The sequence below is a fragment of the Nonomuraea sp. NPDC005650 genome, from assembly GCF_040605375.1.
Taxonomy (GTDB): Bacteria; Actinomycetota; Actinomycetes; order Streptosporangiales; family Streptosporangiaceae; genus Nonomuraea.
The window spans coordinates 112722-170392 of the sequence record NZ_JBEXCR010000012.1 but is presented as its reverse complement, the minus strand read 5'-3'; the positions used below and the strand labels follow the sequence as shown (position 1 = coordinate 170392).

Here is a 57671-nt window from a genome sequence, read left to right as displayed (position 1 = left end):
GACGACAGCGCGGCCCGCGACCGGCTGGCCGCCTTCGCGCCGCACGCCAGGCCGGAGTGGCGCTGCCACGTCCTCGATCCCCGACACGAAGAGGTCCGGCGCTTCGTCGTCGACACCTGCGTCCGGCTCGTCGACCGGTACGGCCTGGACGGCCTCAAGATCGACTTCCTGGACGCCGCCATGGTGTACGCCGAAGACGGCCCCCGCCGGGAGGCGGGTATCGGTTCCGGAGAAGTCTCCCGTCCCGATGACGGCGCCGGTCCCGAGGGCGACGCCCGTCTCGATGACGACACCGGTCTCGGAAGCGATGCCCGCCTCGGAGGCCGCGCCCATCCCGAGGAAGGCGCCGGGTCCGAGGACGGTGCCGCTCTCGGAGGCGACACCCGGCCCGAGGGCGGTGCCCGGCCCGAGGGAAGCGACCACCCCGAGAAGCGCGACCGTCCCGACAAGAGTGTTGATGTCGGTGAGGCGATGTGGGCCCTGCTCGCCGAGCTCCGCGACAAGCTGCGGGCCGTCCGCGGGGCGGACCTGATGATCGAGCTGCGCCAGCCGTACGCCGGCCCCGCCATGCTGCAGTTCGGCAACCTGCTGCGCGCGGGCGACTGCCCGGCCGACGCGGTCGGGAACCGTGTCAGGACCCTGGACCTTTCCGCCGTCGGTCGGGAAAGCGCTGTCCACTCCGACATGCTCATGTGGGACCCCCAGGCGTCGCCGCAGGTCGCGGCCCGCCAGCTGCTCTCCGTCCTGCACGCCGTCCCGCAGATCTCCATGCCCCTCGCCCACCTGCCCGCCGCCCACCGCGCGATGGCCGGATTCTGGCTCGCGTTCTGGCGGGAGCACCGCGACGTCCTGACCCGCGGCGCGCTGGACGCGGGGCGACCCGACGAGCTCCACCCGGTGGTCATCGCCCGCGACGCCACGCGCGCCGTGGTCGTCTACCACGCCGGGAACCATGCGGCCACGCTGGACCCCTCCCCGTTCGACGAGATCGCCGTGGTCAACAACACCGGCGCGGAACGCGTCCTCCTCGACCTCACTCACCCCGCCGCGGTCCGTCTCGACGTCCGGGACGCCTGCGGCACCTCGGTCCGCTCCGAGACCGCGCGCCTGGAACCCGGCCCGCGGTGGCTGGCCGTCCCGCCGTCCGGCCTGTGCCTGATCAGGCCGGCCTGACCCCCCGTTATGGAGGCCCCTCCATGTCCGACCCCAAGCAGATCACCCGCCGCCAGGTCATGCGGTACGGCGCCGCCACCGCCGTCGGCCTGGCCTGGCTCGGCCCCGTCACGCGGGCGGCGGCCGACGCCACGACCGCGGCCGCCCCGCCGCTGGTCGAGGTCAACTACGCGGACCCCACCGGCCTGTACGCGATCGACGCCGCGGGCACCGCGTCCCCGGTGCTGACCGTGACGTTCAACAGCCCCGCCGCGCTGAGCGGCACCATCGCCTGGTCGGTGTCCGCCCGCGGCACGCAGGAGGCCGGCCAGGGACGGGCCGACTTCACGGCGCCCGCCGGGCAGGCGAGCACGACGAGCGTCCCGCTGGGCACGCTCGACCCCGACTACTACGCGGTCGCGGTCACCGTCACCGACGCGGCGGGCACGCAGTTACTCAAGGAGACGCACGGTCTCGGCGTCCTGCGCCCGACGATCCAGGGCCGGCGCCCGGGCTCCTGCTTCGGCATGGGGATCCGCGGGGAATCGGCTCCCCTGGTCACCAGGCAGATCGCACAGCGCATCGGCGTGAAGTGGACGCGCGGGGTCTTCTCCGTGCTGCCCGACACCGTAAGCCCGTCCCGCGGCGTGTTCTGGGGCCAGGCGGACATCGACCGGGCCCGCGCCGAGGTCGCGGAGTGGCACGGTTACGGCATCGAGCCCACCGGGTTCATCAACTACAACATGTCGTGGAACGTCCAGCCCGGGGCGGACGGCAAGCCCGTCCGGCCGCACCAGAACCGCCCGAAGGACATGGTGGCGCAGGCCGACATGGTCTACCACGCGATCGCCCCGCTCCAGGACCTCGTCAAGAACTGGGAGGTGTGGAACGAGCCGTGGGTGCACGGCTGGGCCTGGCAGACCGGCGACGCCCAGGACTACCGGGACATGACGAAGCTGATCTGGGACCGCGTGAAGCCGGAGTTCCCCGACGTGAACCTGCTCGGCGGGGGCTCGGTCAGCTACAACCGCGACATCGTGTACGCCAAGGGCTCCAAGGACACCGGCTACATCGACGGCTCGGTGAACCACGCCTACGGCTACCCGGACGCCACGCAGTACGCGATGGCCAAGACCCAGATCAAGATGGACCGGCTCTGGTCCAGGACCGGCGGCCGGGCCGGGCAGTGGCAGACCGAGCTCGGCACCGCGGAGGTGCACTCCTTCCCCGGCCTGCCGCCGAACGAGGCCGGGTACGCCGTGGCCAGGACGCTCGCCCCGACCCATCTGCTGCACCTGCTCGCCGGGGCCGAGGAGGACTCGCCGATCCGGATCTTCTGGTTCTCGCTGTGCTACGACAAGCCGTACTCCGGCCAGGAGTTCAACATCTACGACATCAAGACCAAGAGCCCGCGGCCCGCGGTCGTCGCCTACGCCACGATGACCGGGCTGCTGGAGGACTGCGAGCTGCTCACCGAGCTGTATCCGAAGGCGAGGTCGACCTGGGGCTTCCTCTTCAAGGCCGCCGACGGCCGGGGCCGCGCCGCGGTCTACGCCGACCAGCTCTTCGACGGCACGATGGAGCACCCCGACGCCGGGTACAAGGGCACCCTGACACTGCACCGCGCGCTCGGCGTCCGGGTCTACGACTACCTGGGCCGCCTGCTGTTCGACGGCAAGGCGCCGCGGACCACGCTGAAGCTGTCGCCGTGGGAGGTGCTGTACTTCGACAGTGACCTGAGCCCGGACGAGCTCAAGGTGGCGCTCACCACCGGCGCGGCGTTCGCCTACGACACGCCGATGGCGATCACGCCGCTGCCGTTCACGAAGCCGGTCGGGCCGGACGGCACCCTCGACGTCCGGGTCGAGAACGTCTCCCCGCACACCCTCCACGCCGTGCTCCGCGTCACCGCGCCGGAAGGGTGGACGCTTGCTCGCCGGGACAACGTTGTCCCAAGGCTGAAGCCCGGTGAGACGCGCGTCGTCTCGATCCCGGTCGTCTCCGCGCGGACGGATCCGGCCAACCGCTACTCCGTCGGCTTCGAGGCCACGATCCTGGGCCGGCCCGGTTTCCGCCAGACCGGGTCGCGGACCGTCCAGGTCGCCCACGCCCCGTTCAGGACCATCACGGTCGGGGCCGCCGCGAGCCAGTGGGACGGGGTCGTGCCGGTGACGATGACCGCCGGCGCCAAGGAGTACGCCTTCCAGACCGCCTGGGACGCCGGCTTCCTGCACTTCCGGGCCCAGGTCCAGGACGACCTGCAGCTGTCGAACGACCCGTTCGCGGTCAACGGCTACCTGTTCCCCTTCAAGGCCGACAGCATCCAGCTCGCCTTCGACGCGGTGCGGGACAAGACAGAGGACCTGCTCGCCGGGGACCCGCACTACGACAAGGCGATGCGCTCGATCTCGCACCTGTTCGTGGCGACGCTGGCCAAGGGCGGCCTCCCCGAGCTGCACCGCCAGCTCGCCCCCGGCACCAACTACCAGACCTACTACCCCACCAACGCGCCGCTCCCGACGCCGCTGGGCACGATGGACGCCCACCCGGACTCCGGCTCCGAGGGCCGGATCCAGGTGACGCGGGACGAGGCCGCGAAGGTCACCACGTACGAGGTCGCGCTGGCCTGGGACCAGCTGCCCGAGCTGGCCGCGGCGGTCAGGGCGCTGCCGGAGGGGTCGGTCCACGAGGCGACCATGGGCGTCCAGGTCCAGGACAGCGGGACGGGCGGCCAGGGCACCACGTACTGGACCGCGCAGAACGAGGCCCCCGCGTCGGGCTGCTACAACTTCGCGCCCTTCTGGTCCAGCGGCGCGCAGTTCACCGGCGGGCGCGTCGACACCCGCTGGGGCATCGGCCGCTAGCCCGTCCACCGGGCAAAGCCACCGGGCAAAGGGAGCCCGGCCGCCAGACCGTCCACCCGCAAAGGGAGCAAAGCACATGAACGACATCCCGGACCCGCCGTGGGCGGACGGCTCGGGCCTGCGGATCACCGGGGTCAGGACCGTCCTCACCGCGCCGGCGGGCACGACCCTGGCCGTCGTCCGCGTGGACACCAGCGAACCCGGCCTGTACGGGCTCGGCTGCGCCACGTTCACGCAGCGGGCCAAGGCCGTGCGCACCGCGGTCGACGAGTACCTGGCGCCGCAGCTGATCGGCCGCGACCCGGCCGACATCACCGACATCGCCGCCACGCTCCACCTCAGCGGCTACTGGCGGTCGGGGCCGGTGCTCAACAACGCGCTGTCCGGCGTCGACATGGCGTTGTGGGACATCAAGGGAAAGGCCGCGGGGCTGCCCGTGTGGCAGCTGCTCGGCGGGCGCTGCCGTACGGCGGTGCCGCTCTACACCCACGCGGCCGGGGCCGACGCGAAGGCCGTCGCCGACGAGGTGCGGCAGTGGCTCGACGCGGGCTACCGGTACGTGCGCTGCCAGGTCGCCGTGCCCGGCGGCGGCACGTACGGCGCGCCGAGCGCCGCCGGCCCGGCGAGCGCGCGGCCGCCGCTGACCCCGGGCGCGTGGGACCCCGCCGCGTACCGGCGCACGGTGCGCGGGCTGTTCGACCACCTTCGCGGCGAGGTGGGCGCGGAGGTGGAGCTGATCCACGACGTGCACGAGCGGGTGCACCCGACCGAGGCCGTGCGCCTGGCCAAGGACCTGGAGCCGTACGACCTGTTCTACCTCGAGGACCCCGTGGCGCCCGAGGACCTCGACTGGCTGCGCGCGATCCGCGCCCAGTGCGCCACGCCGATCGCGATCGGCGAGCTGTTCGTCAACCCGGCCGAATACCGGCCGGTGGTCGCCGAGCGGCTGTGCGACTTCATCCGGGTGCACATCTCCGCGATCGGCGGCCTCACCCCGGCCTGGCGGCTGGCGAACCTGGCCGAGGCGTTCGGCGTGCGCACCGCCTGGCACGGCCCCGGCGACGTCTCGCCGGTCGGCCACGCCGCCAACCTCGCCCTGGACCTCGCGAGCCCGAACTTCGGGGTCCAGGAGCAGCACCTGTTCGGCGAGCGGGTACGGGAGGTCTTCCCGGGCTGCCCCGAGATCCGCGACGGCTACCTGTGGCCGAGCGAGCGCCCCGGGCTCGGCGTCGACCTCGACGAACGCCTGGCCGCGAAGTATCCCCCGGCCGCCACCACCGCCTGGCGTCCGCCCCGGAGAGCCGACGGCGCTCTCCAGCGGCCGTGATCCATCCCCCAAGGAGCACTTTCATGAGAACCCGTCTGCCGGTCGCCGTGGCGATCGTCCTCACCCTCGCCGGCTGCACCACCGGCAACTCCTCCTCCGCCCCCACCAACACCACGCTGACCGTCGCCCAGTGGACGAACCCGGGCGCCATCGAGTTCACCAAGCAGCTCAACGCCAAGTTCGAGAAGGCGCACCCGGGCGTCACCGTCAAGCTGCAGAGCACCGCGACCGCCAACGGCGCGTGGGCCCAGCTGTCCAACAGCCTGCTGCAGGCCAAGTCGGTGGACGTGCTGGCCAGGTTCGCCCCGACGCAGGGAGGCTTCCCGCCCGAGTTCACCAAGATCCAGCCCGCCGGGGCCGCCGCGCTCATCACGGCGGGCCAGCTCACCGACCTCAAGGACCAGCCGTTCATGAAGAACTACGACGCGGCCACGCAGGCCGCGGCCGTGGGCCACAAGGGCGGCGTGTACGGAGTCATGGCCGCCAGCTACGCCGCGGCCGGGGCGATCTGGTACAAGAAGGACCTGCTCGCCCAGTACGGCATCGCCGTGCCGACCACGTTCCAGGAGTTCCTGGACGCCTGCGAGAAGCTCAAGCAGGCGGGCAAGACGCCGATCTTCCTGTCGGGCAAGGTCGGCATGCAGGGCGGCATCTGGCAGGGCATCGAGAACCAGCTGCTGATGAAGGGCCGCGCGGCCGGCGAGTCGGTGCAGGTCTCGGCCGACCGTGCGAAGGCGTTCTGGGACGGCACGCAGCAGTGGACCGACCCGATCTACAAGGAGGTCGGCGCCCGCTACGCCAAGGTCATGCAGTACGTCGTGCCTGCCGCCTCGGGCATCGACCAGCAGACCGCGCCCGGCGTGTGGGCGGTCAAGACCGACGACTACCCCTTCCTGGTCGACGGCTCCTGGGACGGCCTGACCATCCAGCAGGCCAACCCGAAGCTGAATCTGGGCTTCTTCACGCTGCCCGGCACCGACGACCCGGCGGCCAACCGGGTGGCGTTCAAGCCCGACCTGACCTGGGTCGTCCCGGCCTCGGCGCCGCACAAGGACCTGGCCATGCAGTGGCTGGCGATGTTCTCCGAGCCGGAGAACTACCAGCAGTGGCTCAAGCTGACCGGCTCGCTCTCGGCGCAGCCCGCGCTGCAGAACACCGGCCTGCCCTGGATGGACTGGTTGAACGCGCACGGCGCCGACTCGTTCACCCAGCTGACGCCGCCGTGGACCCCGGCGGGCGCGCCGCCGGACGCCGCTGGGCCCGACTTCTACAAGCTCGCGCCGATCGGCCCCGACAGCCTGGAGACGATCCTGTCCCGCTCGGCCTCCGCCTACGCCAAGTCGGCAGGCCGGTGACGTGGCGAGCAATCCCTTCGGAACCCGGCGTACCCGGCGGTGGATCCCGTGGGCGAGCATCGCGATCCCCGGGATCGGGTGGCTGCTGTTCGGGCTCTACCCGTCGCTGGCCACCATCGGATACTCCTTCACGCAGTACTCCGGGCTGCCGGGCACGCCGCTCAACTTCTGCGGACTGTGCAACTACACCTCGGCGTTCACCGCGCTGTCGGCGCAGGTGTGGGAGTCGCTGCAGGTCACGCTGATCTACGTGGTCGGCGTGACCGTGCTGCAGAACCTCGTGGGCCTGGGGCTGGCGCTGCTGCTCAACCGCCCGGGGCGCTCGTACACGATCTACCGCGCGCTGATCTTCATGCCGCAGATCTTCTCGGTCGCGGTCGTCGCCACGATGTTCGCGCTGATCCTCGACCCGGTCACCGGCCCGGCCGAGAAGGCGTGGCAGGCGGTCTTCGACAGCGCGACGGCGTTCCTGGGCGACAGCTCACTGGCGCTGCCCTTGGTGATGCTGGTCAACATCTGGATGTTCGCCGGGTACACGATGCTGATCTACATCGCGGGCCTGCGCAACGTCCCCAAGCCGGTCTACGAGGCGGCGGCGCTGGACGGGGCCGGTCGGTGGCGGTCGTTCCTGCACGTGACGTGGCCGCTGCTGGCCCCCGCCACGACCGTCAACATCTTCCTCACCGCGATGGGCGCGCTCGGCGAGTACGCGCTGATCCTCGTCATGACCGGCGGCAACTTCGGCACCAAGACGCTGGGGCTGTACATGTTCGACTCCGCGTTCGGCGGCACCAGCCAGCTCGGCTACGGCTCGATGCTGGCGATGCTGCAGTTCGCCCTCACCGTGGTGATCGGCGGCACGCTGCTGTTCACGCTGCGCAGGCGGGAGATCCAGCTGTGAGGGCGACAGGCCGCAACCTGCTCTGCTTCGCGATCGCGGCGGTGCTGTTCGCGGCGCCGCTGGTCTACATGTTCCTCCAGTCGTTCAAGACGTTCACCGGCTTCCTTCAGGATCCGACGGGCCTGCCGAACCCGTGGACGCTGGAGAACTTCGGCGAGGCCTGGACCCAGGGCGACTTCGGCCGGCAGATGCTCAACAGCCTGGTCTACGCCGTCATCCCGGACACGGTCACGCTGATCCTGGGCGTCTTCCTCGCGTTCCCGGTCTCGCGCGGCTACTTCAAGCGCTCCAACATGGTCTACGCCTTCTTCGTCTTCTCCGGGTTCCTGCCCGGCGGCCTGATCCCGCTGTTCATCGAGGCGCAGGCGCTGGGCCTGTACAACAGCATGCCGGGCTACCTGATCCTGACCAGCCTGTCCGGCGCCGGGTTCTTCTTCTTCGTCGGCTACATCAAGGGCATCCCGAAGGAGATCGACGAGGCGGCGGCGCTGGAGGGCTGCGGCTACGTCCGCTTCATCTTCACGATCATCATCCCGCAGATGAAGCCGGCGCTGGCCACGTTCGCCATCTTCGGGTTCGTGCACGCCTGGAACAACCTGATCCTGCCGCTGGTCATGCTGTCGGACCAGCAGCTGTGGCCGGTGACCCGGGGGCTGTACTCCTTCTTCGGCGAGCACACCCAGAACTGGCCGCTGATCGCGGCGGGCACGTTCATCGTCGCGGCGCCGATCCTGCTGCTGTTCGTGACGCTCCAGCGGTACCTGGTGGAGGGCGTCGCGGGCGGCGCGGCGTTCGGCACGCAGGGCGTCGCGGTGCCGGCCGAGCGGGGTGAGGCGAGGTGACACCGTGGCCGGAAGGCGCTGACCGGGTGGTGTTCCGGCTGACCGAGGCGATCGGGCATCCGGAGTTCGCGTGGCCGCGGACGCTGCTGCGCTACCTCGTGCGCTGGGAGCGGCCGTCGCTGCGGATCGGGGAACTGCGGCTGGTGGACGACGCCGGGGAGGCGGTGCCGTTCCAGGCGGCCGACGTCGTCGAGGCGGACGGCCTCGCGGTCTCCGCCGTCATCTGCTTCTTCGCCGACCTGGCCCCGGAGCAGCGGCGCGCCTTCGTACTCTCCGCCGGGACCCCGGCCCGGCCGGAGCGGCCCGTGCGCGTCGAGGTCCGCGACGATCACACCGTCCTCGACAGCGGAGTGCTGCGGGTACGGCTGCCCGCCTCGCGGGCAGCCGGCGGGGTCGCGCCGGGACCGGTGACCGCGTGGGACCGGGGACGCGGCTGGGTCGGGAGCTCGCAGGTCCGCGGCGGCGTGGACCGAGTGGAGTCGCGCCTGGTGGACGGCGGCCCGCTGTTCGCGGACTACGAGATCGCCTACCACTTCGCGCACGGCGGGCGGTACACCGCGACCGTCCGCTGCCTCCAGGGCTGCGACTTCGTCGAGCTCTCCGAGGAGATGACCGGGCTGGAGGACGCCGGCGCCGCCTGGGAGCTGGCCTGGACCGGCTGCTCCCCCACGCACCGCTTCTCCTCCGCCTGGCCCGGGTCGCAGGACGCCGCCGACCACCTCGATCCGGGAAGCCCGGAGACGTACCGGTGGCCCGGCGTCGACGAGCCGCTGACCCTCGGCGGCAGCGGCGAGGACCCGAACTTCTCCGGCCCCGGCGGCACCGAGCGGCCGCACGAGGACTACCTGTTCACCGTCGGGCCGTACGCGCCGAGCTTCGCGTGGAACGTCCGGCCGCACGCCGCCTTCTGGGACGTCCGCACGGACGACGCCATGGCCCTCTTCATCCGGGACCACGCGCGGTGGGACGACCGGTCCTACGCGTCCTGGGCCTCCTCCGGCCTGCTGCAGATCCGGTTCAGGCACGCCGAGGGGGTCCTGCGCTGGACCTGGCCGCTGCGCACCGGGACCCGCTCGACCGGGATCGCCTTCCACGACCACGAGCGGGACCGCGAGGTGCTGCGGCGGCAGGCGGACGGCGTCGGCGCCGCCTACCAGAGCACCTACGCGCGCGACCTCCACCACTGGCAGGGCACGCTGAGCCTCGACCGGGTCAAGGACTGGCGGCTCGCCTACGACGGCCGGCGTCCCGAGCGGGTCGCCGAAGAGGGCGAGTTCGCGACCGCCGAGGACTTCCTGGCCGCGCTGTTCGCGGGCGGCGAGGGGCCGCGCCTGATCGCCCGCGGCGTCAACGACCTGGCCGGATACCTCAACATCGGGCAGCGCCCGCTCTACGACCGGTTCCTCGACGGCTACGACCGGCTCGCCGACCGGCTGAGCGCGGACCAGCGCCGCCGGGTGGACGCGCTGCTGCTGCTCACCGGCTACGTCTCGGCGAACGAGGAGATGACGCCGATGCTGCGGATGTTCGGCGGGCATCCCAACTTCCTGGCCGACGGCAAGGCGGCACTGGCCTGCCTGGCCTGGCTGTTCCCCGACCACGAGGCCGCCCCCGCCTGGCTCGACCAGTTCGGGAAGGCCGCCGAGCTCGCCGCGCGCTTCCACACCCGGCCCGCGCTCCCCGGCCAGGAGTCGTTCGCCGGGCGCTGGACCGAGAGCCTGGCCACCTACGTCTGGGCCTTCCTGCGGCCGATGACGCTCGGCAACGCCCTGGCCCGCCGTACCGACGGGCGCAACCGCCTGGCGACGCCGGAGTTCGCGGCGATCGGCGACTGGCTCGTCAACGCCCTGACCGCGCCGGTCCTGACCTCCCCGGACGGCACGTCGCGCCTGCACCCCGCGCAGGGCGCGCACGCCTTCTGGCCCCGCCGCCCCTCGATCGAGCTGCGGCTGCTCGGCGAGGCGCTGCGCAATTTCCGGCCGCTGGTCGCCGAGCACCTGCTGTGGGGCGGCGACGCCGCGGCCAGGCACCTGGACAGCCGTCCGGGCGCGCCGGACCCGTGGCGTCCGCTCGTCGAGACCGCGGGGAACACCGGCACGAATCCCCGGCTGCGCAGCTCCAAGTACACCGGTTACGGCATCACGCTGCGCGCCGACGTGGACGAGCCGTCCGAGGTCGCCGTCTTCCTCCAGCAGGTCGATCACGGGCCGAACTACCGCTGGGGCATCGCCGACGACAATGGGTCCGGGCACCTCTACTACTACGCCGCCGGGCGGGCCTACAGCGGCCACGGCCCCGAGGACGCGGGTGACCGGCGCGTTCCCGACGCGACGTTCGCCACGTCGTGCGCCGTGTGGAAGGACGGCGCGTTCCGCGCGATCGGCCAGAACACGCTCGACCGGCCCTTCCACGATCTCGGCTGGGCGCAGTTCGCCGAGATCGTCCCGCATCCGGACGGTCCGGTCGCCCGCGAGTACCGCGGCCGCAGCGTCCTGCTGATGGGGGCCGACTACCTCGCGACCTACGACGCGTTCGCGCCTGACCAGCGCGCCGTCTGGACGTGGTCGACGCTCACGCGGCCCACGGGCCACGACGCCAACAGCTTCGCGTTCCTGCCGGACCGCATGCCGTACGTCCACGTCGTGCGGGGCGCGCGGCGGGACGGCGAGATCGTGACGCCGACGTCGCGGGTCCTCCGCCTGGAGGGCCGCGACGGCGACATCCTGGCGATCGTCAGCCACCGCGCGGACCTGAGCGTGACCGCCACCGCCTGGGGCGCGCGGATCAGCACGCCGAACGCGGTCGACCACGTCTTCCGCAATGAGAGCACCCCGGTCGACGTCACCGGGGACGGCCCGCGCTTCCGCGGGACGGCCGGCGCCGTCCGGCTGTGGCACGACGGCCGGCGGCAGCTCGCCCTGTTCCGCGGCACCCTCATCGGCGCCGGCGACGTCACGCTGACCAGCGGCGATCCGGAGCTCGGCATCAGCCTCGACTACCGGGAACCGCGCGCCATCGAGGGCGTCTACCACACGCGGAAAGCGGCGACGGTGCGGCTGCGCGTCGCGGGCGGCCTGGGTGGTGCGCGGATCTTCGTCGACGGCGTCCCGGCGCGGACCGCCCGGTTCGGCGACGAAGAGCTCTCCGTCGAACTGCCCGAAGGGCGGCATCGCTGGGAGCTCACCGAGGGCATGCCGCGTCCGGTCCCCTCGCGCGTGGTGCGGACCGAGAACGTCAGCGGCGGCGCGGTCGTGCACTTCACCTGCTCCGCCGCTGCGGACTCGTACGACGTCCAGCGCAGCACGGACGGCGGCACGACGTGGGAGAGCGCGGGATCGGCGCGACGAAGCCCCTTCACGCTGTCCGGCCTGGCGAACGGCGCCAAGTACCACGTCCGCGTCGTCGCGGGGAACGGCGAGCCGGGCCCCGACTACCCCGTCTACGCGACCGGCGGGCCTCCCCCGCCTCCCGACGGGCTCAGGCTCCGGCCGGCGGACGGCGGGGTGACCGCGACGTGGGGCGAGGTCCTCGGCGCCGGCCGGTACCGCCTGTATCGGCGGCGCAAGGGCGACGACGGGTACCGCGAGGTCTTCGCGGGCCTGGCGCTCACCCACAGCGAGGACGTGGCGGGAGTGGTGCCGGGGCTGGCCGAGCCGTCGTCCGGCGAGCTGCCCCCGGGCGTCACGGTCTACGAGTACGCCGTCGCCGCCGAGAACGGCAACGGGGTCGGAGCGAAGTCGCCCCCGGTGGACACCGATCCGCGCGGCTGGCGGCACTGGGAGCCGCCGGTCGAGGGGGCGTTCCGGCGCCGGCACACCTACAACCGGCCCCCGTACACGCCCGGCCCGGTGACGCCGGAGCACTACGCGGAGGAGCGCCGATGACGCGCCGGATCCCGCGGGGCGTCTCGGCCGGCACCCGGTGGTCGCTCGGCTGATCCGGCGTGGCGGGCGAGGCCGCCACGCCGGATCACGGGGCTAGTCCACCTCCACGGCGGCCTGGGAGAACTGGGCCGAGTACAGCCGGGCGTAGGCGCCGCCCTCGTCCAGGAGCGACTCGTGCGTACCCTGCTCGACGATCTGCCCGTTCTCCATGACCAGGATCAGGCTGGCGTCGCGGATCGTGGACAGGCGGTGGGCGATCACGAAGCTGGTGCGCCCCTCGCGCAGCGAGCTCATCGCCCGCTGGATGAGCACTTCGGTGCGGGTGTCGACCGAGCTGGTGGCCTCGTCCAGGATCAGGATCGCCGGCTCGGACAGGAACGCCCGCGCGATCGTGATCAGCTGCTTCTCGCCCGCGCTGACCGTCGCGCCCTCCTCGTCGATCACCGTGTCGTAGCCGTCGGGCAGCGTGTGCGCGATGCGGTCCACGTGGGCGGCCTCCGCGGCGGCCTCGATCCGCTCGCGGGTGGCGCCTTCCGCCCCGTAGCCGATGTTCTCCGCGATCGTGCCGCCGAACAGCCAGGTGTCCTGCAGCACCATGCCGATGTTGGCGCGCAGCTCCTCCCTGGACATCTCGGCGACGTCGACGCCGTCGAGCGTGATGCGGCCGCCGGTCACCTCGTAGAAGCGCATGATGAGGTTGACCAGCGTCGTCTTGCCCGCTCCCGTGGGGCCGACGATGGCCACGGTCTGGCCGGGCTCCACGGTCAGTGACAGGTTCTCGATCAGCGGCCGGTCCGGCGCGTACCGGAAGGACACGTCCTCGAACGCCACCCGGCCCCTGAGCTGCGCGGGCCTGGCGGGCTCGGCGGGCTCCGCGGACTGCTCGGGGGCCTCAAGCAGCTCGAAGACCCGCTCGGCCGAGGCGACGCCCGACTGCACCAGGTTCGCCATGCCGGCCACCTGGGTCAGCGGCTGGCTGAACTGGCGCGAGTACTGGATGAACGCCTGCACGTCGCCCAGCGAGATCGAGCCCGAGGCCACCTTGAGCCCGCCCACCACCGCGACCAGCACGTAGTTGAGGTTGCCGATGAACATCATCGCCGGCTGGATGAGCCCGGAGATGAACTGGGCGCGGAAGCTGGAGGTGAACAGGGCGTCGTTGTGCCGGTCGAAGGTCTCGGCGGCCTCCTTCTGCCTGCCGAACACCTTGACCAGCGTGTGCCCGCCGTACATCTCCTCAATGTGGCCGTTGAGCTTGCCCGTCGAGGACCACTGCTTGATGAACTGCGGCTGCGACCGCTTGCCGACGACGGCGGTGACGTAGACCGACACCGGTACGCTGACCAGCGCGATGAGCGCCAGGACCGGCGAGATCCAGAACATCACCACCAGCACCGCCACGACCGTCAGCACCGAGGAGATGAGCTGGCTCATCGTCTGCTGCAGCGACTGGGCGATGTTGTCGGTGTCGTTGGTGGCGCGGCTGAGGATCTCGCCGCGCGGCTGGCCGTCGAAGTAGCTCAGCGGCAGCCGCGTCAGCTTGGCCTCGATCCGCTCGCGCAGCCGGAACGCCGCCCGCTGCACGACGGTCGTGGTCAGCCGGAACTGCACGATCCCGAGCAGCGCCGCCAGCAGGTAGACCGCCAGCGCCCAGGCCAGCACCTGGGCCAGCGCGGTGAAGTCGATGCCGTGGCCGGGCACCACGTTCATCGACGACACCATGTCGGCGAACGTGCCCTGGCCCCTGGCGCGCAGGTCGGCCACGGCCTGCTCCTTGGTGCCGCCGGGGGCCAGCTGGGCCCCGATGATGCCGGCGAAGATCAGGTCCGTGGCGTGGCCGAGGATCTTGGGACCCGTCACGGTCAGCGCGACGCTGGCCGTGCCCAGGGCCAGGACGAGCGCCAGCAGCGGGCGCTCGGGGCGCAGCAGCTGCAGCAGGCTGCGGATCGTGCCGCCGAAGTCGAGGGCCTTCTCGGCGGGGCCGGACATCATCCGGCCCGGGCCGAAAGCGGGCTGGGGCCGGCGCGCGGGCGCTTCTGTCGTCATGCCGCGGCCTCCTGTTCGGTGAGCTGGGACAGCACGATCTCCCGGTAGGTCGGGCAGGTCGTCATGAGCTCGGCGTGGGTGCCGCTGCCGACCACGCGGCCGTCGTCGAGCACGAGGATGAGGTCGGCGTCGCGGATGGTGTTCACCCGCTGGGCCACGATGACCATCGTGGCCTCGGCGATCTCCTCGGCCAGCGCCGCGCGCAGCCGGGCGTCGGTGGCGTAGTCGAGGGCGGAGAAGGAGTCGTCGAACAGGAAGATCTCGGGCCGGTGCACGAGCGTCCTGGCGATGGCCAGGCGCTGGCGCTGGCCGCCGGAGACGTTCGTGCCGCCCTGGGAGATCGGCTCGTCCAGGCCGCCGGGCATCGCCTCGACGAACTCGCGGGCCTGGGCCACCTCCAGGGCCTTCCACAGCTCCTCGTCGGTCGCGTCCGGCTTGCCGTACCTCAGGTTGGAGGCGACGGTGCCGGAGAAGAGGTAGGGCGCCTGCGGGACCAGGCCGACCGCGCGGGCGAGCACGGCCGGGTCGAGGTCACGCACGTTGACGCCGTCGACCAGCACGTCGCCGGCGGTCGCGTCGAACAGGCGCGGGACGAGGTTGAGCATCGTCGTCTTGCCGCTGCCCGTGCTGCCGATGATCGCGGTGGTGCGGCCGGGCCGCGCCGTGAAGCTCACGCCGCACAGCACCGGCTCCTCGGCGCCCGGATACCGGAAGTCCACGGACCGCAGCTCCAGCTCGCCGAGGTGGCGTTCGGGGGCGATCGGCTTCGCCGGCGGGTGGACGGTCGGCTCGGTGCCGAGCACCTCGTCGATGCGCTCGGCGCAGACCTCGGCCCGCGGGATCATCATGAACATGAACATCGCCATCATCACCGACATGAGGATCTGCATCAGGTAGGAGATGACCGCCGTGAGCGCGCCCACCTGCATGGCCCCGTCGGCGATGCGGTGCGCGCCGAACCACACCACGGCGACGCTGGACAGGTTCACCACCAGCATCACCGAGGGGAACATCAGCGCCATCAGCCGCCCGACCCGCAGCGACACGTCGGTCAGCTGGTCGTTGGCCACGCCGAAGCGGTCGCCCTCGTGCTTGTCGCGGACGAAGGCGCGGATGACCCGGATGCCGGTGATCTGCTCGCGCAGCACCTGGTTGATCCGGTCGATGCGCTCCTGCATCGTACGGAAGAGCGGGCGCATGAGCATCACGATCACGCCCACGATGACGATCATCACGGGCAGCACGACGAGCAGCAGCGACGACAGCGCCGTGTCCTGGCGCAGCGCCAGCACGATGCCGCCGACGCACATGATCGGCGCCGCCACCATCATCGTGAACGTCATGAGCACGAGCAGCTGGATCTGCTGCACGTCGTTGGTGGTCCGGGTGATCAGGGACGGCGCGCCGAACCTGTTGACCTCCTGGGCGGAGAAGTCCTGCACCCGGTGGAAGATCGCGGCCCGCAGGTCCCGGCCCAGGGCCATCGAGGTCCGGGCGCCGTAGTAGACGGCCACGATCGAGCAGACGATCTGGATGAGGGTCACACCGAGCATCACGAGCCCGATGCGCATGATGGAGCCGGTGTCGCCCTTGACGACGCCGTCGTCGATGATGTCGGCGTTGAGGGTGGGGAGATAGAGCGTGGCCAGGGTCTGCACGAACTGGAAGAGGACCACGAGTGTGATCTCTTTCCCGTACGGCCTGAGCTGGACCCGCAGGAGACGGAGCAGCATCAAGAGGCGCTTTCTGTCGATGGGGTGGTTGGGGGCCGCACGAGCAGCCCGTCGAGCAGAACGGAGACGATCTCCTCGTCGTCCATGTCGCCGAACTCGCCGATCTGGCCGAAGCCGCGGTGCACCGTCGTCGCGATCAGCACGACCAGCAGCTCCGCCGAGGCCTTGGGCGAGCGGCGCAGCCGGTCGCGGTCGGGCTCGATCAGGGCGGAGAGCCCGTCCACGATCAGGTGCCGGCCCTCCATGATCTGCTTGAAGAACTCGGCGTCGTCCTTCATCAGCTCCCTGGGCACGGCCATGAGGTTGGCGTTGGCCCGCATCCCCGTCCGCAGCAGCGTGACCGCCTCGCGCAGCCGCTCGCGCAGCCCGGCCCGCGTGCCGATGGCCGCCAGCGCGTCCGCCGCGGGCCGCGTGTCGAACGCGGCCATCAGCGTCGCCCGCAGCAGCGAGACCTTGTCGGGGAAGACGCCGAAGATCGTGCCCTCGGCCACGCCCGCCGCCTCGGCGATCTGACGGGTGCTCACCGCGGCACCGTACTCGCGCAGCAGGGGGAGCGTGGCGGCAATGAGCGCGGCACGGCGGTCTTCTGGCGCCATGGCGGGCACCCTTCGCCTCCTGTTCATAGCGGGCCATCCTAATGAGCGAGTACTCACTCGTTCAAATGGTTATATGTCTGGACCGAGCGCTACGCTCCATCCGTGCTCAAACCTTGGTTGCCCGGTTTCCTGCTGCTCGCCGCGATCTGGGGCAACAGCTTCTTCTTCATCAAGGTCGCGGTGGACGTCCTGCACCCGCTCCAGGTCTCCTTCGGCCGGATGGTCGTCGGCGCGCTGGTGCTCCTACTGGCCGTGCTGCTCGGCGGCAGGCGGCTGCCGCGCGACCCGCGCCTGTGGGGCCACTTCCAGATCGCCTCGATCGTGCTCACCACGCTGCCGTTCACCCTGTTCGCGTACGGCGAGCAGTACGTCTCCTCCGTGGTCGCGGCCATCTGGAACGCCACCACCCCGCTCTGCACGCTCGCCTTCACCCTGCTGCTGCGCACCGAGAAGGCGACCACCGGCCGGGTGGCGGGCCTGGGCCTGGGCTTCGCGGGCGTCATGGTGGTGCTCGGGATCTGGCAGCCGATGGCCGGCGGGCAGCTCGGCGGCAGCCTCGCCTGCTTCGCCGCCGCGGCCTGCTACGGGATCGGCGGCGCCTACATGGGCCGCTTCATCACCGGCCGGCGTCCCGAGCCGCCGGTCGTATTGGCCGCCGGGCAGCTGCTCAGCGGCGCGGTCCAGCTGGCCGTGATCACGTTGCTGGCCGGGGTGCCGCTGGTGGACCCGCACGCGCCCGCCGCCGTCTGGTGGAGCCTGGCCGGGCTCGGCGGGCTCGGCACGGGGCTGGCGTACCTGCTGCTCTACTGGGTGCAGGTCCGGGCCGGGGTCACCACGACCTCCACGGTCACCTACCTGCTGCCGGTCTTCGCCGCGATCTCCGGGGTGCTCGTCCTGGGCGAGGGCCTCAGCTGGAACCAGCCGGTCGGCGCCCTCGTCATCCTCGCCGCCATCGCCCTCACCCAGCGCGCCGCCCCTCGCCCCGCCCCCTCCCACCCCGGACAACCCGGGGTCGCCGAGCACGGGACGGAGGCGGCGCCCCGACCGTGAACGGGGGATGAATTCTGCCGTACGGTCGCCTTTCCGCCCGCGCGGGCCCGGCAATCGCCATCCCATAATTCCTGTCATGGGGGTTGTTTCAAGAAACAGGATGCGATGAAGCGCTGGATCGGTGTCATTCTGGCGGTGGTTCTGGCCGGGGTGGCGGTCGCGGCCTTCCTCTTGGGGAACCGGGGCGACCAGGCCCCGGAGGCGCTCGTGGTGCGGGGGGTCATCGGATCGGAGAAGAAGCCGTTCTTCGACGATCCCCGGGTGAAGGCGGCCTTCGCCAAGCACGGGCTGCGGGTCGAGGTGGACACCGCCGGGTCGCGGCAGATCGTCACCGATGTGGACCTCGGCCGCTACGCTTTCGCCTTTCCTTCCAGCGTTCCGGCCGCCGAGCGGATCAAGCGCGACCGCAAGGCGGTCACGACGTACTCGCCGTTCTACTCGCCGATGGCGGTGGCCACGTTCGAGCCGATCGCGAAGCTGCTGGTGAAGGCGGGTGTGGTTCGCGATTCCGGCAAAGGCTACCAACTCCTCTATATCCGGAAATATCTCGATTTAATAGCTAAAGGCACTCGCTGGGATCAGCTTCCCGGTAATACCGATTACCCGGCTCGCAAGCGGATCCTCCTCACCACCACCGACATCCGCACGTCCAACAGCGCCGCCATGTACCTGTCGGCCATCGGCTACGTCGCCAACGGCGAGGACGTGCCCACCTCCGCCGCCCAGATCGCCAAGATCGCCCCGATGGTCGGCCCCGCCGTTCTCGACCAGGGCTTCTCCGAGTCCACCAGCGAGGCGTCGTTCGACGACTACCTGGCGCTGGGCGCGGGCAAGACGCCGATGCTGGTCGTCTACGAGGCGCAGTACCTGTCGCACGTCTTCGCCGGCGACGGCGCGATCAAGCCCGAGATGCGGCTGGTCTACCCGTCGCCGACCGTGCTCAGCAAGCACACGCTGGTCCCGCTGACCGAGCCGGGCGACCGGGTGGGGCAGCTGCTCACGAAGGACGCGGAGCTGCAGTCGCTGGCGGCCGCGTACGGCTTCCGCACCACCGACCCGCAGGCGTTCGCCGGCCTGGTCGCCAAGACCAGGGCGCCGGCCGCGGCCGACCTGGTGGACGTCGTCGAGCCGCCCACGTACGAGCGGCTGGACCAGCTCATCACCACCATCGACTCCGCACGGCCCTAGCAAGGAGATCCCGCACGTGTCCGATCTGGTGCTCACGCCGCCCGAGCCGGTCGCCCCGGTCCCGGCCGAGACGGCGGCCACCATGCTGCCGATTGCCGACGAGCGCGCCGCCGAGCTGGCCGCCAGGGCCCGCGACTTCGCCGGCGAGCTGAGCGGGCTCGACCACCGCTCCCCCGAGTTCTCCCGCAAGGTGCACGACATCGCCTCGATGGGCGGCACCGAGATCAAGTCGGCCTCCCAGGTGGCCAACCGCATGCTCAAGCGGCCGGTCGCCGCCCTTGACGCGGCCAGGGGCGAGGGCGCCGACGCCCAGACCCGGGTGGCCAAGGAGCTGGTGGCGCTGCGCCGTACCGTCGTGGACCTGGACCCGAAGCAGGCGGCGAGCGGCACGCGCAGGCTGCTGGGCCTCATCCCGTTCGGCGACCGGCTGCGCGACTACTTCGCCAAGTACCAGTCCGCGCAGAAGCACATCGACGACATCATCCGGGCGTTGAAGTCCGGCCAGGACGAGCTGCTGCGCGACAACGCCGCGATCGAGGGCGAGAAGGCGAACCTGTGGGAGACGATGACCCGCCTGCAGGAGTACGCGGTCATGGCCCAGGCCATGGACGCCGCCCTTGAGGAGCGCATCACGCTGGCCGACGAGGAGCGGGCCACGGCGCTGCGGTCGGACGCCCTGTTCACGGTGCGCCAGCGCCACCAGGACCTGCTCACCCAGCTCGCCGTGTCGGCCCAGGGCTATCTGGCGCTCGACCTCGTACGCAAGAACAACCTGGAGCTGAGCAAGGGCGTGGACCGCGCCACCACGACCACGGTCGCGGCGCTGCGCACGGCGGTCACGGTCGCGCAGGCGCTGGCGAACCAGAAGCTGGTGCTCGACCAGATCACCGCGCTCAACGCCACGACCGGCGACCTCATCCTGGCCACCAGCGAGATGCTGCGCACCCAGGCGGGCGCGATCCAGAACCAGGCGGCCTCGACGACCGTGGACCTGGACACGCTGCGGCAGGCGTTCGACAACGTCTACGCCACGATGGACACGATCGACGCGTTCCGGGCGAAGGCCGTGGACAACATGGCGGCCACCGTCGACAGCCTGTCCGCCGAGCTGGGGCACGCCAAGGCGTACCTCGAACGCGCCCGGGAGAACGATCGATGAGACGAGCCCTGCCCCTCATCCTGCTCGCCGCCCTGCTGGCGGGCTGCGGCGGGGGCGAGGAGCCCGCCGACGCGCCCGACGTGCTGCGGGTGCTGGCCGGCAGCGAGATCAAGGACCTCGAGCCGCTGCTCCAGCGGGCCGAGAAGGAGGCCGGCGTCAAGGTGCGGCTCACCTACACCGGCACGCTCGACGGCGCCGAGCAGGTCGCGAGCGGCCGCGCCGACGGCCGGCTGGACGCGGTCTGGTTCTCCTCCAACCGCTACCTGTCCCTGATCGACGGCGCCCAGGCCCGGCTGTCCACCCAGACCAAGATCATGGTCTCCCCCGTCGTGCTGGGGCTGAAGCCCGCCAAGGCCCGCGAGCTCGGCTGGGACGCCAAGCAGGTCACCTGGGCCGACATCGCGCGGGCGGCCAAGGAGGGCAGGTTCGGCTTCGCCATGACGAACCCCGCCTCCTCCAACTCCGGCTTCTCCGCCCTGGTCGGGGTGGCCGCGGCGCTGTCGGACGCGGACGGTGCGCTGAGCGCCGAACAGGTCGCGTCGGTGACGCCGCGGCTGAAGGAGTTCTTCTCGGCACAGCGCCTGACGGCGGGCTCGTCGGGGTGGCTGGCCGACGCCTACGCCCGCGACCCGCGCGTGGACGGCATGGTCAACTACGAGTCGGTCCTGCTCGGGATGCGCGACCCGCTCACGCTCGTCTACCCGTCCGACGGCGTGGTCACCGCCGACTACCCGCTCACGCTGCTCGCCTCCGCCCCCGAGCCCAAGAAGGCCCTGTACGGCAAGCTCACCACCTGGTTGCGCAGCCCCGCCGTGCAGAAGGACATCATGACCGGCACCCACCGCCGGCCGATCGTGCCCGGTGTGACCCCCGACCCGCGCTTCGGCGGGAGGCAGCTGATCGAGCTGCCGTTCCCCAACCGGCGCAGCACCGCCGACGAGCTGATCACCACCTACCTCAACCAGGTGCGCGTCCCGGCGGAGGCGCGGTTCGTGCTGGACACCTCCGGCTCGATGGCGGGCGAACGGATCGAGGCGCTGCGGCAGGCGCTGGTCGCCCTGACCGGCGCCGACACCTCGGCCTCAGGCGCGTTCTCGCGCTTCAGCAACCGCGAGGCCGTCACCATGATCCCGTTCAGCAGCACGCCGCTGAAGCCGGTGCCGTTCACCGTGCCGGAACGCGACCCGGGGCCGGTGCTCGCCAAGATCAAGGCGTTCGCGGAAGGGCTCTCCGCAGGCGGCGGCACCGCGATCTACGACAGCCTCACCGCCGCCTACGAGCAGCCGGTGGACCCCGGGCACTACACCTCGATCGTGCTCATGACCGACGGAGACAACACCGACGGCTCCGACTACGCCGCCTTCGAGGCCCGTTACCGGGCGCTGCCGCAGGACCGGCGGGCGCCGGCGTTCGTGGTGCTGTTCGGCGAGAGCGACGTCGACGAGATGCGCAAGGTCGCCGAGCTGACCGGCGGCGCCGTGTTCGACGCCCGCAAGACGTCGTTGAGCAGCGCGTTCAAGGAGATCCGTGGCTATCAGTGAGCGCGTCCTGCGGTACCTGGGCTCGAACAGGAACATCGCCGGCTCCTGCCTGGCGCTGCTCGGCCTGGTGGCCCACTTCCTGGGCCTCGCGGGCGCGTTCTGGCCGGTGATCGTGATCGCGCTGTACGGGGTGGGCGCGCTGCTCGCCCCGCCCGAACGGGTCCGGCTGACCATCTCGCACGCCGAGGTGGAGACGCGGGCGCTGCGGGCCGACCTGGACACGCTGCTGCGGCGCGTCGCCGGGCGCTTCCCCGGCGACGTGCACGCGGCGGTGGACGCGCTGGCCGAGGTACTGAGGGGCGTGCTGGACCGCGCCGAGCAGCTCACCGCCTCCCCCGACCAGCTCCACGTGGTGTCGCAGACGATCCGCCAGTACCTGCCCGCCAGCCTGGAGGCGTACGCGAACCTGCCGCGCGGCTACGCCCTCAGCCGCCGCGGCGGGCGGGAGCGCAGCGCGCACGAGGAGCTGATCGCCCAGCTCGCCCTGCTCGACGCCCAGCTGCGCAAGGTGGCCGAGGCCATCCACCGGGGGGACGAGCAGGCGCTGCGCGATCAGGGCCGGTTCCTGCGGGACAAGTTCGGCGGCTCCGAGCTGGACCTCGGCTGAGCGCCGGCCCGTCGGCGCTCAGCCCGCGACCCCGGTCGGCGGGCAGGCGGCGGTCAGCCCGCGGCCCGGTCGGCGGGCAGGCGGCGCCGGCGGGCGGTGTCCGTCAGCGCCGGGCGGCGCCAGGCTCCGTCGGGCTGGTAGAGGTTGGCGCCCGGCGGGATGATCTCGTCGATGCGGTCGAGGGCCGCGTCGTCGAGGGTGAGCGCGGCGCCCTTGAGCGTCGCCTCCAACTGCTCCATGGTGCGCGGGCCGATGATGACCGAGGTGACCGCCGGGTGCGCGGCGGGGAAGGCGACCGCGAGCTCGGGCAGCGAGCAGCCGAGGTCGTTCGCCAGCTCGATCAGCTGCTCCACCACCTCCAGCTTGGCGGCGTTCTCGGGGATGGCGGGGTCGAAGCGGCTCGGGACGAGCGACGCGCGGCCGGTGGTCAGGTCGATGGGCTGCCCCTTCCTGAACCGGCCGGTCAGGAAGCCGGAGGCGAGCGGGCTCCAGGTCAGCACGCCCATCCCGTACCGGTGGCACACCGGCAGCACGTCGGCCTCCACGCCGCGGGCAAGGAGCGAGTACGGAGGCTGCTCGGTCCTGAAGCGCCGCAGGCCGCGGCGCTCGGCGACGTGCTGCGCCTCGACGATGTCCTCGGCGGGGAACGTCGAGCAGCCGAAGGCCCGGATCTTCCCCTGGCCGACGAGGTCGCCCAGCACGTCGAGCGTCTCCTCAATGTCGGTGGCGTGGTCGGGCCGGTGCACCTGGTAGAGGTCGATCCAGTCGGTCTGGAGCCGCTTGAGGCTCTCCTCGACCTCCTTGAGGATCCAGCGCCGCGAGTTGCCGTGCCGGTTCGGCCCCTCCCCCATCGGGAAGTGCACCTTCGTGGCGAGCACGACGTCGTCACGGCGGCCCCGCAGCGCCTTCCCCACGATCACCTCGGACTCGCCGGCCGAGTACATGTCGGCGGTGTCGATGAAGTTGACGCCCTGGTCGAGGGCGTGGTGGATGATGCGGGCGCAGTCGTCGTGGTCGGGATTGCCGACCGCGCCGAACATCATGGCGCCGAGACAGTGGACGCTCACCTCGATGCCCGTGCCGCCGAGGACGCGGTAACGCATGATCAGGCTCCTAGCGATGCCGTTGAGGGTGCTGGACGTGCGTCGGAGCCTACGATCTAGAGCCGACTCTAGATCAAGCCGGACCGCCGCCCGCCGGTCTCAGCGGTGCGGTGTCGGACAGGACAATCCTCCATCTGATTTACCGGCGAAAAACGTAACTCGTGGTGATATGCAGGCCGTTGGCGGAAAGTAGACGCCTATTTGAGGGAAGGCCCTGAGGCGGACTACGTACGTACGTAGAACGGGCTAGGTAGTCATTCAGGTGTCTTTCCCGTGCCGCTCGCACGGTCCTCGAACGCACGATGGATGCATCGACAGCACCGTCGAGAAAACGAAGGAATTGTCAACCATGTGCAAGCACCGGCCTCGGTGCCCATCCGCGTACGCCGGCGACCACGGCGCCGCCCATCTCGTGGCCTTCCACCCCGAGCAGGGATGGGGCCTGCTCTGCAACGGCGTGGTGATCTTCGAGGACACGGGCGCGCTGCTGCCCGACGGGAGCAGCGCCCCCTCCCATCGACTCGCATTTGGGGGTGCGGCATGAACCACTACGTCTTGATGGATCACAGCGCCGGGCAGCATCTCGACCTGGGCGTCCTGAGCCGGGCCTGGGACTGGATCAGAGCGATGGCCCAGGGCAACGCCGAGAACGGGGGTCCGGACGAGCGGATCGACTCCTGGACGTTCTCCTCGGACGCGCGGACGCGCCGTCGCATCCGTGCCCGGCTGTCCTCATGGGGGCTCGGCGAACTGGCGGAGCCCGCCACGCTGCTGGTCGGCGAGCTGATCGCGGACCACGCGCGCGGGCCGTACCAGGTGACCGTGTGGGCCACCGACGGCGTGCTGCGCTGCGAGGTCGAGGCGGAGGGCGCGGACGGCGCGCCGGCGCCGGCCGACCTGTGCGCGTTCCGGCGGCTGGCGTGCTGCTGGGGCACCGCGGGCACGGCCTTCTGGTTCGAGATCCCCGCGGACGGTCAGGGCGAGTGCCGCAACTCGGGGCGCGCCCCCGGAGGCCGGACCGCGTAGGTGACGGCGCGCTCAATGCCGAGCTTGGTCCCGTGGCGGAACGCGGAGGTGAACGCCGGTTTCCCGAGGGCGTGGCGGGCCTGCCGCGCACATTGTTCGTGCCAGGTGGCGTGGTAGCACAGCCGTTCGGGCGCGGCGCCCGCCGCCTGCCACAGCGAGTGCGCAGCTCCCAGCAGTTCGGCGGCCCTCTCGTGCTCCTCCCTGGCGCCGGCGATCCAGGCCAGCACCTCCAGGCACTGGGTGAGGCACCAGCGGTCGTTGATCTCGCCGGTGAACTGCGCCGCCGCCGTCAGGAGCGACTCGGCCTGCGCGTAGTCACCCAGGTTCCACCGCGCCACGCCCAGCACGAACTGGGCGTACGCGCGTGACACCAGTGCATGGTGGGTCTCGCTCAGGGCCAGCAGCTCTTCGCCGAACTCCGCGGCCAGGCCGGGATCCTCGGTCGATCCGTACGCGGCCGCGAAATACAGGTTGAACATGAGCCCGTCCATGTCGTTCAGGGACCGGTGGAGGGCGAGCGACTCGCGCAGCAGCGCGAGGCCGTGCCGGGTGTCGCCGGCGGTGCAGGCGGCCACCCCAGCGGTCCGGACGGCGTACGGCACGAGGTCCTCGTATCCCAGCCTGCCGGCGAGCGCGCGGCACTCCTCCAGCCGCGGAATCGCCGCGTCGAGGTCCCCCTGGCGCAGGGCGAGCATGCTGTCCACCCAGAGCGCCGTCGCCCGGGTCCGGCCCGGCTCCGGCACCAACCCCAGGCCGCGTTCGATCCAGTAGCGGCCCTCGGTGAGCGCGCCGGCGAGCACCCAGAAGCACCACATCGCGGACGCGGTGCCCAGTCCCAGGGGCGCCAGCGCCGGCTCGTTCAGGCACGTCTGGAGCGCGACGCGGATGTTGGGCAGCTCCCGGCGCAGGGCCAGGTAGCGCTCCAGCTGGTCGTGCACCAACTGGTCGGTGCGGTGCGTCTCCGTGAGTTCGCGGTAGTGGCCGATGAAGCGCCTGCGCAGCCAGTGCCGCTCGGCGGGCGTCAGCTGCTCGCAGCCGTACGCGCGCAGGCTCTCCAGCATGCGGAAGCCGGGCCCGTCCCGGAACAGCACCGACTTGTCCACCAGCCCGGTCAGGAGGTCGAGCACGTCGAGCGGCTCGATGCCCTCGCCCGAGCACACCGTCTCCGCGGTGTCCAGGTCGACCCCTCCGGCGAACATCGACAGCCGGGCCCACAGCCGCTGCTCCTCGGGCGAGCACAGCCGGTAGCTCCATTCGATGGTCGCCCGCAGCGTCTGGTGCCGCGGCAACGCCATGGGACGGCCGGTGGCCAGCACGTCGAAGCGCCGGTCCAGCTCGTACGCGAGCTTGTCCAGCGACAGGTTGCGCAGCCGCGCCGCGGCCAGCTCGATCGCCAGCGGGATCCCCTCCAGCCGCCGCACCAGCCGCACCACGCAGGCGAGGTTGCCCGCGTTCAGGGAGAAGCCCGGCACGACGTGCGCCGCGCGCTCCACGAACAGGCGCACCGAGTCGTGCCTGGCGATCTCCCGTACGGTGCGGCTGGGCGTCATCGGGACGGCCCGCGCCACCTCGTGGAGCGCGCGACCGGCCAGGACCTCCTCGTGGGACGCGCGGCCGGGCCCGGGCACGGACAGCGGCGGGACCGGGAGCACCTGCTCGCCGTGCACGCCCAGCGAGTGCCTGCTGGTCACCAGGATCCGCAGGCGGGGCGTGGCGCGCAGCAGCCGCTCCACGAAGTGCGCGCAGAGCGGGCCCAGGTGCTCGCAGTTGTCCAGGACCAGCAGCATCCGCCTGCCCCACAGGTGCTCCACCAGCAGCCCCATGGGGTCGGGGTGGGAGTCGCGCAGCCCCAGCGCCGCCGCCACCGCCGGTTCCAGCAGCTCGCCGGTCTCCAGGGTGGCCAGCTCGATCACCTCGACGCCGTCCCGGTATCTCTTCTCCAGGCTCTCCGCGAGCTTGAGCGCCAGCCGGGTCTTGCCGACGCCGCCGGGGCCGGTCAGGGTGAGCAGCCGCGTCCTGGCCAGCGCCTCCCGCGCCGACGACAATTCATGCCTTCGCCCAATAAAGGTGGATCTATCCAACAAAAGCGTCATAAGCGCCGCTCCCGTGAGGCACCGAACGGCACGGCCCGCGCTCGTAGCCCGCGCGAAGGCGAAGCATTCTGTGCGGCCATCGTCATGTGCATCCAACCGTCAGGCGCCGGCCCGCGAATGCCGTCGGCGCCAAGCCTCCAACCCCCAGGTTATTCCGGCCCGTTTTCCCACGCGGCCGGCCGGAGCCGCCGGAGACGGGTGTTCTCATTTCCCGGCAAAGGGCGTTTCCCACTTCTTTTGCCAAGGTGCGCCCAGAATTTTGCCGGATGCGATTCCGGCGAACCGGCATTTGGCCGTCGCGCGTCATCCCGCTGAACGCGATCCCGGCGACCGGCCTCCGCGACGCGACTCTGTGTGATTATTCAGTCACTGGAAGTGCGTCCACAGGAGGGCCCCCGCCGTGAGTCTCACCCCGGAGCCGGCCGTCGTCCGGCACCCCTACCGCTGGGTCGTGCTGGCGCTGGCGTGGGCCGCGTTCACGATGACCGCCGTGGACCGTTCCACCTGGGGCCCGGCCTCGGTGGCGGTGGGCGAGCACCTCGGCGTGTCCCTGGCCGGGCTCGGCGCGTTCGCCACCGGCTACTACGTCGGCTACGTCGTCTCCAACGCCGCGGGCGGGGTGCTGACCGACTGGCTCGGCCCCCGGGTGGTCGTCGGCTGCTCGCTCTTCCTCGCCGGCGGGTTCATGATCCTGTTCGGCGAGACGGACTCCGTGGCGACGGGCCTCGCGTTCCAGGCCGGGGTCGGGGTGTTCGCCGGGTGCGACTACTCGGCCGGGGTCAAGCTCATCTCCCAGTGGTTCCCGCCCCGGGACCGGGGGTTCGCCATGGGCGTGTTCATGACCGCGACCTCGCTGGGCACGGTGATCGCGAACGCGGTGGTGCCGAGCCTCATCGCCGGGTCCGGATGGCGGGCGTCCTACCACGTGTTCGGCGCGGCCTCGATGGCCGTCGCGGTCCTGTGCCTCGTGCTGCTGCGCAACTCCGGGGGCGCCCACGTCGCGGGCGCGCCCCGGGAGGTGCCCGACCTGCGCCCGCTGGCCCGCAACCGGGACCTGTGGCTGCTCGGCCTGGCCGGGTTCGGCGCGCTGTGGGGCACCTACGGCTTCATCACCTGGTCCAACGCGCTGATGATCAAGGGCGGTCACCTCACTCCCGTGCAGGCCGGGGCCGTGGTCGCGATCTTCGGTGTCACGGCCGTCGCGGCGAAGCCGTTCATGGGCGTGGTGTCCGATCTGTTCGGCGGGCGGCGGAAGGTCCCGGCCGTGGTCGTGCTCGCCGCCTTCGTCGGGACGCTGCTGGTGTTCGGCACCCGCGACAGCCTGAGCGGGTTCCTGTGGGTGGCGCCGTTCCTCGGGGTCGCGGCGTACGTGTACAGCCCGCTGATGATCGCGCTCATCCCGGAGCTCGCGGGGGTCCGGCTGGCCGGGTCCGCGGCCGGTGCGACGAACGCGTTCTGGCAGCTCGGCAGCATGGTCGTGCCGGTGGTGCTGGGCGCGGTGTTCCAGGCGACCCACTCGTTCTTCTGGGCCTTCGCCACGCTCGCCGCGGGGCCGCTGCTCGGCATGATCCTCATGCTGGGGGTCCGGGAGCACAGAGCCGGCGACCGGGTCCCCGCCGTGACGGCCGTCGCGGGATAGGGACCCGCCTCGGCGGATCAACAGGGCAGCAGATCACGATCCCCGTACATATGCGTACAAATCGTTGACCGTTCCAATTTCCCGATGGTTAATCGAAAGGGAGTGCGCCGCTTTCAACGGGGGAAGCGGCCGTTCATGGCCATGGGGGAAACATGACCAGGAGTCTTGTCGGCATGCTCTTAGCCGCCACCGTCGCGACCGGGGTCATCGCGGTGACGCCGGCGGCGGCCTCGGCGTCCGAGCTGGGACAGAACGCCCAGGCGTCGGGCACGGCGGCTCGTCCGCATCTGCTCGACTACAAGATCTACTTCGGCAAGTGCGAGGACACCTGCCGCATCAAGGTGCGGATCAAGAGCGTCACTCGCCTGAAGCTCTACGACGTCAGCCTGAACGCCCGGCTCTGGGTCAACGGCAAGAAGGTCGGCGCCTGCTACGACTACGTCGGCAGCATCCGTCCCAAGGGCGTGCGCTGGGCCGGATGCACCGTACGGTCGTCGAAGCTCTCCAACCTGTGGAACCGCTACCTCGACGGCGAGATCGACTTCAACACCAACACCAAGACCAGCGTCCATTACGAGTGGTATTCCTGACGGGCGGGCCGGGGGCCGAGCCTCCTCGGCCCCCGGCCACCTCACCCGAGCAGCCACACCCCCGCCAGCGAGATCGACCCGATGAGCCCGGTGGCGAGACCTCCGAGCAACATGACGCGCCCGCCCTTGAGCAGCCTCCGCAGGTCGATCCCCGCGCCCAGGGCGAACAGGGCGGCCGCCATCAGCGCGTTCGTGAGCGCCGGCACGTGCTCGGTCACCACCGGCGGCACCAGCCCGGTGCTCCGCACCGCCACCATCGCCAGGAACCCGGCCACGAACAGCGGCAGGATCGGCGGCCTCGTCCCGCTGCCCGCCCTCGCGGAGGCGGAGGCTGAGGCTGAGGCGGCGGGAGGTTCCGCGGTGAGGACGCCGCCGCGCCCGGCGGGCACGGCGGGCACGGCCACCTTCGTCCGGGAAGGGCGGCGCAGTGACGTGGTGACGGCGACGATGGGGGCGAGCAGGACGACCCGGCCGAGCTTGACCGTCACCGCCGTCGCGAGGACGCCCGAGGCGGCGCCGATCGCCGCCACCTGGGCGACCTCGTGCACGGCGGCTCCCGTCCACACCCCGAGCTGCCCAGGTGACAGCCCCAGCCAGGACGCCAGCAGCGGCAGCACCACGATGGCCGCGCTGCCGTACAGCACCACCACGCTCAGCGCGCCCGCCGCGTCCTCGTCCGAGCTGTCGGCGCTGTCGTGCATGGCAGCGATCGCCGCCGCCCCGCAGATCGACACGCCGGTGGCGACCAGCAGCGACGTACCGGGGGAAAGGCCGAGACGGCGGCCGGCCATCGGCGTGAGGACGAACGTGAGCCCGGTGGCGACGGCGACGACCGCGAGCGAGCGCCAGCCGAGCGCGAGCACCTGCGGCACCGCGATCTGCAGCCCGAGCAGCACGATCGCCGCCCGCAGCACCCTCCTGGAGACGAACAGGAGCCCTGGACGCAGCGGCGCGCGGATCGCCCCCGCGGTGGCCAGCGCCGCCCCCAGGGCGACCGCGGCGGTGGCGGGGCTGAGCCCCGGCACGAACCGGTTGACGACCAGGGCGGCCGTCGTCGCCAGCGCGCACGCCGCGATGCCCGGCAGAAGGGACGTCTTGGAGGGGGCGAGAAGCATGATCCCAGTTTTCGGGGCCTTCGGCAGGGCCGGTACCCGCACCTTGACTGGGAGGTCATAGCCTGTGGCTATGACCGCGTTGCCCGATCTCGACTCGCTCAAGCTCCTGGTGGACGTGGGCGAGCTCGGCAGCCTCGGGCAGGCCGCCAAGCTCGCGGGCATCGCGCAGCCGTCGGCGAGCAAGCGCATCGCCCAGCTCGAACGGCGGCTCGGCCTGCCGCTGCTGGAGCGGACGCCGCGCGGCTCCACACTCACCGTCGAGGGCAAGATGGTGGCGGGCTGGGCCGCGCAGGTGCTCGCGGCGGCGCAGGAGCTCATGCGGGCCGCCGAGGCCGTCCGCCACGGCGAGGCGGCGCACCTGCGGGTGGCGTCCAGCATGACGGTGGCCGAATACCTGGTGCCGCGCTGGCTCGGGGAGTTCCAGAGCCGCGAGCCCGGGGTCCAGGTCGGCCTGGACGTGCTGAACTCCGCGGACGTGGCGGCGCTGGTGCTGTCGGGGGCCGGGGGCGTGGAGCTGGGGTTCGTGGAGGGGCCGACCGTGCCGGACGGGCTGGCCAGCCGGGTGGTGGGCACCGACAGGCTGGTCGTCGTGGTGGCGCCGGGCCACCCGTGGGCGCGCCGCCGCACGGTGCTCCGAGGAGCCGAACTCGCCGCCACCCCGCTGGTCGTACGCGAGCGCGGCTCGGGCACCCGCGAGACTTTGGACGTCGCCTTCACCGGGCTGCACCAGGCCAGCCCGCGACTGGAGCTCGGGTCGAACTCGGCCGTCAAGGGCGCCGCCCAGGCGGGCGCGGCCCCGGCGGTGCTCAGCGGGTACGCGGTCGAGGCCGAGCTGGCCACCGGCCGCCTCGTCGAGGTGCCGCTGACCGGCCTCAACCTGGTCAGAAACCTGCGCGCGGTCTGGCGCCGCGGCCGCTCGCTGACGGGCTCCGCCGCGACCCTCCTGACCATCGCCAGCCGCCCCTGAGGCACGACAGGGGTGTTCGCCCAACGGATGGTCGCCGGTCCGCGCACTCGCCGGGCAAACCAGGGAGAATCTTCAGCGATGAACATTACTCCCGCCCAGTTGCGCGACCTGGCCGGCCGCGCCGACGCTCTCCAGGCCGAGGCCCGCGCCCTGTACGCCGGCCTGCCCGCCGACTCACCTGAGCGCGCCCATCTCCAGGCCGCGCACCACGCCGCCGAATGGCTGCGGCGAGCGGGCGAGGACCTGCTGCGCGCGGCAGGAGACCTGGCCCACTATCGAGCCATGGCCGAGTCGACGTGCGCCTTCCCGTGGGGCGTCTGCCCCGAGCACGGCAACACGATCTCCGCCATGGCCAACGTGTCCACCTGCCGGGTGTGCCGCCGCACCTGGGACTACGACCGGCGCGGGCAGAAGTGCGGCGAGCCGGTGACGTGGAAGGTGACCGACCGGGTCGGCACGGAGTCGCTGATGTGCGACGGGCACGTCCTGGGCGCCCGCGCGGCCATGCAGGGCGCCACCTTCATGCGCCTCGACGGAGGGACATGACCGGGATCGGGGTGGAAGTTATCCCTCATCTCGCCGCAAAAGCGCTGATCAGCGGCCTGCAACCGCCGTAAACAGCCCCCACGTCGGCGGTGGATCCTGCATCCTGAACATGCATTCGCGATTCCCCCCGCAAGGAGCTGCCGTGACCCGGTATGCCGCCGACCATGTCCGAAACGCGCTCGTCGCCCGCTGGAGCACCGGCATCGGGGATGTCGCCGTCACCGTGGCCGCCCTTCCGCCCTCGCCCGCCGGCCCCCCGGCCACCCTTCGGCTGGCCGCCCAGCTGACCGCGCTGTCAGCGGCCTGCTGGCGCTGCTACACCCATCCGGTAGGCACCTCCGACCAGCACGAGCCGGGGGGCCGCGGCTGGTACCGGCAGCGCGAACGCGACGCCTTCGCCACCGTCGTGCCGATCCTGACCCGCTCGGACCGGTTCGGCGACTACCTGCGGCTGTCCGTCTCCACCAAGGTCGGGGAGATCGCGGAGCGCGTCGGCTGCGCCCTGCGCGCCCTCGACAGCCCCGAGCTCACCGCGCAGGTCGTCACCGACATCGCCGCCGAGCTGTCGGCCGTCGAGCACGCCGAACGCGACGACCTGTCCGGACGCGCCCGGCAGGCCGTCGCCCTCAGCCGCGAGGACGCCTCGCCCCTCCAGGTCGCCCAGGCCGACGCCTTCCTCAACCGTCAGCCCTTCGGCTCCGAGGAGCTGATCACCCAGATCGACCCCGCCGCGGCCGCCATCGCCGCCGCCCACTGGCTGCACGCGGCGGCCGCCACGACCGGCCGCCACCTGCACCGGGATCCGACGCAGGTCGTGGCCGAGAGCGGCCGCCTGCGGCCCCTCGCCGCCGAAAGCCTCATCGAGATCGTGCGGGCCATCAGCTTCGGCGCCACACCGCGCCAGACGGTCATGCCGCTCATCCGCCACGCCCTGCACGTCGCCGAGGGCCACCTGTGCGGCGTGACCGACGCCAAACGGCGCATCGCCGCCGCCGAACGCCTCCTGGCCAGGGCCCGCAGCCGCCACCCCCACCTCGACGTCGGCCCCGGCGCCGCCTGCCTGCCCATCACCTCGCTCGACCCCGCCCGTCCTGCCCTCGACCTGCTCGACAACCTCATCGCCGGAATCCACGGCTGCTGGCTGCGGTACGCCGGCCATGCGCGTACCCGCAACGCCTTCTCCTGGCACGATCCGAACGGCGACTGGCGGCACGAACGCCACGCCGAGCTGTTCCTCACCGAGGTCCGCCAGGAAGCGGCCACCCGCCACCAGCACCTGCTGTAAAGGAGCACGATGGTCGACGGTGAGGGGCGCATCGCCCATGAGCTGGGCGCGGCGCTCGGTCCGGCCGCCGGCCCGGCCGACGTGGGGGCGGCGATCTCGCAGATCGTCGGACGCCGGGTGGCGCACGACGCGCTCCGGCTGGTCGGCCTGAACCCGGCGATCGGCATCGGCCTGGGAGCGTTCACCTTCTGGCACGAATACCCGCCGGCGCTGATCAGCGCCCTGGTGCTCAACCGGTATCTGCACGGCGACCCGTGCCCGCTGCAGGTCCTCGCCCGGCAGAGCGTGCCGGTGTGCGTCGTCGGAGCAGGCTGCGGCGACGGCCGGCGCAACACGCTGATCCGGCGGATCCTGGCCTCCCACGGGGCGGGCAGCGAGCTGCGCCTGCTGATACGGGACCGCCACGGGGTCTGGGGCATGCTCGGCCTGCTCCGCGCCGAGGGCCGCAGGCCCTTCGACGACAGGGACTTCCACCGGGTCCAGGAGCTCGCCCCCGCCCTGCAGGCGGCGATGCGCGGATATGTGACGGCCGGCCCGCTGACGCCCGCCGTCCCGGCGCTGCCGACGGGGGTCATCACAATCAGCCCCGACCACAAGGTCCGGTCGATCTCGCCTCAGGCGCGCGCCTGGGTGCGGCAGATGTGGCCGGCCGCCGGGAGCGGGGTGCCGGACTGGATCGCCAACGCGTTCTGGGTCGGCCTGTCTCTGCACGTACGGGCCCACACCCGCGATCCGGGCGCCTGGACGCCGCTGGTCTGCGCGCCGGCGGCGAACTTCGGGCGGTGGGTGCTGATCCACGGCCAGCCACTGGACGAGAACGGCGACAGCGACGTGGCCATTCTCATCCAGGCGGCGGGCGGCGAACTGCTGCTGCCGTCATTTTGCGACTGGTACGGCATCACCGCCGGCGAACGCCGCGTCATCGAATATCTGTATTCCGGGGCCTCGGCGAAACAGATCGCCCGAGCGCTCGACCTTTCCGCCTACACCATCAACGACCATTTGAAATCGGTCTACCGCAAGACCCGGGCGCAGAGCCGCGACGAACTCATCGCGGCGATCGCCGGCTGACCGCCCTGGTGAAGTGCTTGATGATCGCTGTCGGGGCGGCCGTATGCTCTTGCGAAGATCAGGCAGTTGATCGAGGCTGGTGCGGGGGATGTCACCGCTCCGGAGGCGGCAGGCGGCGCAGGAGGTACGTGTCCATGATCCAGCCCTTGCGGGCCCGCGCCTCGGCGCGCAGTTCTCGGATGCGGTCGCCGACCTCGGCCACCGGCCCGGAGACCAGGATCTCGTCGGGTGTCCCCAGATAGGCGCCCCAGTGGATGTGGAAGTCGTCGAGGCCGGCGAAGGAGCAGTGGGCGTCGAGCATGACGACCACGTCGTCGGCGGTGGGGCCGTGCTCGGCCAGCCGCCGCCCGGTCGTGAGGTGCACGGGCCGTCCGACCTGGGTGAGGCCGGTGCGGTGGCGGGCGGTGAGCGCGGCCACGCTGCTGATCCCCGGGATGACCTCATATTCGAACGTGACGTTCCCGCGCTGGAGGATCTCCTCGAAGATGGCCAGCGTGCTGTCGTACACGCCCGGGTCGCCCCACACCAGGAACGCCCCGGTCTGGCCGTCGCGCAGCTCGTCGTGGATGAGCGCCTCGCAGGCGAGCGCGCGGCGCGAGCGCCAGTCCTCGACGGCGGCGGTGTACGCCGGCGTGGTCCGGTCGCGCTCGGGGTCGCGGGCCTCGGCGATCCGGTACGGCCGGCGGCCGTGCTCGGCGATGAGATCCAGCCGGAGCTGGACCAGTTCATGCTTGACCTCGCCCTTGTCCACGATGAGGAACACGTCGGTGGCGGCGATGGCCTTGACCGCCTGCAGGGTGAGATGGTCGGGATCGCCGGCGCCGATACCGATGACGAGTAGCCGCTTCATCCGCAAGAGTCTGCCAGAACGACAGATATACGATATGCCTCGCAAATCACCCAAGGAGGGACGTGAATCTCGTCGAGCAGGGGGACGCCTTCGCCGCGTTCTGGCAGGAGCGGCACCTGTGCACGCTCTCCACCACGCGCCCCGACGGCCCGCCGCACGTGGTGCCGGTGGGCGCGACGCTGGACCTGGCCACCGGCATCGCCCGGGTGATCACCTCGGGAACCTCGGTCAAGGCCCGCCTCATCGGCGCCGACGGCGCGCTGGTGGCGCTCTGCCAGGTGGACGGCCGCCGCTGGTCGACGCTGGAGGGGCGGGCGGTGCTGCGTACCGAGCCCGAGCAGGTGACGGACGCCGAGCAACGTTACGCCGTCCGCTTCAAGCCGCCCCGGCCCAACCCGTCGCGGGTGGTGGTGGAGATCCAGGTGACGCGCGTCCTGGGCAACGTGTGATCACCGTCGTCGGCATCGGCGCGGACGGCTGGGACGGGCTGTCCGCGGACGCGCGGAAGGCCCTGGAGGCCGCCGAGGTGCTGATGGGCGGGCGCCGCCAACTCGACCTCGTACCCGTCCCCCCAGCCGGGCCCGAGCGGGTGGCCGAGCACGTCGCCGGGCCCGCAGGGGCGCCGGAGCGCGTGGCGGGGCCGGTGCGGGTGCCCGAGCGCGTGGCGGGGTCCGTACGGGCGGCTGAGCGGGTGGCCTGGCCCTCGCCGCTGGTGCCGGCGCTGCCCGGGCTCATGGAGGCGTACGCCGGGCGCGAGGTGTGCGTGCTGGCCAGCGGCGACCCCATGTTCCACGGCATCGGCTCCACGCTGGTGCGGCTGCTGGGCCCGGCGAACGTCCGCGTGGTGCCGCACGTGTCGTCGCTGTCGCTGGCGTGCGCCCGGCTCGGCTGGCCGGTGGAGCAGGTGGACGTGGTCAGCCTCGTGGGCCGCCCCCCTGCCGCGCTGAACGCCGCGATCCTGCCGGGGCGGCGGCTCCTCGTGCTGGGCGCCGGCCGCGACTCCCCGTCCCTGGTGGCCGGGCTGGCGACCGGGCTCGGGTACGGCCCCAGCCCCATGACCGTCCTGTCCGACCTGGGCGCGGACTCGGAGTCCGTCCTGACGGGAACCGCCGAGACCTGGGCACCGCGGGAAGCCGGACCGTCCGCGCTCAACGTGATCGCCGTCGAGTGCGTCCCCGGCTCCGGCGCCGAACCCCTCCCCCGCGTGCCCGGCCTGCCCGACACCGCGTTCGAGCACGACGGGCAGCTCACCAAGCGGGAGGTCCGCGCGGTCAGCCTGTCGCGGCTCGCCCCGCTGCCGGGAGAGCTGCTGTGGGACGTGGGCGCGGGCGCGGGCAGCATCGCCGTCGAGTGGATGCGCGCCCACCCGGCCTGCGCCGCCGTGGCGATCGAGAGCAGGGCCGAGCGCGCCGCCGCCATCGCGCGCAACGCCGACCGGCTCGGCGTGCCGTCTCTGCGGGTCGTCGAGGGCAGGGCGCCGGCCGCGCTGGAGGGCCTGCCGGCGCCGGACGCGGTGTTCGTCGGCGGCGGCGCGACCGTGCCCGGGCTGCTGGAGCGCTGCTGGGCGGCGCTGCGGCCCGGCGGCAGACTGGTGGCGAACGCCGTCACCCTGGAGTCCGAATCCGTCATTGCCCAGTGGTACGCCCGGCTCGGCGGCGACCTGGTGCGTATGTCCGTGCAACGGGCCTCACCCGTCGGCTCCTTCACGGGCTGGCGGGCCGCGATGCCGGTGACCGTGTGGTCGGTCACCAGGAAGGACGTGCCGTGACGGTGTACTTCATCGGGGCCGGCCCCGGCGCCGCCGACCTCATCACGCTGCGCGGGCTGCGGCGGCTGCAGTCGGCGCCGGTGTGCCTGTACGCGGGCTCGCTCGTGCCCCGCGAGCTCCTGGACGCCTGCCCCGTGGGAACCAGGCTCGTCGACACCGCGAACCTGACCCTCGACGAGATCGTGGTGGAGCTGCTCGCCGCCCACCGCGCGGGCCTCGACGTGGCACGGCTGCACTCGGGCGACCCGTCGGTGTTCAGCGCGGTGGCCGAGCAGATGCGCAGGCTGGACGAGCTCGGCGTGCCGTACGAGGTGGTCCCCGGGGTGCCGGCGTTCGCGGCGGCGGCGGCCTCGCTGGGCAGGGAGCTGACCGTGCCCGGCGTCGGCCAGACCGTCATCCTGACCCGCACCTCCCAGCGCGCCACGCCGATGCCCGAAGGGGAGGACCTGAAGACCCTGGGCGCGAGCGGCGCCACGATGGTGCTGCACCTGGCCGTGCAGCGGATCGACGCGGTGGTGGCCGAGCTGCTGCCCTCCTACGGTCCGGACTGCCCGGTGGCGGTGGTGGCGTGGGCCAGCAGGCCCGACGAGGTGATCCTGCGTGGCACGCTGGCGGACATCGCCGGGCAGGTTCACGAGGCCGGGATCCGGCGTACGGCGGTGATCGTCGTCGGCCCGGTGCTGTCGGCCACGCAGTTCCCCGACAGCCACCTCTACAGCTCGGATCGGGCGCGGCCGTGCGACGCGTCCTGATCCTGGGCGGCACGGCCGAGGCGCGGGCGCTGGCCGCCGAGCTGGCCGGCCGCGGCGTTCACGTGGTGTCGTCGCTGGCCGGGCGGGTGAGCAACCCGCGCCTGCCGGTCGGGGAGGTGCGCGAGGGCGGGTTCGGCGGGCCGGACGGGCTGGCCGCCTGGCTGGTTGCCGAGCGGATCGACGCCCTGGTGGACGCCACGCACCCGTTCGCCGCGCGGATGACGGCCTCGGCGGCTGCGGCGTCGGCGCGCACGGGTGTGCCGCTGCTGGTCCTGCGCCGCCCGGGCTGGCGGGAGGGGCCGGGCGACGCCTGGCGGCGCGTGACCTCCCTGCCCGAGGCCGCCGCGCGGCTGCGCGAGCCAGCCTGGACGGCCCTTCCCGAGACCGTCGCACGACCGGGCGGAGGCCCGGCGCGGGTGTTCCTGACCACCGGACGCCGGAGCCTGCCGGTCTTCACCGGACTGGCCGGGGTGTGGCTGCTGGCCAGGTCGGTCGATCCCCCCGAACCGCCGGTCCCGGACAACGTGCACGTCCTGCTGGATCGCGGGCCGTACACGGTCGAGGGCGAGCGGGCCCTCATCCGCGAGCACCGCCTGGACGTGCTGGTCACCAAGGACAGCGGCGGGCCGATGACCACCGCCAAGCTGATCGCGGCCCGCGAGCTCGGCCTACCGGTGATCATGGTGGACCGCCCGCCGCTGCCCGCCGGCGTCCGGCTCGTGGAGACCGCCGCGGAAGCGGCCGCCTGGGCCGCGGCGGCCCACGGGTAGCGGCGGCTCAGGGGTAGCGACGCGGGGTGTAGACGACGCCGCGGTCGTTGACCCTGGTCGTCGAGGAGCCGACGATCAGCAGGCAGCGCATGTCCACCTGCGCGGGGTCGAGCTCGCCGAGCGTGGTGACGGTGACGCTCTCGCGTTCGCCGCCGACGTCGCGGCCGATCACCACCGGAGTGGCGGCGTCGCGGTGCTCCAGCAGCAGGTCACGGGCGGCGGCGACCTGCCACGTACGGCTGCGCGAGGCCGGGTTGTAGATCGCCAGCACCAGGTCCGCCCTGGCGGCGGCGGCCAGCCGGTCGGCGACCACCTCCCACGGCTTGAGCAGGTCCGACAGCGACAGCACGCAGTAGTCGTGGCCCAGCGGCGCGCCGACCCGGCTGGCCACGGCCTGGGCGGCGGTCAGCCCGGGGACGATCCGCACCGGTACGTCCGGAAAGTCGGCCGCGGCCTCCAGCACGGCGCTGGCCATGGCGAACACGCCCGGATCGCCGGAGGACACCACGGCCACCCGCGCGCCGTCGCGGGCCAGCTCCAGCGCGTGCCGGGCGCGCTCGGCCTCCACCCGGTTGTCGGTCCGGTGGCGGCGCTGGCGCGGGTTCGGGGCGACCCGGTCCACGTACGGGCCATACCCGACGAGGTCGGTGGCCGCCGCCAGCGCCTCCTGGGCCTCGGGCGTGAGCCACGGCCGCCCGGCGGGCCCGAGACCCACCACGACCACCTCGCCGGCGCCTTCGGCCACGGGTGGTTCGGGGACGAAGGTCCGCTCGGCGGGGCTGGCGAGCAGGGCCAGCGAGAAGTACGGCACCCCGTCGGCGTCCACGTCCTTGAGCGGCGCGACCCGTTCGGCGCCCATGGTGGCGCGCTCGACGTACCAGGCGTCGTCCAGCCGCCCGGCCTCGGCCAGCGCCTCTCGGACCTTCTCGAACGTCCGGCCCAGCTTGAGCACCGCCGCCGAGTCCGTGCCACGCAGCCGGTCCGCCAGCACGTCGGCGGGCAGTGTGCCGGGCAGCACGGTGAGCACCTCGTCGCGCTCCACCAGCGGCCGGCCCAGCACGGCCGAGGCGGCGCTGACGGAGGTGACGCCGGGCACCACCTCGGTCGGGTAGCGGTGGGCGAGCCGCTTGTGCATGTGCATGTACGAGCCGTAGAACAGCGGGTCGCCCTCGGACAGCACGACCACGGTCCGGCCCGCGTCCAGGTGGGCGGCCAGCCGCTCGGCGCAGTCGGCGTAGAAGTCGTCCAGCGCGCCCTGGTAGCCGCCGGGGTGGTCGGTGGTCTCCGTGGTCAGCGGGTAGAGCAGCAGCTCCTCGATCTGCCCTTCCCTCATGTACGGCAGCGCGATCGAGCGGGCGATGCTGCGGCCGTGCCGGGCGGCGTGGTAGGCGATCACGTCGGCCTCGCCGATCAGCCGGGCCGTCTTGACCGTCACCAGCTCGGGATCCCCGGGACCGAGCCCCACCCCGTACAGTCGTCCCGTCATCGCCGTCACTCCGTCTCGTTCGCGAGGGCGTTGACCGCCGCCGCCGTCATCGCACTGCCGCCGCGGCGGCCGTGCACCACCAGATGTTCGAGGTCGCTGTCCGCCAGCGCCCGCTTGGACTCGGCCGCGCCGATGAACCCCACCGGGATGCCGAGCACGGCGGCGGGCCTGCCCGCGCCCTCGGCGACCAGTTCGAGCAGCCGGAACAGCGCGGTCGGCGCGTTGCCGATCGCCACCACCGCGCCGTCGAGGCGGTCGCGCCACAACTCCAGGGCGGCGGCGCTGCGCGTGGTGCCGAGCCGTTCGGCCAGTTCCGGCACGACGGGGTCGCCCAGCGTGCACACCACGGCGTTGTCCGCGGGCAGCCGGCGCCTGGTCACGCCGGAGGCGACCATCTGCGCGTCACACAGCACGGGCGCGCCCCGGCGCAGCGCCTCGCGGGCCCGGACGACCACGGAGGGCGACCAGTCCAGGTCGGTCACGAGGTCGGTCATGCCGCAGGCGTGGATCATCCGCACCGCCACCTGCGCGACCTCGGGCGGCATCCCGGTGAGGTCGGTCTCGGCACGGATGGTCGCGAACGAGCGCCGGTAGATCTCGGCCCCGTCGCGGATGTAGTCGTTCACTGCTGCCTTTCCTGGTATCCGTCGCCGGTGGCGACCAGCTGGACGACCCGGCCGCGCGGCAACCCGCAGCGCCGCTCGCAACCGGCCCAATGCACGGGCGTCGCCGGAGGGCCGTCCAGCGTCGCCACCCAGCGCCGCGCGTCCTCCTGGACGTCGGCGAGGGACTTTGCGCAGCCCGGACGGCCGGTGCAGGCGCTCACGCCGGCCCACGGCGAGGCCGGGTCGGTCACCAGCCCGGCCGCCGCCAGCACCCGCGCCACCTGGTCGGCCGCGGCGGGCTGCAGGTCGAGCAGCACGACGGTCCGCCACGGCGTGAACCGGACGGGCACGCCGGCGGTGTCCTCCGGGCCGTCCATCTCGGCCGCTGTGGCGATGGCCGCCGCGGCGATGGCGCGCGCCTGGGCGGCGGACAGCCGTCCGAGCGGCACCACGACCTCCAGCGCCACCCGCCCGTCCCGCTGCCCGACGCGCCCCGCGCGCGGTGCCGCCGCCGTCGACGGGTCCCGCATGCCCGCAGCGGGCACCGCCCGCCCCTCGGCGCCCACGGCCGACCCGGCCTGCGGATGGGACGCGGGACGGACGTCGGCGGCGCGGGCGGAGGCGTCGGGGGCGGAGGCGTCGGGGGCATGCGCGGAAGTGCCGGTGGTGTCGAGGCGGGTGTCGCGACGGGCGGGAGTGTCCGTGGCGTGGAGGCGGGTGGCGATGCGGGCGGGGCCGTTCCGCAGTTCCGCGATCCGCCACGCGCCCCCGTCCGCTCCGGAGGTCTCCCGTTCGTCGAGGAACGCCTCGGCGGCGGCGACCATGCGGTCGGCGGCGGCGTCCGCCCCCACGGCGAGCCCCGCGTCCACCCCTGCCAGCAGCAGCCGCCCGTCGTAGAACGTGACGTCGGCCCCGAGCGCGAGCATGTCGCCCCCGCCGTCGTCCACCGCGAACAGGAACCGTCCCGGCAGCCCGGCCAGGCGCGCCCGCCCGCACAACGCCCGGTCCAGCGCCTCCACCAGGGGCTGCGGGTCCAGCAGGCCCGTGCGGCCGCCGAGCGGCGAGGCCACGATGTTGCGCACGCGCTCGTGCGCCGCCGACGGCAGCAGGCCGGCGGCGGCGATCCGTTCGGCGAAGGCGGCGGGTGAACGCAGGCCGCGCACCTGGACGTTCGCCCGGGAGGTCAGCTCGATCACGCCCGAGCCGAGGTCGGCCGCGCACGCGGCCAGCTCGCGGAGCCGGCCGGGCGAGATCGCGCCGCCGGGCAGGCGGACCCGGGCCATCGGACCGTCGGCGGCCTCGTGCACCTGTAGCGCCCCCGGACAGGCGTCGGGACGCAAACGTCCGGAAAAGTCGGCTATGGACACGATGAGGATGGTAACGCCACTTCTGGCGGAGGTCGCCCGTGCCGTAGGCTCCTCCTAGGCGATGGCTAGGGAGGAAGCCGGTGTGAATCCGGCGCGGTCCCGCCACTGTGACCGGGGAGCGAACCCCACCGCAGGCCACTGCCCGGCGACGGGTGGGAAGGCCGGGGTGAGCGCTGATCCGGGAGCCAGGAGACTCCGGCCGCCGCGACACCCACGACCGGGGCGAGGACCCCGAGGGAGGATGCGCCGTGTCTGGCGACAGCCGTACCGTCCTGCTGCTCTCGACCTCCGACACCGACCTGCTGAGCGCTCGTTCGAGCGGTGCCGCCTACCGGCTGGGCAACCCGGCCCGGCTGCCGGCCGAAGACCTGCCCGCCCTGCTGGAGGGCGTCGACCTGGTCGTGGTGCGCCTGCTCGGCGGCCGGCGCGCCTGGGAGGAGGGCCTGGACGCGCTGCTGGCCGGCCCCCGTCCGGTGGTGGTGCTGGGCGGCGAGCAGGCGCCGGACGCCGAGCTGATGGAATTGTCCACGGTCAGCGGCGGCGTCTGCGCCGAGGCCCACGCCTACCTGGCCCACGGCGGGCCGCCGAACCTGGCCGAGCTGCACGCGTTCCTGTCGGACACGGTGCTGCTGACCGGGCGCGGGTTCGCGCCGCCGGAGCCCACGCCCTCCTGGGGGCTGCTGGAGCGCGCGGCGCGGCCCGGGCAGGGGCCCGTGATCGGGGTGCTCTACTACCGGGCGCACCACCTGGCGGGCAACACCGCGTTCGTGGAGACGCTCTGCGCGGCCGTCGAGGAGGCGGGCGGGCAGGCGCTGCCGGTCTTCTGCTCCTCCCTGCGCACCGCCGAGCCCGCGCTGCTCGACACGCTGCGCGCCGCAGACGCGCTGGTGGTGACCGTACTGGCGGCGGGCGGCTCGCGCCCCGCGACGGCGGGTGCGGGCGGCGACGACGAGGCGTGGGACGTGGGCGCGCTGGCCGCGCTCGACGTGCCGATCCTGCAGGGGCTCTGCCTGACCACCAGCAGGCAGGCGTGGGAGGAGAACGACGACGGGCTGTCGCCGCTGGACGCCGCCTCGCAGGTGGCCATCCCGGAGTTCGACGGGCGGATCATCACGGTGCCGTTCTCGTTCAAGGAGATCGACCCCGAGGGGCTGACCGTCTACGTCGCCGACCCCGAGCGGGCCGCCCGGGTCGCGGGCATCGCGGTACGCCACGGGCTGCTCCGCCACACCCCGCCCGCCGAGCGCCGCCTGGTCGTCATGCTGTCGGCGTACCCGACCAAGCACTCCCGGGTGGGCAACGCGGTCGGCCTGGACACCCCGGCCAGCACCGTCAGGCTGCTGGCCGGGCTCGCCGAGGCCGGCTACGACCTGGGCGAGGGCTTCCCCGGCGTGGCCGAGCAGAACGGCGACGCGCTCATCCACGCGCTGATCGCCGCCGGCGGCCAGGACCAGGACTGGCTGACCGAGGAGCACCTGGCGGGCAATCCGGTACGCATCTCCGCCGCGTCCTACGAGCGCTGGTACCGGACCCTGCCCGAGGACCTGCGGGCGGACATGGAGCGGCACTGGGGACCGCCGCCGGGCGAGCTGTTCGTGCACGAGGGTGACATCGTCCTCGCCGCGCTGCGGGCCGGGAACCTGGTGGTGATGGTGCAGCCGCCGCGCGGCTTCGGCGAGAACCCGATCGCCATCTACCACGACCCCGAGCTGCCGCCCAGCCACCACTACCTGGCCGCCTACCGCTGGCTCTCGGCCGAGTTCGGGGCGCACGCGATGGTGCACGTGGGCAAGCACGGCAACCTGGAGTGGCTGCCGGGCAAGTCGGCGGGCATGTCCGCCTCGTGCGGCACCGACGCGGCCGTCGGCGACCTGCCGCTGGTCTACCCGTTCCTGGTGAACGATCCGGGCGAGGGCACGCAGGCCAAGCGGCGGGCGCACGCCGTGCTGGTGGACCACCTGGTGCCGCCGATGGCGCGGGCGGAGACGTACGGCGACATCGCCCGGCTGGAGCAGCTGCTGGACGAGCACGCCACGATCGCGGCCATGGACCCGGCCAAGCTGCCCGCCATCCGGGCGCAGATCTGGACGCTGATCCAGGCCGCCCGGCTCGACCACGACCTGGGGCTGGCGGACCGGCCGCACGACAGCGAGTTCGACGACTTCATCCTGCACGTGGACGGCTGGCTGTGCGAGGTCAAGGACGCGCAGATCCGCGACGGCCTGCACGTGCTCGGGCAGGCGCCGACCGGGCAGGTGCGCGTGGACCTGGTCCTGGCGATGCTGCGCGCCCGGCAGATGTGGTCGGGCCGCGAGACGCTGCCCGGCCTGCGCGAAGCGCTCGGCCTGGCCGAGGACGGGACGGCGGGGCTCGGCAGCGTCGACCGGGCCGAGGCCAGCGCCCGGGCGCTGGTGGAGGCCATGGAGGAACGCGGCTGGGCGACGGAGGCGGCGGCGGAGGTCACGCGCGAGCTGCCCGGCGAGCGGCGCGACCTGGTGACGCGGGTCCTCGAGTTCGCCGCCACCGAGATGGTGCCGCGCCTGGCCCGCACCACCGACGAGCTCGACCACGTCCTGCACGCCCTGGACGGCGGCTACGTCCCCGCCGGGCCGAGCGGCTCCCCGCTGCGCGGCCTGGTCAACGTGCTGCCGACCGGCCGCAACTTCTACTCCGTAGACCCCCGCGCGATCCCTAGCCGCCTGGCCTGGGAGACCGGCCAGGCCATGGCCGAGTCGCTGCTGGAGCGCTACCGGGCCGACACCGGCGAGTGGCCGCGTTCGGTGGGGCTGTCCGTCTGGGGCACCAGCGCCATGCGCACGGCGGGCGACGACGTGGCCGAGGTGCTGGCCCTGCTCGGCATCCGCCCCGAATGGGACGAGGCCTCGCGGCGGGTCACGTCCCTGGAGCCGGTCCCGCTCGCCGAGCTGGGCCGTCCCAGGATCGACGTGACGGTACGCATCAGCGGCTTCTTCCGCGACGCGTTCCCGCACGTGGTGGCCATGCTCGACGACGCCGTACGGCTGGCCGCGGCCCTGGACGAACCCGACGAGGACAACTACGTGCGCGCCCACGTGGCCGCGACCGGCGGCGACGAGCGCCGGGCGACCATGCGCGTCTTCGGGTCGGCGCCGGGCGCGTACGGGGCCGGGCTGCTGCCCCTCATCGACAGCCGCAACTGGCGCGACGACACCGACCTGGCCGAGGTGTACGCGGTGTGGGGCGGCTTCGCCTACGGCCGCGACCTCGACGGCGTGGCCGCCCGCCCGCAGATGGAGGACGCCTACCGCAGGATCGCGGTGGCCGCCAAGAACGTCGACACCCGCGAGCACGACATCGCCGACTCCGACGACTACTTCCAGTACCACGGCGGCATGATCGCCACCGTCCGCGCGCTGACCGGCCGGGCCCCGGCCGCGTACGTCGGCGACAGCACCCGCCCCGACGCCGTCCGCACCCGCACCCTGTCGGAGGAGACCGCGCGCGTCTTCCGCGCCAGGGTCGTCAACCCGCGCTGGCTGGCCGCGATGCGCCGCCACGGCTACAAGGGGGCCTTCGAGCTGGCCGCCACCGTCGACTACCTGTTCGGCTACGACGCCACGACCGGCGTCGTGGCCGACTGGATGTACGACAAGCTCACCGAGACGTACGTGCTCGACCCGGAGAACCAGGCGTTCATGGCGCAGTCGAACCCCTGGGCGCTGCACGGCATCGCCGAGCGCCTGCTGGAGGCCGCCGAGCGGGGCATGTGGCAGCACCCCGACCCGGAGCTCCTGCGCGGCCTGCAGGAGGTCTACCTCAAGACCGAGGGCGACCTGGAGGACGACACCAGCCGCTGAGCCGCCACCGGCTGCCCGGCCCAGTGCAGGTGCAGGTAGGACGCGGTCACCAGGGCGTCGCCGAACCCGTCGGCGCCCTCCACCCATCGGAACAAGGGCTCGCCGGTGTAGTCGACGGCGGTGCGGTGGAACTCGTGCCCCCGGAAGCGCTCGCCCGGCTCCGTCAGCGGCGAGCGCCTGAGCGCGACCGCGTCCCGGTAGCCGAGCGTCAGCCTGGCCGTCATGCGGGCCCGGCCCGGCACCCGCCCGCACATCCGCTGCCCGTCCAGCTCCTCGCACAGGTAGAGCAGCCCGGCGCACTCGGCGGCGATCGGCCCGCGGAAGGCCGCCACCTGTTCGCGCAGCGGCTGGTTGGCGGCCAGTTCGGCGGCGTACACCTCGGGGAAGCCGCCGCCGATCACGAGCGCCGCCGTGCCGTCCGGCAGCTGCTCGTCCCGCAGCGGGTCGAACACCGCGACGTCCGCCCCGGCCGCCCGCAGCAGTTCGACGTGCTCGGCGTAGCCGAACGTGAACGCCGCCCCGCCCGCCACCGCCACCACCGGCCGGTCCTGCCGCTCCACCCGCGCGGGCTCCCAGGGGGTCGCCTCCAGCCGGGGAGCCGAGGCCGCCAGCCGCAGCAGCGCGTCGAGGTCGCACGAGCGGGACACCAGCGCGGCCAGCCGGTCCACCGAGGCCAGCGCCTCGGCCTCGCGCTCGGCGGCGGGCACCAGCCCCAGGTGCCGCGACGGCGTGGAGACGGCGTCGTCGCGGCGGATCGCCCCCAGCACCGGCACCCCCGCGGCAGCCAGCGCGGACCGGCACAGCTCCTCGTGCCGGTCCGAGCCCACCCGGTTCAGCACCACACCGCCCACCCGCACCCGGGGGTCGAACGTGGCGAACCCGTGCACGACCGCCGCCACCGACCTGCTCTGCCGCGCCGCGTCCACCACCAGCACGACCGGCGTATCCAGCAGCCGGGCCACGTGCGCGGTCGAGGCGAACTCCGTGTCCGCCCTGCCGTCGAACAGCCCCATCACGCCCTCGATCACCGCCACGTCGCACCCCGCCGCCCCGTGCAGGAACAGCGGCGGCACCCGCTCCTCCCCCACCAGCCACGGGTCCAGGTTGCGGCCGGGACGCCCGGTGGCCAGCGCGTGATAGCCCGGGTCGATGTAGTCGGGGCCCACCTTGTGCGGCGAGACCTTCAGCCCGCGCGCCCGCAGCGCCGCCATCAGCCCCGTGGCCACCGTCGTCTTGCCGCTGCCCGACGACGGCGCGGCGATGACGAGCCGGGGAACTACCACTCGATGCCCTTCTGACCCTTCTGCCCGGCGTCCATGGGGTGGCGAACCTTGCCCATCTCCGTCACCAGATCGGCCACCTCGACCAGCCGCCCGGGCGCGTCCCTGCCGGTGATCACCACGTGCTGGTTGCCGGGCCGCCCGGTGAGCGCGGCCACCACGTCGTCAAGCTCCAGCCAGCCCCACTTCAGCGGGTACGTGAACTCGTCCAGCACGTAGAACCGGTAGGTCTCGGCCGCCAGATCCCGCTTGATCTGCTCCCACCCTTCGCGGGCGTCGGCCGCGTGATCCTCCTCGGTGCCGGGCCGCTGGATCCACGACCAGCCCTCGCCCATCTTGTGCCAGGTCACCGAGCCGCCCTCGCCCGTCTCCCCGAGCACCTTCAGCGCCCGCTCCTCGCCGATGCGCCACTTGGCCGACTTCACGAACTGGAACACGCCGACCGGCCAGCCCTGGTTCCAGGCCCGCAGCGCCATCCCGAACGCCGCCGTCGACTTGCCCTTGCCTGGGCCGGTGTGCACGATCAGCAGCGGCCGGTTGCGGCGCTGCCGGGTGGTGAGGCCGTCGTCGGGCACGGCGGCGGGCTTTCCCTGCGGCATCGGTCAGACCGCCTTCCGGTGCTCACGCACGACCGACCCGAGGTCGGCCAGCTTGTCGAGGGGGACGAGCCGCGCCCGCAGCCGGACCGCCAGCCGGGCCGCCAGGCCCAGCCGCACCGGGCCGCTCTCGCAGTCGACGACCACCGCGGCCGTGCCCGCCAGCAGCGCCGCCGCCCGGTCCACGTCGCCGCCCGCCGTGGCGCGCCCGTCCGTCACCACCACCAGCAGCGGCCGCCGCGCCGGGTCACGCAGCCGCTCAACGCGCAGCACCTCGGCGGCGCGCACCAGCCCGGCCGCCAGCGGGGTGCGCCCGCCGGTCGGCAGCGAGCGCAACCGCGCCGCGCCCGCCTCCACCGACGAGGTCGGCGGCAGCGCGAGCACCGCGCCCCGGCCGCGGAAGGTGACCAGGCCGACCTTGTCGCGCCGCTGGTAGGCGTCGAGCAGCAGGCTGAGCACCGCGGTCTTGACGGCGGTCATCCGCCTGCGCGCCGCCATCGAGCCGCTCGCGTCCACCGCGAACAGCACGAGGTTGCCCTCCCTGCCCTCGCGTACCACCTCGCGCAGGTCGTCCTCGCGCAGCACCAGCCCGGGGCCGCGGCGCCCGCGCCGCAGCTGGTGGGGCGCCGCGGCCAGCACCGTCGCCGTCACGTGCAGGTCGCGCACGCGTCCGGCGGGGCGGCGCGCGCCGGTGGCCCGGCCGTGCGGGGTACGCGAGCGCGACCGCCGTCCCGTCGCGCCCTCGCCGACCCCGGGCACCTCCAGCAACGGCACCCGGTACGGCGCCGCCACCCCGGCCACCCGCCCCTCTCCCGTGTCCGCGGGCGACGCCTGGTCGGTCGGCTGCGGATCGCCGGCCTCCGGGCACGCGTCCCCGGCTCCCGGCTCCGTGTCCCCGGCCGCCCGCGACGCCGCGTCGTCGGGGTGCCTGCCGTCGGAGGGCCGGTCCTGCCGCCGCACGCCGTCAGGCCCTTCTGCGGGGTCGTCGCCGGGGTCGCCTCCGGGTGGCGGAGTGCCGTCTTCGGCCGACGCGGGCGAGCCCTCCGGGCCATCAGGTCCGGAAATATCAGGACCTCCGCCACCTGGATCGTCCGGGTCCTCGTCGTCCTCCGACGTCCGCGCCAGCAGCTCGTCCAGCAGCGCCTCGTCCAGTCCTGGCGCGTCGAACGGGTCGCGCCGCCGCCGGTGCGGCAGCGACAGCCGGGCCGCGGCGCGTACGTCCTCGGTGCTCACCACGTCCCTGCCCTGCCAGGCGGCGTGAGCGATGGCGGTGCTCGCCGTCACCAGGTCGGCCCGCAGGCCGTCCACCTCGAACGCCGCGCACACGGTCGCGATCTGCCGCAGCCGCGCGTCGGGCAGCCGCACCCCCGGCACCCGGACGCGGGCCCGGGCGATCCGGATCGCCAGCGCCGCCTCCTCGGCCGCCCATCTGGCGGCGAACGCGCCCGCGTCCAGGTCGAAGGCGAGCCGCCTGCGCACCACCTCGGCCCGCTCCTCCGGGTCCCTGGACGCCTTGACCTCGACCGTCAGCCCGAACCTGTCCAGCAACTGCGGGCGAAGCTCGCCCTCCTCCGGGTTCATGGTGCCGACCAGCAGGAACCTGGCGGCGTGCCGGACCGACACCGACTCGCGCTCCACGTAGCACGTACCCAGGGCCGCCGCGTCGAGCAGCAGGTCGACGAGGTGGTCGTGGAGGAGGTTGACCTCGTCCACGTACAGGACGCCGCGGTGGGCGGCGGCCAGCAGGCCGGGTTCGAACGCCTTCACGCCTTCCGTCAGCGCCCGCTCCACGTCCAGCGAGCCGACCAGCCGGTCCTCCGAGGCGCCGACCGGCAGCTCCACCAGCGCCGCCGGACGCTCCAGCCCGTGGGCGCCGGGTTCGTGCGGCCCGTCCGGGCATCCGGTGTCGGGCGCGGCCGGATCGCAGGCGAACCGGCATCCGGGCACCACGGTCACGGGAGGCAGCTGGGCGGCCAGCGCGCGCACGATGGTCGACTTGGCGGTGCCCTTCTCCCCGCGTACGAGCACGCCGCCCGCCCGCGGGGAGACCGCGTTGAGCACCAGCGCCAGCTTCAGGTCGTCGAGGCCGACGACGGCGCTGAACGGATATGTGACGTTCAATGCAGAACCTTCCGGTTGACATGGGCGACCCGCCAGCCGGCGCGCGTGACGGTCAGCTCGGTGACGGACAGCGGCGCGAGGTCGAATCGGGCGGCGCTCAGCGGGTCCAGCCCGAGCGCGTGGGCGAGCGCCGCCCGGATGGCGCCCGCGTCGCAGACGGCGACGCCGCCGGGCTCCGCGCGTACGGACTCCAGCCAGGCGGCGACCCGCTCGGCGTGCGCGGCCAGGCTCTCGCCGCCGTGCGGGGCCGCGTGCGGGTCGCTCAGCCAGCTCGCCAGCGCGTCCGGCTCCTCCCGCGCGACGCGCTCGTACGGCAGGCCGCGCCACCGGCCGCATTCCGCCTCCGCCAGCGCGGGTACGGCACGCGCCGCCAGTCCGATGGCGGCGGCGGTCTGGCACGCGGCGGCGCTGGGAGCCGTCCACGCCACCACACCGGCCACCGTGGAGGCCAACGCGGCGGCCCTGGTCAGGCCGGCCGCGTCGGCGTCCGCGTCGGCCGTGGGGAAGCAGGCGGCCCGCATCCCCGGCGTACCGGCGTGCCGGACGAACAACACTCCGCTCAACTCAGCTCGGCTCAGCCCGGCGAGGCGGCGGCGCCCGCCGGGTGGACAGCCGCGCGGCGGGCCGCCCGGTCACCCACCCAGCCGAACAGCACGCCGAAGGCCGTCCAGAAGACCAGCTGCGTCCCCAGCGACGCGAGCCTGAACTGCCACAACAGCGTGGCGGGAAAACCCGCGGGCACCTCGTCGACGGTCGGCAGCAGGGTCCACGCCGCGATCACCGGAACCAGGAACGCCGCCACCGCCGCGACCCACCGGGCCCACGGTCCGGCGGTGACCCGGCGCGCGGTGGCCACCGCGATCGCCGTCGCGGCCAGCCCGACGAGGATCGTCACCACGTAGAGCAGGGTGCGGCTGTCGATCGTCTCCGGGTCGCCCACCGCCGGTGGGTTGGCCGGATATTTCACGAACGGCACAAGGATCACCGCCACGAACGCGGTCCCGGCGGCGGCGAGGGCCAGCCCGCCCTCCGACCGGGGGCCGACCCGTCCGCGCAGGCCCGCGTACACGAGGGCGAAGATCCCGCCCACGGCCAGCCCGTACAGGCCCGTGGCCAGGAAGAGCCCGGCCTTCTGCCCCGGCCTGCTGACGAGCGCCTCCTCGCCGTGGTCATGTGCGGGCGCCTCCTGGGCGGCGTGGGCCTCCTCCAGCGCGATGGCGCTGTCCACCCCCGGTTCCCCGAAGGCGAAGGCGAAGCCGCCCGCGATCAATCCGGCCAGCAGGCCCAGCAACAGGCCCCTGACCAGCAGGGTGCGTACCATGTGCGCGCCTCAGTGGCAGGGGACGCCGAGCAGGTGGCGTCCGTCGTGCATGAGTTCGTGCAGGTAGGCACCGGTTTGCGAGATGGCCCCGTTGTCCATCAGCACCAGATAGGCGACCAGCAGCAGCACCGGAACGGCGAGCAGCCACAGCCGCAGACGGGGAAGGGGGATTGCCGAAGGAGTGGACAGACCACTCATACATGCCTCCTCAGGGATGACGCGTCCCAACCAACGAGGTCACGAACTGTCCAAGCGACCTGGCTCCCGGGATCTACGTCCCGGATACAGTGGCGCGTCCGCACCGGCATCTCACCGGATTTCCCTTGGACAATCGTGAAATCTACCGGAATGTATCCCTTCCTCCCGTTCGCGTCAACGGATGGGACACCTGGAATGCCGACCTCTTAAGGACTGCCGATGAGACAGCACGTACGCATCCCGCTGCCGGACGGCGGCTCGCTGGACGCGACGGTGGCGTTGCCGGAGGGCGCCGCGCCCGCGGCCGGGTGGCCGGGCGTGGTGGTCGTGCACGAGATCTACGGCGTCGAGCCGGACCTGCTGGACGTGGTGGACCTGTTCGCCGAGCACGGGTACGCGGCGGTCCTGCCGGACCTCTACAGCCACGGCACCAGGTTCGGGTGCCTGGCGCGGGCCATGCACCAGTTCGTGACGGAGAGGCCGGGCCGGCCGGCCGCCGACATCGACGCGACCCGGCGATGGCTGGCGGGCCGCGACGACGTCGACGGCGACCGGCTCGGCGTGATCGGATTCTGCATGGGCGGCGGCTTCGCCCTCGCGTACGCGGCGAGCGCGCCGCCCGGCGTGCGGGCCGCGTCGGTCAACTACGGCACGGTCCCCCGCGACCAGGAGGCGCTGCGGTCGGTGTGCCCGGTCGTGGCCTCCTACGGCGGCCGGGACAAGGGCTTCGGCCCGCACGGCACGCGGCTGCGGGAGCACCTGCGGGCGCTCGGCGTCGAGCACGACGTCGAGATCTACCCGGACGCCGGGCACTCCTTCATGACCGACGGCCATCACCCCGTGGCCAGGCTCGCTCTGTTCCCGCTGCGCCACGGCCTCGTGCGCGCGGCGGCGGACGACGCGTGGCGGCGCACGTTCGCCTTCTTCGACAGGTACGTCGCGAGCCGCGAGTAGCGCCGTGCGGCTCGGGGCCGCCGGCCTCCGCGCGGCCTTGGCCGGCGGCCCCCGTACGTGGCGTGCGCGAGGATCAGACCAGCGGCAGGCGGCGCACGCCGGTCATGGTCGGCACCGGCATGAACTCCACCGGGTCCGCCGGATCGGTGCGCAGCGTGCTGAACCGGTCGAGCAGGATGTTCAGCGCGATCCGGCCCTCCAGCCGGGCCAAGGGGGCGCCCAGGCAGAAGTGGATGCCGCGGCCGAAGGCGAGATGCGGGTTGGGGTCGCGGCCGGGGTCGAAGACGTCCGGGTCGGTGAACTGGCGGGGATCCCGGTTGGCCGCCCCGGGCCAGATCAGGACGGTCTGATCGGCCGGTATCGTCACGCCGCCGAGCTCGGCCTCGCGCATGGTGGCGCGGCCCAGCAGGGCGAACGGGGTGAAGAAGCGGAGGGACTCCTCGATGATCGCCGGGATCGTGGCGCGGTCGGCCCGTGCCTTCTCCTGCTGCTCAGGGAAAGCGTCCAGGGCCAGCACCGTGTTGCCGAGCAGCATCGTCGTGGTGACGTGCCCGGCCAGCAGCAGGACTATCGCGAAGTTGACCACCTGCTCGTCGGGCAGGCGCTCGCCGTCCACGTCGGCCTCGACCAGCTTGGTCAGCAGGTCGGCGCGCGGCTGCCGCCGGCGTTCCGCGGCGTGGCCGGCGAGGTAGGAGGACATCTCCCACCACGCCTTCATCACGGCCTCCGTGCCCTCGCCCTGACGTTCGAGGAGCTCGTCGAACGAGACCTTGGTGTCGCTCCGGAACATCGCGTCGGCCCACTGCTTGAACAGGGCGCGATCACTGCCGGGCACGCCCAGCAACTCGGCGATGACGATGACCGGCAGCGGGTAGGCCAGATCGCGCACGAGCTCCAGCCCGCCGCGCTCGCGCGCCGCGTCGAGCAGCTCGTGGGTGACGGCGGCGATCCTCGGCTCCAGGTCCGCGACGACCTTGCGGGTGAAGGCGCTGCTGACCAGCTTGCGCAGCTTGCCGTGCTCCGGCGGGTCGATCTGGGTGATGAAGCCCTCCAGCGACATGCCCTTCGGCTTCTGCTCCTCGGGGACCACGCGAAGGGTGTCGGAGGAGAACGTCGTGGGGTCGCCGAGGACCTCCACCAGCTCGGGGTAGCCGTAGACGTTCCACATCCCGGCGGCCTCGTTGTGCTCGACCGGCCCGCCCGGCCACGGGCCGTGCAGCCAGAAGTGCTGTTGGGGAATGTTGTACCGCTCGACGATGTCAGACATCGTCACTCCCTTGATCGTTGAATTGATTTCCCGGTTGAGCGGATCGCATGACCCCGGCTGAGGGCGCGGTGGCGCCGTGCCGGGAGTCGTACGATGAACGGCACGTGCTCCTCGACGATCGGGTGTTCACCCGGAGCCCTGATCGTCGTCTTTCGGCCGCTTGCGATACTCCTCCCAGCGTTCAAGCGCCTCGTCCACGTCACGCACGAGGAAGGCGAAGAAGTCTCTGGTCTCCTCCAGCAGCGCCCGCTGCTCGGCGCGGTCGTCGCCGACGAGTGACAGTCCGAGGCCCAGCGCGTCCGTGATCGGCGGGAGGACGGCCATCTGGCCCCGCAGGACCTGCGCCCATCCGCCGCGAACGACGCGGTAACGGTGCTCACGGCCCGGCGTGGGGACGCGCTCGATCATGCTGCCGGCCTCCAGTTGCCTGGCGACCGTGCTGACCATGGTCTTGCTGACGCCGAGCTCGGCGGCCAGATCGGTGAGCGACTGGTCAGGCGGGTCGCAGATCAGCAGCCACGCGTACAGGCGCCCCATCGTCCGTGTCCCGGCGAGGCGCTCCATGACGAGCCCCATCCGGTCGACGAACTCGGTCTCCTTCTGATCCACCTTGCCAACTCCGTGAGCATCGTAAAGCACGTACTTGACGAACTATACGTCCGCGCGCGGCTCCGCGCGTTGCCGAGTGGTCGGCAATCGAGATACTTTAAACATCCAGATGACGACATCATTCGGATTGAGGAGCGGCATGACCGACGTGCCCGAGGTCGACCTGACCGATCCCGCCGTGCTGGCGGACCCGTTCACCGCGTACACGGGCGCCAGGGAGCAGTCGCCCGTGGCGCGGCTGGTCGCGCCCGGGTTCGGCCCGTTCTGGGCGGTGACCAGGCACGCGGAGGCCAGGGCGATGCTGAGCGATCCCAGGCTGGGGACGAACGAGCACAGCTACCGGCGGCCCGACGTGCCGGAGCACTGCCTGCCGTACCTGCGGACCATGTCGGAGATGAACGGCGCCGAGCACGCCCGGCTGCGCCGGCTGGTCGCACCCGCGTTCACGTGGCGCAGGGCGGCCGAGTTCGGGCCGCGCATCGAGGCGATCGTGGAGCGGCTGCTCGACGAGCTGCCCGCGGAGCCGGACCTGCTGGCGCACTTCGCGGGCCCGCTGCCGATCGAGGTGATCTGCGAGCTGGTCGGCATCCCCGTCGCCGACCGCCCCCGATGGCGCGAGTACGGCGCCGCGGTCGCGGCCGGGCACGGCGAGAGCTTCCGGGACGCCATCCCGCGGATCCTGGAAGGCGCCGAGGCCGCGGTCGCCAGGGGCCGGGCGGAGCCTGGCGAGGACCTGATCTCCGACCTGGCCCGCGTCATGGAGGAGGACGGCGACCGGCTCTCCGAGACCGAGCTGATCACCATGGTCTGGACGCTCGTCATGGCCGGCCAGACGCCCACGAACCTCATCGCCAACGCCGTCGCCGCCCTGCTGTCGCACCCCGGCCAGCTCGCCGCGCTGCGGGCCGACCCCGAGCTCATGCCGCGGGCGGTGGAGGAGCTGATGCGCTGGTGCGGGCCGCAACTGCTGACCATCCCCCGTTTCGCCACGGAGGACATCGAGATCGGCGGCGTGCCGATCCCGAAGGGCGTGCCGGTCACGGCCTCGATCGCCGCGGCGAACCGCGACCCGCGCGCCTTCGACGAGCCGGACCGGTTCGACCTGCGGCGTGAGGCGTCGGGGCAGCTCGGGTTCGCGCACGGGCCGCACTTCTGCGTCGGTGCCTCGCTGGCCCGCGTGCAGGCCGGGATCGCGATCGGCGCCCTGCTGCGCCGCTTCCCCGGCCTGGCGCTCGCCGGCGAGGTCCGGCACATGCCCGACCCGGGCACCTGGCGCCTGACGTCGCTGCCCGTGACCCTGTGAGACGGCACGCGCGGCTCAGTAGCCGACGGTGAACCTGGCGCGGCGGTGCCGGGGTCGCTCGGCCTCGTCGAGCAGCGCGACGGCGAGGTCCTCCATGGAGATCGCCGACCTGCCCCGGGCGTCCACCAGCAGCTCGTCGCCCCCGAGCCGGTAGCGGCCGGTACGCTCCCCCGGCTCCAGCAGCGCGGGCGGGCTCAGGTACGCCCAGTCGGCGTCCGGCTCGGCCCGGCACACCGCCAGCTGGGCGTTGCAGGCCAGGGCGATGGGCCGCCACGAGGGCGGGAAGTCCGGGGTCTCGACCACGGTCAGGCCGCCGCTGCCCGGCACGGTCAGCCCGGCGGCGCCGCCGACGAGCAGCAGCCGCGCTCCGGTGCTCGCCACCCCGGCCAGCAGCGCCTTGGCGGTCGTGACCAGGTCGGTCTCGTGGCCGGGCGCGGGCCGGGTGGCACTGATGACGAGGTCCTGTCCGGCGCTGAGCGCGGCCACGTCCTCGACGTCCGAGGCGTCGCCGGCGCGGGCGTACGCGGCGGGCGGCAGCAGGGGGAGGCGGGCGGGGTCGCGGACGACGGCGGTGACCTCGTGTCCGCGCGACAGCGCCTCGGCCACGACCCTGCCACCCACGGCGCCGGCGGCGCCGAAGACGGTGATGCGCATGTCAGGACTCCTTTCCGGCCAGGACGCGGGGCGCCGTCGCGGTCGGCGTGCGGGCGGGGCGGCGCTGGGCCACGACCAGAGCGGCCAGGACGACGAGCGCGCCGAGCGCCTGGGCCGCGGTGAGCTCCTGGCCGAGGACGAGCCAGCCGAGCAAGGTGGCGACCACGGGGCTGAGCAGGCCCAGGAACGTGACCTTGGTCGCCGACAGCAGCCGCAGGCCCCGGAACCACAGGGCGTAGGCGAGCGCGGATCCGATGATCGCGAGGTAGGCGTACCCTGCGAGGTTCTCGCCGGTCAGGGTGGCCGGCGGCGCGCCCTCGACGAGGAACGCCACCGGGAGCAGCAGCACGCCGCCGGCCACGAGCTGCCAGCCGGTGGTGGCCAGCAGCGGCGCGGGCGACTGCCACCGCTTGCTCAGCACCACGCCCAGGGCCATGACCACGGCGCCGCCGAGCGCCGCGGCCACGCCGAGCGCGTCGAGCCGGGCGTCGGCGCGCAGCACGAGCAGGCTCACCCCGGCCACTCCCGCCACGGCGGCCAGCGTCGTGCGCAGGGTCAGGCGTTCGGCCAGCAGCCCGGCGGACAGCAACGCGACCAGCAGCGGTTGGATGGCGCCGACGGTGGCGGCCACCCCGCCGGGCAGCCGGTACGCCCCCACGAACAGCAGCGCGAAGAACACCCCGATGTTCAGCGCGCCGAGCACCAGGGCCCGCCACCACCAGACGCCCGTGGGCAGGCGGCGGGTGATGGCGACCAGGAGGAGGCCCGCGGGCAGCGCGCGGATCACGGCGGCCAGCAGGGGGCGGCCGGGCGGCAGCAGTTCGGTGGTGACGAGGTACGTGGTCCCCCAGATGGCGGGGGTCAGCGCGGTCAGCAGGACGGTTCCCGAGTTATTTCTTAGCACTAAGACAAAGTATCTCAGCGCTAAGCTATCTGGCTAGATGATTTACCTCACCGCTAAGGCATCGTTAGGCTGGAGTGGTGGCTGATCACGTCGACCTCATACTCAAGCAATGGGACGCCCAGCGCCCTGACCTGGACGTCTCGCCGATGGCGGTGATCGGGCGGCTGTCGCGGCTGACCCGGCTGATCGACGCGGAGCTGGGCCGGACGTTCGCCGCGCACGGGCTCGACAGGGCCTCCTTCGACGTGCTGGCCACCTTGCGCCGCAGCGACCCGCCGCACCGGCTGACGCCGGCCGAGCTGATGCGGGCCTCGATGGTGACCTCGGGGGCGATCACGCAGCGGCTCGACCGCCTGGAGTCCCGGGGCCTGGTGACCCGCACGCCCAGCGCGGCCGACGGGCGGGTGGTCTACGTGACGCTCACCGACGAGGGGTACGCCCTGATCGACCGGGCGCTGCCGGACCACGTCGCGACCGAGGACCGCGTGCTCGCGGCCCTGCCGAAGGAGCGCCGGGACGAGCTCGCCCAGATGCTGCGCGACCTGCTGGAATCCCTCGGGGACCGCACCATGCTCCCCTGACCGGCCACACCGTCACCCTGGCGCGCCGCGCCGACGGCCCGAGCCGGAGCCCCGCCCCGAACCGGAACCGCGGCCGGTCGCGCGGCCCGAGGCGGAGTCCCCACCGCGGTCGGAGCCATTCCCTCGGGTGGAGGCCGAGCCGGGGCCGCGGCGGGGCCCCTGGGCGCGGGACGGTCGTTCGTAGCGGGTGGCAGGCCAGTGGGCGGGGCGGGTGAGCGCGGCCGGGAGGCGGGTGGCGGCGTCGCCGGTCGCGGCGTTGAGCTGGGGCTGGGTGAGGAAGATCGCATCCGACAGGTCCGCGCCCGCCAGGTCGGCCCCCCGCAGGTCGGCGCCGATCAGATCGGTCTCCCGGAGGTCCGCCCCCCGCAGGTCCGCGCCGATCAGATAAGCCCCGCGCAGGTTGGCCGCACGCAGATCGGCCCCCGACAGCCTGGCCCCGATCAGATCCGCTCCCCTGCGCTCCTTGCCCTTGCGCCCCGCCCGGACCAGCTCACTCGTCCGCAACAGCAGCACGTTGACCTCGGCCCGGTACGCCACCAGGTCCAGCCTCTTCAGATCGTCCGCGCTCCCCCGGGTCAGCCGCTCCGTCTCGTCGAGCGCGCCGCGCAGCTCGGCGTGGACGGGCCGGGCGGCCTCCAGCGTCAGCGCCTCCGCCAGATACCACAGCAGCTCGTGCAGCTGCCGCACGACGGGGAAGACCGCGTACATCTGCCCTGCCGTGCCCGGCGCCTGCCGCCAGCTCGTGCCCTGGAAGGTGACCTGCGAGACC

At 72.9% G+C, this 57671-nt stretch carries 48 protein-coding genes, 1 pseudogene and 2 riboswitches (2 of these 51 cut by a window edge); of the genes and pseudogenes, 28 read left to right on the top strand and 21 right to left on the bottom strand.

The window, feature by feature from the left end:
- From ABZS69_RS22155 to ABZS69_RS22125, 7 genes are all read left to right on the top strand, one after another.
- Nucleotides 1-1173, top strand: partial view of an alpha-galactosidase gene (locus ABZS69_RS22155; protein ID WP_355375365.1) — the 3' portion only. Its footprint begins 819 nt before the window's first position; 1173 of the gene's 1992 nt are visible here — the last part of the coding sequence; the start codon falls outside the window, past its left edge; the stop codon is at nt 1171-1173.
- 23 nt (nt 1174-1196) lie between these two features.
- Nucleotides 1197-4016 carry a hypothetical protein gene (locus ABZS69_RS22150; protein ID WP_355375362.1) on the top strand — a complete coding sequence of 940 codons (2820 nt, stop codon included), beginning with the start codon at nt 1197-1199 and terminating at the stop codon, nt 4014-4016.
- 76 nt (nt 4017-4092) lie between these two features.
- The gene (locus tag ABZS69_RS22145; RefSeq protein WP_355375360.1) at nt 4093-5343 is read left to right on the top strand and encodes an enolase C-terminal domain-like protein; all 1251 of its coding nucleotides are present in this window, start codon (nt 4093-4095) and stop codon (nt 5341-5343) included.
- Between the two features lie 23 nt (nt 5344-5366).
- Nucleotides 5367-6698, top strand: coding sequence for an extracellular solute-binding protein (locus tag ABZS69_RS22140; protein WP_355375357.1), 1332 nt, complete (start codon nt 5367-5369; stop codon nt 6696-6698).
- Between the two features lies 1 nt (nt 6699).
- Nucleotides 6700-7599, top strand: a complete 900-nt coding sequence (locus tag ABZS69_RS22135) for a sugar ABC transporter permease (protein WP_355375354.1) — start codon at nt 6700-6702, stop codon at nt 7597-7599.
- On the top strand, nt 7596-8441 hold the full coding sequence (locus ABZS69_RS22130; protein ID WP_355375351.1) for a carbohydrate ABC transporter permease: 846 nt from the start codon (nt 7596-7598) through the stop codon (nt 8439-8441). Before ABZS69_RS22135 ends, ABZS69_RS22130 begins: the two co-directional genes overlap by 4 nt.
- A complete protein-coding gene (locus tag ABZS69_RS22125; protein WP_355375349.1) occupies nt 8438-12325 on the top strand; it encodes a fibronectin type III domain-containing protein in 3888 nt (1295 codons plus the stop codon). The genes ABZS69_RS22130 and ABZS69_RS22125 overlap by 4 nt, the downstream gene beginning before the upstream one ends.
- A gap of 93 nt (nt 12326-12418) precedes the next feature.
- Here the strand turns inward: ABZS69_RS22125 and ABZS69_RS22120 are convergent, their stop codons facing one another.
- Genes ABZS69_RS22120 through ABZS69_RS22110 form a run of 3 tightly spaced genes read right to left on the bottom strand, consistent with a single transcriptional unit; the run spans nt 12419 to nt 16700 of the window.
- A complete protein-coding gene (locus ABZS69_RS22120; RefSeq protein ID WP_355375346.1) occupies nt 12419-14371 on the bottom strand; it encodes an ABC transporter ATP-binding protein in 1953 nt (650 codons plus the stop codon).
- Nucleotides 14368-16104 carry an ABC transporter ATP-binding protein gene (locus ABZS69_RS22115; protein ID WP_355375343.1) on the bottom strand — a complete coding sequence of 579 codons (1737 nt, stop codon included), beginning with the start codon at nt 16102-16104 and terminating at the stop codon, nt 14368-14370. The genes ABZS69_RS22120 and ABZS69_RS22115 overlap by 4 nt, the downstream gene beginning before the upstream one ends.
- Nucleotides 16104-16700, bottom strand: a complete 597-nt coding sequence (locus ABZS69_RS22110) for a helix-turn-helix domain-containing protein (RefSeq protein ID WP_355375340.1) — start codon at nt 16698-16700, stop codon at nt 16104-16106. The genes ABZS69_RS22115 and ABZS69_RS22110 overlap by 1 nt, the downstream gene beginning before the upstream one ends.
- Before the next feature lie 102 nt (nt 16701-16802).
- Here ABZS69_RS22110 and ABZS69_RS22105 point away from each other — a divergent pair, with 102 nt between their 5' ends.
- The 5 genes from ABZS69_RS22105 to ABZS69_RS22085 all read left to right on the top strand — a co-directional run bounded on the left by ABZS69_RS22105 (nt 16803) and on the right by ABZS69_RS22085 (nt 22245).
- Nucleotides 16803-17750 carry a DMT family transporter gene (locus ABZS69_RS22105; RefSeq protein WP_355375337.1) on the top strand — a complete coding sequence of 316 codons (948 nt, stop codon included), beginning with the start codon at nt 16803-16805 and terminating at the stop codon, nt 17748-17750.
- A 105-nt stretch (nt 17751-17855) separates the two neighbouring features.
- Nucleotides 17856-18938 (top strand): hypothetical protein, encoded by a 1083-nt coding sequence (locus ABZS69_RS22100; RefSeq protein ID WP_355375334.1) that lies wholly within the window; start codon nt 17856-17858, stop codon nt 18936-18938.
- Between the two features lie 16 nt (nt 18939-18954).
- Nucleotides 18955-20097, top strand: coding sequence for a toxic anion resistance protein (locus tag ABZS69_RS22095; RefSeq protein WP_355375332.1), 1143 nt, complete (start codon nt 18955-18957; stop codon nt 20095-20097).
- Nucleotides 20094-21638, top strand: coding sequence for a substrate-binding domain-containing protein (locus ABZS69_RS22090; protein ID WP_355375330.1), 1545 nt, complete (start codon nt 20094-20096; stop codon nt 21636-21638). The genes ABZS69_RS22095 and ABZS69_RS22090 overlap by 4 nt, the downstream gene beginning before the upstream one ends.
- On the top strand, nt 21625-22245 hold the full coding sequence (locus ABZS69_RS22085) for a hypothetical protein (protein ID WP_355375328.1): 621 nt from the start codon (nt 21625-21627) through the stop codon (nt 22243-22245). Before ABZS69_RS22090 ends, ABZS69_RS22085 begins: the two co-directional genes overlap by 14 nt.
- A gap of 53 nt (nt 22246-22298) precedes the next feature.
- Here ABZS69_RS22085 and ABZS69_RS22080 read toward each other — a convergent pair whose 3' ends face one another.
- Nucleotides 22299-23348 carry an aldo/keto reductase gene (locus tag ABZS69_RS22080; protein WP_355375325.1) on the bottom strand — a complete coding sequence of 350 codons (1050 nt, stop codon included), beginning with the start codon at nt 23346-23348 and terminating at the stop codon, nt 22299-22301.
- Nucleotides 23349-23697: 349 nt separating this feature from the next.
- Between ABZS69_RS22080 and ABZS69_RS22075 the strand changes: the two genes are divergently transcribed.
- On the top strand, nt 23698-23892 hold the full coding sequence (locus tag ABZS69_RS22075; protein ID WP_355375322.1) for a DUF5999 family protein: 195 nt from the start codon (nt 23698-23700) through the stop codon (nt 23890-23892).
- Complete coding sequence (locus ABZS69_RS22070) at nt 23889-24374, top strand: hypothetical protein (RefSeq protein WP_355375319.1); 486 nt, start codon at nt 23889-23891, stop codon at nt 24372-24374. The genes ABZS69_RS22075 and ABZS69_RS22070 overlap by 4 nt, the downstream gene beginning before the upstream one ends.
- On the opposite strand, the gene ABZS69_RS22065 is transcribed toward ABZS69_RS22070, so the two are convergent.
- Entirely contained in the window at nt 24323-26419 is a 2097-nt protein-coding gene (locus tag ABZS69_RS22065; protein WP_355375316.1) for an AAA family ATPase, read from the bottom strand. The genes ABZS69_RS22070 and ABZS69_RS22065 overlap by 52 nt on opposite strands.
- 448 nt (nt 26420-26867) lie before the next feature.
- Between ABZS69_RS22065 and ABZS69_RS22060 the strand changes: the two genes are divergently transcribed.
- Nucleotides 26868-28106 (top strand): MFS transporter, encoded by a 1239-nt coding sequence (locus tag ABZS69_RS22060; RefSeq protein ID WP_355375313.1) that lies wholly within the window; start codon nt 26868-26870, stop codon nt 28104-28106.
- Nucleotides 28107-28258: 152 nt separating this feature from the next.
- Nucleotides 28259-28696, top strand: a complete 438-nt coding sequence (locus ABZS69_RS22055; RefSeq protein ID WP_355375310.1) for a hypothetical protein — start codon at nt 28259-28261, stop codon at nt 28694-28696.
- Between the two features lie 41 nt (nt 28697-28737).
- Here the strand turns inward: ABZS69_RS22055 and ABZS69_RS22050 are convergent, their stop codons facing one another.
- Complete coding sequence (locus ABZS69_RS22050) at nt 28738-29811, bottom strand: putative sulfate exporter family transporter (RefSeq protein ID WP_355375307.1); 1074 nt, start codon at nt 29809-29811, stop codon at nt 28738-28740.
- 70 nt (nt 29812-29881) lie between these two features.
- Between ABZS69_RS22050 and ABZS69_RS22045 the strand changes: the two genes are divergently transcribed.
- From ABZS69_RS22045 to ABZS69_RS22030, 4 genes are all read left to right on the top strand, one after another.
- On the top strand, nt 29882-30778 hold the full coding sequence (locus tag ABZS69_RS22045; protein WP_355375304.1) for a LysR family transcriptional regulator: 897 nt from the start codon (nt 29882-29884) through the stop codon (nt 30776-30778).
- 78 nt (nt 30779-30856) lie between these two features.
- The gene (locus ABZS69_RS22040) at nt 30857-31324 is read left to right on the top strand and encodes a hypothetical protein (RefSeq protein WP_355375302.1); all 468 of its coding nucleotides are present in this window, start codon (nt 30857-30859) and stop codon (nt 31322-31324) included.
- A gap of 142 nt (nt 31325-31466) precedes the next feature.
- Complete coding sequence (locus ABZS69_RS22035) at nt 31467-32609, top strand: hypothetical protein (RefSeq protein ID WP_355375299.1); 1143 nt, start codon at nt 31467-31469, stop codon at nt 32607-32609.
- 9 nt (nt 32610-32618) lie between these two features.
- Nucleotides 32619-33680, top strand: a complete 1062-nt coding sequence (locus ABZS69_RS22030) for a helix-turn-helix transcriptional regulator (RefSeq protein ID WP_355375297.1) — start codon at nt 32619-32621, stop codon at nt 33678-33680.
- A 91-nt stretch (nt 33681-33771) separates the two neighbouring features.
- Here the strand turns inward: ABZS69_RS22030 and cobF are convergent, their stop codons facing one another.
- Entirely contained in the window at nt 33772-34530 is a 759-nt protein-coding gene (gene cobF / locus ABZS69_RS22025; protein WP_355375294.1) for a precorrin-6A synthase (deacetylating), read from the bottom strand.
- A 62-nt stretch (nt 34531-34592) separates the two neighbouring features.
- Here cobF and ABZS69_RS22020 point away from each other — a divergent pair, with 62 nt between their 5' ends.
- Genes ABZS69_RS22020 through ABZS69_RS22005 form a run of 4 tightly spaced genes read left to right on the top strand, consistent with a single transcriptional unit; the run spans nt 34593 to nt 37820 of the window.
- On the top strand, nt 34593-34979 hold the full coding sequence (locus ABZS69_RS22020) for a TIGR03618 family F420-dependent PPOX class oxidoreductase (RefSeq protein ID WP_355375291.1): 387 nt from the start codon (nt 34593-34595) through the stop codon (nt 34977-34979).
- On the top strand, nt 34976-36298 hold the full coding sequence (gene cbiE, locus ABZS69_RS22015; RefSeq protein WP_355375288.1) for a precorrin-6y C5,15-methyltransferase (decarboxylating) subunit CbiE: 1323 nt from the start codon (nt 34976-34978) through the stop codon (nt 36296-36298). The genes ABZS69_RS22020 and cbiE overlap by 4 nt, the downstream gene beginning before the upstream one ends.
- Complete coding sequence (gene cobM / locus ABZS69_RS22010; protein ID WP_355375286.1) at nt 36295-37050, top strand: precorrin-4 C(11)-methyltransferase; 756 nt, start codon at nt 36295-36297, stop codon at nt 37048-37050. The genes cbiE and cobM overlap by 4 nt, the downstream gene beginning before the upstream one ends.
- On the top strand, nt 37035-37820 hold the full coding sequence (locus ABZS69_RS22005; protein WP_355375283.1) for a cobalt-precorrin-6A reductase: 786 nt from the start codon (nt 37035-37037) through the stop codon (nt 37818-37820). The genes cobM and ABZS69_RS22005 overlap by 16 nt, the downstream gene beginning before the upstream one ends.
- Nucleotides 37821-37827: 7 nt before the next feature.
- Here ABZS69_RS22005 and cobJ read toward each other — a convergent pair whose 3' ends face one another.
- From cobJ to ABZS69_RS21990, 3 genes are read right to left on the bottom strand one after another with little or no spacing between them, the layout of a single operon-like run.
- Nucleotides 37828-39306 carry a precorrin-3B C(17)-methyltransferase gene (gene cobJ / locus ABZS69_RS22000; RefSeq protein WP_355375281.1) on the bottom strand — a complete coding sequence of 493 codons (1479 nt, stop codon included), beginning with the start codon at nt 39304-39306 and terminating at the stop codon, nt 37828-37830.
- A gap of 5 nt (nt 39307-39311) precedes the next feature.
- Nucleotides 39312-39932, bottom strand: a complete 621-nt coding sequence (locus ABZS69_RS21995; protein ID WP_355375278.1) for a precorrin-8X methylmutase — start codon at nt 39930-39932, stop codon at nt 39312-39314.
- Nucleotides 39929-41278 (bottom strand): precorrin-3B synthase, encoded by a 1350-nt coding sequence (locus ABZS69_RS21990; RefSeq protein WP_355375276.1) that lies wholly within the window; start codon nt 41276-41278, stop codon nt 39929-39931. Before ABZS69_RS21990 ends, ABZS69_RS21995 begins: the two co-directional genes overlap by 4 nt.
- 49 nt (nt 41279-41327) lie before the next feature.
- A riboswitch (cobalamin riboswitch) is annotated at nt 41328-41474 on the top strand.
- 52 nt (nt 41475-41526) lie between these two features.
- On the opposite strand from ABZS69_RS21990, the gene cobN reads away from it, so the two are divergent.
- Nucleotides 41527-45114, top strand: coding sequence for a cobaltochelatase subunit CobN (gene cobN, locus ABZS69_RS21985; RefSeq protein WP_355375273.1), 3588 nt, complete (start codon nt 41527-41529; stop codon nt 45112-45114).
- On the opposite strand, the gene ABZS69_RS21980 is transcribed toward cobN, so the two are convergent.
- Genes ABZS69_RS21980 through ABZS69_RS21955 form a run of 6 tightly spaced genes read right to left on the bottom strand, consistent with a single transcriptional unit; the run spans nt 45069 to nt 50630 of the window.
- Entirely contained in the window at nt 45069-46397 is a 1329-nt protein-coding gene (locus ABZS69_RS21980) for a cobyrinate a,c-diamide synthase (RefSeq protein WP_355375270.1), read from the bottom strand. The two genes, cobN and ABZS69_RS21980, sit on opposite strands and share 46 nt — an antisense overlap.
- Nucleotides 46391-46993 carry a cob(I)yrinic acid a,c-diamide adenosyltransferase gene (gene cobO / locus ABZS69_RS21975; RefSeq protein ID WP_355375267.1) on the bottom strand — a complete coding sequence of 201 codons (603 nt, stop codon included), beginning with the start codon at nt 46991-46993 and terminating at the stop codon, nt 46391-46393. The genes ABZS69_RS21980 and cobO overlap by 7 nt, the downstream gene beginning before the upstream one ends.
- A gap of 3 nt (nt 46994-46996) precedes the next feature.
- Nucleotides 46997-49111, bottom strand: coding sequence for a VWA domain-containing protein (locus ABZS69_RS21970; protein ID WP_355375264.1), 2115 nt, complete (start codon nt 49109-49111; stop codon nt 46997-46999).
- Nucleotides 49108-49665, bottom strand: coding sequence for a histidine phosphatase family protein (locus tag ABZS69_RS21965; RefSeq protein ID WP_355375687.1), 558 nt, complete (start codon nt 49663-49665; stop codon nt 49108-49110). The genes ABZS69_RS21970 and ABZS69_RS21965 overlap by 4 nt, the downstream gene beginning before the upstream one ends.
- Before the next feature lie 20 nt (nt 49666-49685).
- Nucleotides 49686-50432 (bottom strand): CbtA family protein, encoded by a 747-nt coding sequence (locus tag ABZS69_RS21960; protein WP_355375261.1) that lies wholly within the window; start codon nt 50430-50432, stop codon nt 49686-49688.
- 9 nt (nt 50433-50441) lie between these two features.
- Complete coding sequence (locus tag ABZS69_RS21955) at nt 50442-50630, bottom strand: CbtB-domain containing protein (protein WP_355375258.1); 189 nt, start codon at nt 50628-50630, stop codon at nt 50442-50444.
- Between the two features lies 1 nt (nt 50631).
- A riboswitch (adenosylcobalamin (AdoCbl) riboswitch) is annotated at nt 50632-50780 on the bottom strand.
- Between the two features lie 69 nt (nt 50781-50849).
- Between ABZS69_RS21955 and ABZS69_RS21950 the strand changes: the two genes are divergently transcribed.
- Complete coding sequence (locus ABZS69_RS21950) at nt 50850-51584, top strand: dienelactone hydrolase family protein (RefSeq protein WP_355375255.1); 735 nt, start codon at nt 50850-50852, stop codon at nt 51582-51584.
- Between the two features lie 73 nt (nt 51585-51657).
- Here the strand turns inward: ABZS69_RS21950 and ABZS69_RS21945 are convergent, their stop codons facing one another.
- Together ABZS69_RS21945 and ABZS69_RS21940 are read right to left on the bottom strand one after the other, a co-directional pair.
- Nucleotides 51658-52851 (bottom strand): cytochrome P450, encoded by a 1194-nt coding sequence (locus ABZS69_RS21945; RefSeq protein ID WP_355375253.1) that lies wholly within the window; start codon nt 52849-52851, stop codon nt 51658-51660.
- Between the two features lie 126 nt (nt 52852-52977).
- Nucleotides 52978-53460: a hypothetical protein gene (locus ABZS69_RS21940; RefSeq protein WP_355375250.1), complete on the bottom strand. Its 483-nt coding sequence runs from the start codon at nt 53458-53460 to the stop codon at nt 52978-52980.
- A 139-nt stretch (nt 53461-53599) separates the two neighbouring features.
- Here ABZS69_RS21940 and ABZS69_RS21935 point away from each other — a divergent pair, with 139 nt between their 5' ends.
- Nucleotides 53600-54763, top strand: coding sequence for a cytochrome P450 (locus ABZS69_RS21935; RefSeq protein WP_355375247.1), 1164 nt, complete (start codon nt 53600-53602; stop codon nt 54761-54763).
- Between the two features lie 15 nt (nt 54764-54778).
- Here ABZS69_RS21935 and ABZS69_RS21930 read toward each other — a convergent pair whose 3' ends face one another.
- Together ABZS69_RS21930 and ABZS69_RS21925 are read right to left on the bottom strand one after the other, a co-directional pair.
- Nucleotides 54779-55417 carry an NAD(P)H-binding protein gene (locus tag ABZS69_RS21930; RefSeq protein WP_355375245.1) on the bottom strand — a complete coding sequence of 213 codons (639 nt, stop codon included), beginning with the start codon at nt 55415-55417 and terminating at the stop codon, nt 54779-54781.
- Between the two features lies 1 nt (nt 55418).
- Nucleotides 55419-56321 (bottom strand): EamA family transporter, encoded by a 903-nt coding sequence (locus ABZS69_RS21925; protein WP_355375242.1) that lies wholly within the window; start codon nt 56319-56321, stop codon nt 55419-55421.
- A gap of 77 nt (nt 56322-56398) precedes the next feature.
- On the opposite strand from ABZS69_RS21925, the gene ABZS69_RS21920 reads away from it, so the two are divergent.
- Nucleotides 56399-56902 (top strand): MarR family transcriptional regulator, encoded by a 504-nt coding sequence (locus ABZS69_RS21920; protein WP_355375240.1) that lies wholly within the window; start codon nt 56399-56401, stop codon nt 56900-56902.
- A 195-nt stretch (nt 56903-57097) separates the two neighbouring features.
- Here ABZS69_RS21920 and ABZS69_RS21915 read toward each other — a convergent pair.
- Nucleotides 57098-57671: pseudogene (locus ABZS69_RS21915) on the bottom strand (pentapeptide repeat-containing protein) (its annotated part continues 257 nt past the right edge of the window); the annotation flags it as partial.

Coding starts and splice junctions, on each gene's coding strand:
- ABZS69_RS22150 (WP_355375362.1), top strand. CDS start 1,197: ATGTCCGACCCCAAGCAGATCACCCGCCGCCAGGTCATGCGGTACGGC.
- ABZS69_RS22145 (WP_355375360.1), top strand. CDS start 4,093: ATGAACGACATCCCGGACCCGCCGTGGGCGGACGGCTCGGGCCTGCGG.
- ABZS69_RS22140 (WP_355375357.1), top strand. CDS start 5,367: ATGAGAACCCGTCTGCCGGTCGCCGTGGCGATCGTCCTCACCCTCGCC.
- ABZS69_RS22120 (WP_355375346.1), bottom strand. CDS start 14,371: ATGACGACAGAAGCGCCCGCGCGCCGGCCCCAGCCCGCTTTCGGCCCG.
- ABZS69_RS22115 (WP_355375343.1), bottom strand. CDS start 16,104: ATGCTGCTCCGTCTCCTGCGGGTCCAGCTCAGGCCGTACGGGAAAGAG.
- ABZS69_RS22110 (WP_355375340.1), bottom strand. CDS start 16,700: ATGGCGCCAGAAGACCGCCGTGCCGCGCTCATTGCCGCCACGCTCCCC.
- ABZS69_RS22100 (WP_355375334.1), top strand. CDS start 17,856: ATGAAGCGCTGGATCGGTGTCATTCTGGCGGTGGTTCTGGCCGGGGTG.
- ABZS69_RS22090 (WP_355375330.1), top strand. CDS start 20,094: ATGAGACGAGCCCTGCCCCTCATCCTGCTCGCCGCCCTGCTGGCGGGC.
- ABZS69_RS22080 (WP_355375325.1), bottom strand. CDS start 23,348: ATGCGTTACCGCGTCCTCGGCGGCACGGGCATCGAGGTGAGCGTCCAC.
- ABZS69_RS22075 (WP_355375322.1), top strand. CDS start 23,698: ATGTGCAAGCACCGGCCTCGGTGCCCATCCGCGTACGCCGGCGACCAC.
- ABZS69_RS22070 (WP_355375319.1), top strand. CDS start 23,889: ATGAACCACTACGTCTTGATGGATCACAGCGCCGGGCAGCATCTCGAC.
- ABZS69_RS22055 (WP_355375310.1), top strand. CDS start 28,259: ATGACCAGGAGTCTTGTCGGCATGCTCTTAGCCGCCACCGTCGCGACC.
- ABZS69_RS22050 (WP_355375307.1), bottom strand. CDS start 29,811: ATGCTTCTCGCCCCCTCCAAGACGTCCCTTCTGCCGGGCATCGCGGCG.
- ABZS69_RS22045 (WP_355375304.1), top strand. CDS start 29,882: ATGACCGCGTTGCCCGATCTCGACTCGCTCAAGCTCCTGGTGGACGTG.
- ABZS69_RS22040 (WP_355375302.1), top strand. CDS start 30,857: ATGAACATTACTCCCGCCCAGTTGCGCGACCTGGCCGGCCGCGCCGAC.
- ABZS69_RS22030 (WP_355375297.1), top strand. CDS start 32,619: ATGGTCGACGGTGAGGGGCGCATCGCCCATGAGCTGGGCGCGGCGCTC.
- cobF (WP_355375294.1), bottom strand. CDS start 34,530: ATGAAGCGGCTACTCGTCATCGGTATCGGCGCCGGCGATCCCGACCAT.
- cobJ (WP_355375281.1), bottom strand. CDS start 39,306: ATGACGGGACGACTGTACGGGGTGGGGCTCGGTCCCGGGGATCCCGAG.
- cobO (WP_355375267.1), bottom strand. CDS start 46,993: ATGCCGCAGGGAAAGCCCGCCGCCGTGCCCGACGACGGCCTCACCACC.
- ABZS69_RS21960 (WP_355375261.1), bottom strand. CDS start 50,432: ATGGTACGCACCCTGCTGGTCAGGGGCCTGTTGCTGGGCCTGCTGGCC.
- ABZS69_RS21955 (WP_355375258.1), bottom strand. CDS start 50,630: ATGAGTGGTCTGTCCACTCCTTCGGCAATCCCCCTTCCCCGTCTGCGG.
- ABZS69_RS21950 (WP_355375255.1), top strand. CDS start 50,850: ATGAGACAGCACGTACGCATCCCGCTGCCGGACGGCGGCTCGCTGGAC.
- ABZS69_RS21945 (WP_355375253.1), bottom strand. CDS start 52,851: ATGTCTGACATCGTCGAGCGGTACAACATTCCCCAACAGCACTTCTGG.
- ABZS69_RS21935 (WP_355375247.1), top strand. CDS start 53,600: ATGACCGACGTGCCCGAGGTCGACCTGACCGATCCCGCCGTGCTGGCG.
- ABZS69_RS21930 (WP_355375245.1), bottom strand. CDS start 55,417: ATGCGCATCACCGTCTTCGGCGCCGCCGGCGCCGTGGGTGGCAGGGTC.